The 57671-nt window shown below is 73.4% G+C and carries 37 protein-coding genes (1 of these 37 running past the window's edge); 20 read left to right on the forward strand and 17 right to left on the reverse strand.

Features of this window, described 5'->3' with window-relative positions; translation table 11 throughout:
• Positions 1-40: 40 nt before the first annotated feature.
• Positions 41-244, reverse strand: a complete 204-nt coding sequence (locus ACFVYS_RS10635) for an MbtH family protein (RefSeq protein WP_389500769.1) — start codon at positions 242-244, stop codon at positions 41-43.
• An 88-nt stretch (positions 245-332) separates the two neighbouring features.
• Positions 333-22379 (reverse strand): non-ribosomal peptide synthase/polyketide synthase, encoded by a 22047-nt coding sequence (locus ACFVYS_RS10640; protein ID WP_389500771.1) that lies wholly within the window; start codon positions 22377-22379, stop codon positions 333-335.
• 198 nt (positions 22380-22577) lie between these two features.
• On the opposite strand from ACFVYS_RS10640, the gene ACFVYS_RS10645 reads away from it, so the two are divergent.
• From ACFVYS_RS10645 to ACFVYS_RS10655, 3 genes are all read left to right on the forward strand, one after another.
• Positions 22578-23657 carry a FecCD family ABC transporter permease gene (locus tag ACFVYS_RS10645; protein ID WP_389500773.1) on the forward strand — a complete coding sequence of 360 codons (1080 nt, stop codon included), beginning with the start codon at positions 22578-22580 and terminating at the stop codon, positions 23655-23657.
• Between the two features lie 167 nt (positions 23658-23824).
• Complete coding sequence (locus ACFVYS_RS10650; protein WP_389501080.1) at positions 23825-24820, forward strand: FecCD family ABC transporter permease; 996 nt, start codon at positions 23825-23827, stop codon at positions 24818-24820.
• Between the two features lie 4 nt (positions 24821-24824).
• On the forward strand, positions 24825-25805 hold the full coding sequence (locus ACFVYS_RS10655; RefSeq protein ID WP_389500775.1) for an ABC transporter ATP-binding protein: 981 nt from the start codon (positions 24825-24827) through the stop codon (positions 25803-25805).
• Positions 25806-25877: 72 nt separating this feature from the next.
• On the opposite strand, the gene ACFVYS_RS10660 is transcribed toward ACFVYS_RS10655, so the two are convergent.
• Positions 25878-26831, reverse strand: coding sequence for a methionyl-tRNA formyltransferase (locus ACFVYS_RS10660; RefSeq protein WP_389500777.1), 954 nt, complete (start codon positions 26829-26831; stop codon positions 25878-25880).
• Positions 26832-26927: 96 nt separating this feature from the next.
• Here ACFVYS_RS10660 and ACFVYS_RS10665 point away from each other — a divergent pair, with 96 nt between their 5' ends.
• Complete coding sequence (locus ACFVYS_RS10665) at positions 26928-28235, forward strand: lysine N(6)-hydroxylase/L-ornithine N(5)-oxygenase family protein (RefSeq protein WP_389500779.1); 1308 nt, start codon at positions 26928-26930, stop codon at positions 28233-28235.
• 115 nt (positions 28236-28350) lie between these two features.
• A complete protein-coding gene (locus ACFVYS_RS10670) occupies positions 28351-29022 on the forward strand; it encodes a formylglycine-generating enzyme family protein (protein ID WP_389500781.1) in 672 nt (223 codons plus the stop codon).
• A gap of 276 nt (positions 29023-29298) precedes the next feature.
• On the opposite strand, the gene ACFVYS_RS10675 is transcribed toward ACFVYS_RS10670, so the two are convergent.
• The 3 genes from ACFVYS_RS10675 to ACFVYS_RS10685 form a co-directional block, all read right to left on the reverse strand.
• Entirely contained in the window at positions 29299-29487 is a 189-nt protein-coding gene (locus tag ACFVYS_RS10675) for a hypothetical protein (RefSeq protein WP_389500783.1), read from the reverse strand.
• A 178-nt stretch (positions 29488-29665) separates the two neighbouring features.
• Positions 29666-31168, reverse strand: coding sequence for an amidohydrolase (locus ACFVYS_RS10680; protein ID WP_389500785.1), 1503 nt, complete (start codon positions 31166-31168; stop codon positions 29666-29668).
• Positions 31169-31269: 101 nt separating this feature from the next.
• Positions 31270-32835, reverse strand: a complete 1566-nt coding sequence (locus tag ACFVYS_RS10685; protein WP_389500787.1) for an IucA/IucC family protein — start codon at positions 32833-32835, stop codon at positions 31270-31272.
• A 101-nt stretch (positions 32836-32936) separates the two neighbouring features.
• Here ACFVYS_RS10685 and ACFVYS_RS10690 point away from each other — a divergent pair, with 101 nt between their 5' ends.
• The 3 genes from ACFVYS_RS10690 (at position 32937) to ACFVYS_RS10700 (ending at position 36682) form a co-directional block, all read left to right on the forward strand.
• Complete coding sequence (locus tag ACFVYS_RS10690; protein ID WP_389500789.1) at positions 32937-34481, forward strand: IucA/IucC family protein; 1545 nt, start codon at positions 32937-32939, stop codon at positions 34479-34481.
• Between the two features lie 102 nt (positions 34482-34583).
• The gene (locus tag ACFVYS_RS10695) at positions 34584-35846 is read left to right on the forward strand and encodes a VWA domain-containing protein (protein ID WP_389500791.1); all 1263 of its coding nucleotides are present in this window, start codon (positions 34584-34586) and stop codon (positions 35844-35846) included.
• Entirely contained in the window at positions 35846-36682 is an 837-nt protein-coding gene (locus ACFVYS_RS10700) for a hypothetical protein (protein ID WP_389500792.1), read from the forward strand. The genes ACFVYS_RS10695 and ACFVYS_RS10700 overlap by 1 nt, the downstream gene beginning before the upstream one ends.
• A 103-nt stretch (positions 36683-36785) precedes the next feature.
• On the opposite strand, the gene ACFVYS_RS10705 is transcribed toward ACFVYS_RS10700, so the two are convergent.
• Entirely contained in the window at positions 36786-37427 is a 642-nt protein-coding gene (locus ACFVYS_RS10705) for a winged helix-turn-helix transcriptional regulator (RefSeq protein ID WP_389500794.1), read from the reverse strand.
• A gap of 85 nt (positions 37428-37512) precedes the next feature.
• On the opposite strand from ACFVYS_RS10705, the gene ACFVYS_RS10710 reads away from it, so the two are divergent.
• From ACFVYS_RS10710 to ACFVYS_RS10725, 4 genes are all read left to right on the forward strand, one after another.
• Positions 37513-38721: a pyridoxal phosphate-dependent aminotransferase gene (locus tag ACFVYS_RS10710; RefSeq protein WP_389500796.1), complete on the forward strand. Its 1209-nt coding sequence runs from the start codon at positions 37513-37515 to the stop codon at positions 38719-38721.
• A gap of 187 nt (positions 38722-38908) precedes the next feature.
• Positions 38909-39508, forward strand: a complete 600-nt coding sequence (locus tag ACFVYS_RS10715) for a histidine phosphatase family protein (protein WP_389500798.1) — start codon at positions 38909-38911, stop codon at positions 39506-39508.
• Between the two features lie 47 nt (positions 39509-39555).
• Positions 39556-40275, forward strand: coding sequence for a hypothetical protein (locus ACFVYS_RS10720; protein ID WP_389500800.1), 720 nt, complete (start codon positions 39556-39558; stop codon positions 40273-40275).
• A 56-nt stretch (positions 40276-40331) separates the two neighbouring features.
• Complete coding sequence (locus tag ACFVYS_RS10725; RefSeq protein WP_389500802.1) at positions 40332-40754, forward strand: acyl-CoA thioesterase; 423 nt, start codon at positions 40332-40334, stop codon at positions 40752-40754.
• A 1-nt stretch (position 40755) separates the two neighbouring features.
• On the opposite strand, the gene ACFVYS_RS10730 is transcribed toward ACFVYS_RS10725, so the two are convergent.
• The gene (locus tag ACFVYS_RS10730) at positions 40756-41151 is read right to left on the reverse strand and encodes a winged helix-turn-helix transcriptional regulator (protein ID WP_389500804.1); all 396 of its coding nucleotides are present in this window, start codon (positions 41149-41151) and stop codon (positions 40756-40758) included.
• Positions 41152-41360: 209 nt separating this feature from the next.
• Between ACFVYS_RS10730 and ACFVYS_RS10735 the strand changes: the two genes are divergently transcribed.
• Entirely contained in the window at positions 41361-42719 is a 1359-nt protein-coding gene (locus ACFVYS_RS10735) for an MFS transporter (protein ID WP_389500806.1), read from the forward strand.
• 330 nt (positions 42720-43049) lie between these two features.
• Here the strand turns inward: ACFVYS_RS10735 and ACFVYS_RS10740 are convergent, their stop codons facing one another.
• Positions 43050-43901 carry an NAD(P)H-binding protein gene (locus tag ACFVYS_RS10740; RefSeq protein WP_389500808.1) on the reverse strand — a complete coding sequence of 284 codons (852 nt, stop codon included), beginning with the start codon at positions 43899-43901 and terminating at the stop codon, positions 43050-43052.
• Between the two features lie 96 nt (positions 43902-43997).
• Here ACFVYS_RS10740 and ACFVYS_RS10745 point away from each other — a divergent pair, with 96 nt between their 5' ends.
• On the forward strand, positions 43998-44816 hold the full coding sequence (locus ACFVYS_RS10745) for a helix-turn-helix domain-containing protein (RefSeq protein ID WP_389500809.1): 819 nt from the start codon (positions 43998-44000) through the stop codon (positions 44814-44816).
• 44 nt (positions 44817-44860) lie between these two features.
• On the forward strand, positions 44861-45463 hold the full coding sequence (locus ACFVYS_RS10750) for a 3'-5' exoribonuclease domain-containing protein (RefSeq protein WP_389500811.1): 603 nt from the start codon (positions 44861-44863) through the stop codon (positions 45461-45463).
• On the opposite strand, the gene ACFVYS_RS10755 is transcribed toward ACFVYS_RS10750, so the two are convergent.
• The 7 genes from ACFVYS_RS10755 to ACFVYS_RS10785 form a co-directional block, all read right to left on the reverse strand.
• Positions 45429-46772, reverse strand: a complete 1344-nt coding sequence (locus tag ACFVYS_RS10755) for a nucleobase:cation symporter-2 family protein (protein ID WP_389501082.1) — start codon at positions 46770-46772, stop codon at positions 45429-45431. The two genes, ACFVYS_RS10750 and ACFVYS_RS10755, sit on opposite strands and share 35 nt — an antisense overlap.
• Before the next feature lie 292 nt (positions 46773-47064).
• Complete coding sequence (locus ACFVYS_RS10760; RefSeq protein ID WP_389500813.1) at positions 47065-48444, reverse strand: 8-oxoguanine deaminase; 1380 nt, start codon at positions 48442-48444, stop codon at positions 47065-47067.
• A 124-nt stretch (positions 48445-48568) separates the two neighbouring features.
• On the reverse strand, positions 48569-49474 hold the full coding sequence (gene pucL / locus ACFVYS_RS10765) for a factor-independent urate hydroxylase (RefSeq protein ID WP_389500815.1): 906 nt from the start codon (positions 49472-49474) through the stop codon (positions 48569-48571).
• 4 nt (positions 49475-49478) lie between these two features.
• Entirely contained in the window at positions 49479-49904 is a 426-nt protein-coding gene (gene uraH / locus ACFVYS_RS10770; protein WP_389500817.1) for a hydroxyisourate hydrolase, read from the reverse strand.
• An 8-nt stretch (positions 49905-49912) separates the two neighbouring features.
• Complete coding sequence (gene uraD, locus ACFVYS_RS10775) at positions 49913-50422, reverse strand: 2-oxo-4-hydroxy-4-carboxy-5-ureidoimidazoline decarboxylase (RefSeq protein WP_389500819.1); 510 nt, start codon at positions 50420-50422, stop codon at positions 49913-49915.
• Positions 50423-50596: 174 nt separating this feature from the next.
• Positions 50597-50965, reverse strand: coding sequence for a helix-turn-helix domain-containing protein (locus ACFVYS_RS10780; protein ID WP_020125443.1), 369 nt, complete (start codon positions 50963-50965; stop codon positions 50597-50599).
• A complete protein-coding gene (locus tag ACFVYS_RS10785; RefSeq protein WP_389500821.1) occupies positions 50962-51249 on the reverse strand; it encodes a hypothetical protein in 288 nt (95 codons plus the stop codon). Before ACFVYS_RS10785 ends, ACFVYS_RS10780 begins: the two co-directional genes overlap by 4 nt.
• Positions 51250-51473: 224 nt before the next feature.
• Here ACFVYS_RS10785 and ACFVYS_RS10790 point away from each other — a divergent pair, with 224 nt between their 5' ends.
• From ACFVYS_RS10790 to ACFVYS_RS10805, 4 genes are all read left to right on the forward strand, one after another.
• Complete coding sequence (locus tag ACFVYS_RS10790) at positions 51474-52295, forward strand: TIM barrel protein (protein ID WP_389500822.1); 822 nt, start codon at positions 51474-51476, stop codon at positions 52293-52295.
• Positions 52296-52320: 25 nt separating this feature from the next.
• The gene (locus ACFVYS_RS10795; protein ID WP_389500823.1) at positions 52321-53223 is read left to right on the forward strand and encodes a 2-hydroxy-3-oxopropionate reductase; all 903 of its coding nucleotides are present in this window, start codon (positions 52321-52323) and stop codon (positions 53221-53223) included.
• A gap of 540 nt (positions 53224-53763) precedes the next feature.
• Complete coding sequence (locus ACFVYS_RS10800; RefSeq protein ID WP_389500825.1) at positions 53764-54012, forward strand: hypothetical protein; 249 nt, start codon at positions 53764-53766, stop codon at positions 54010-54012.
• A gap of 517 nt (positions 54013-54529) precedes the next feature.
• Positions 54530-54832, forward strand: coding sequence for a hypothetical protein (locus ACFVYS_RS10805; protein ID WP_389500827.1), 303 nt, complete (start codon positions 54530-54532; stop codon positions 54830-54832).
• 244 nt (positions 54833-55076) lie between these two features.
• Here the strand turns inward: ACFVYS_RS10805 and gcl are convergent, their stop codons facing one another.
• Positions 55077-56861 carry a glyoxylate carboligase gene (gene gcl / locus ACFVYS_RS10810; RefSeq protein WP_389500829.1) on the reverse strand — a complete coding sequence of 595 codons (1785 nt, stop codon included), beginning with the start codon at positions 56859-56861 and terminating at the stop codon, positions 55077-55079.
• Between the two features lie 202 nt (positions 56862-57063).
• On the opposite strand from gcl, the gene ACFVYS_RS10815 reads away from it, so the two are divergent.
• Positions 57064-57671 carry the 5' portion of a hypothetical protein gene (locus tag ACFVYS_RS10815; RefSeq protein WP_389500830.1) on the forward strand. Its footprint extends 214 nt past the window's final position, so only the first 608 of its 822 coding nucleotides appear in the window; its start codon is at positions 57064-57066; the stop codon falls past the right edge of the window.

Genomic DNA, 57671 nt, shown 5'->3' on the forward strand with positions numbered 1-57671 from the left:
GGCCCGTGCGGGCCGCCCCCCTCGTCATGCGCCGCCGGACTCAGACGCCGTCGACGAGGCTCCTGGGCCGCAGGTCGGTCCAGTGGGTCTCGATGTGGTCCAGGCACTCCTGGCGGGCGGCCGGGCCGTGCGCCACGGTCCAGCCGGCCGGGACGTCCACGAAGTCCGGCCACAGGCTGTACTGGCCCTCGTCGTTGACGAGGACGGAGTAGACGCCGTCGGGGTTCTCGAACGGGTTGCTCATGTCGCGGTCCCTGTCTTTCTGGTCTGATCCGTTGCCGTCGTGGTCGTGGTTGTTGGGGTCATGGTCGTCGGGGTCGGGGTGGTCGTGGCTAGGGGCGGGACTCGGACGCCCGCCGTACCAGCGCCTCCAGTGCCCGGAACCAGGTCCGCGCCAGGTCCCGTACGGCGTCCTCGGTGAGGAGTTCGGCCGCGTACGCCCAGTGGGCGCTCAGTTCCGGCCCCTCGGGACGGTCCTCGGTGAGGGCGTTGAGGGTGAGGGCGTGGGACATCGGCATGCCGGGGTCCGCGTCGAGGTCGGCGGCGTCCTCCTCGGGGGCGTAGGACCAGTCGACGGCCTCCGGGTACCCGAAGCGGCCCATGTAGTTGAACTCGATCTGCGGCTCCCCGAGCCGGGCGAGCCCGGGGCCGGTCCTGGGGTTGAGCCGGCGCAGCAGGCCGTGTCCGATCCCGGAGGCGGGCAGCGCCGCGAGGTGGGCGCGGATCCGGGCCAGGGCCTCGTCCAGGGCGGGGCCGCCGGTGAAGGCATCCGCGAGGTCGGCCTCGCCCGGGTCCAGTCGTACGGGCACGACGCTGGTGAACCAGCCGACCGTGCGGGACAGGTCGGCGCCGCCCGCGAGTTCCTCCTCGCGGCCGTGGCCCTCCAGGTCGACCAGGACGGGTCCGCCCGGTCCCCGCGCGCCCGGGGTCCGGGCCCGCCAGTCGGCGACCGCGAGGGCGAACGCGGTGAGCAGGACGTCGTTGACGGTGGCGCCGAAGGCGGCCGGGACCCGGCTCAGCAGGGGCCCGGTCAGGTCGGCGGGCAGGGTCAGGGAGAGATGGCGGGTGGTGGCGACCGTGTCCCGGGCCGGGTCCAGCGGGCGGGCCAGCGGGAGGTCGGCGCCCTCGGCGAGGGCGGAGGTCCACCAGGGCAGCTCGTCCTCGGTCGCCGGATCGCCGGCCCGGGCCCCGAGCAGCCGTGACCAGCGGACGAACGACAGCTCCACGGGCGCCGGTTCGGCGGGGCGGCCGGCGCGGACGGCGGCCCAGGCGGTGGCGAGGTCGGGCAGCAGGACCCGCCAGGAGACGCCGTCGATCACCAGATGGTGGACGAGGATCAGCAGCCGGCCGGGGTGTCCCGGCCCGGCGTCGAACCAGACCGCCCGCACCATCGCCCCGCCCTCCGGGTCCAGCCCGGCCCGTGCCGTCCCGGCGTGCGCGGAGATGGCGGCGCGCAGTGCGGCCTCGTCCGCGCCACGCACGTCGGCCCGGGTGAGCCAGGTGCCGACGTCGGTCTCCCGCGCCGGCGGAACGCGCAGGGTCCACTCCGGGTCGCGGACGAGCCGGGCGCGGAGCATGTCGTGCCGGGCGGCGAGTGCCGTGAGCACGGTCAGCAGCCCGGGTGCGGTCAGGTCGGCCGGGGTGCGGACCAGGGCCGCCTGGTGGTAGGCGGCGATGGGGCCGCCGCGTTCGAGCAGGGCGCGCATGATCGGGGTGAGCGGGACGGTGCCGGTGCCGTCGTCGTGGGCGGCGTGCCGTTCGTCGGCGCCGAGCGGGACGGCCACGGCGGCGAGCGCGGCGACGGTGCGGTGCCGGAAGACCTGACGGGGGGTGACCCGCAGGCCGCCGGCCCGGGCCCGGGCGACGAGTCGCATGGCGACGATGCTGTCGCCGCCGAAGGCGAAGAAGTCGTCGTCCGTGCCGACCGCCTCGGCGGGCAGCCCGAGGGCCTCCGCGAACAGGTCGCGCAGGGTGCGCTCGGCGTCGCTCACGGGGGCCCGGCCGCCGCCCGCGGCGGTGAAGTCCGGGGCGGGCAGGGCGGCCCGGTCGAGCTTGCCGTTGGAGAGCAGCGGCAGCCCGTCCAGGACGACCACGGCGGCCGGGACCATGTAGTCGGGCAGCGCGGCGGCGGCGTGGGCGCGCAGGGCGGCCGGGTCCTCCGTACCGTCCGGGACGACGGCGTACGCGATGAGCTGCCGTACGCCCGGCCGGTGTTCGCGGGCCACGACGACAGTCTGCGCGACGGCCGGGTGGGCGTCCAACGCGGCCTCGATCTCGGCGAGTTCGACCCGGTAGCCGCGGATCTTGACCTGGTCGTCGGTGCGGCCGGCGAATTCCAGCAGGCCGCCCTCGGTCCAGCGGGCCAGGTCACCGGTGCGGTACATGCGCTCCCCGGGGGGACCGAACGGGTCGGCCACGAAGCGCTCGGCGGTCAGGTCCGGCCGGCCGAGGTAGCCGCGGGCCAGACCCGGTCCCGACAGGTACAGCTCGCCGGTGACGCCGGGCGGGACCGGGCGCAGCGCGGTGTCCAGCACATAGGCGCGGGAGTGGTGGACGGGGCGTCCGACGACCGGGCTCGCGCTGTCGCGGACCCGGCCGACGAGGGCGTCGACGGTGGCCTCGGTGGGGCCGTACAGGTTGACCGCCTCGGTGTCCGGCAGCGCGGCCAGCCGTGCCCACAGCGACGGGGGTACGGCCTCGCCGCCGAAGCCGACCACGGAGAGCGGGCAGTCGCCCTCGGGGGTGATCAGCCCGCTGTCGGCCATCTGGGCCAGCAGCGACGGGGTGACCTCGATGAAGTCGATGCCCCGGTCCCGGACGAAGGCGGTGAGCAGTTCGGGGTCACGGCGGGTCTCGTCGTCCGCGATGTGCAGGGCGTGTCCGTCCAGCAGCCACAGCTGCGGCTGCCAGGAGGCGTCGAAGGAGAAGGACCAGGCGTGCCCGACGCGCAGGTGCCGGCGTCCGGTGCGGCGCCGGGCGACTTCGTGCAGGTCGTGGCGGTGGCTGTGAAAGAGGTTGGCGATACCGCGCTGGGTGACGACGACACCCTTGGGGCGGCCCGTCGAGCCGGAGGTGTAGATGACGTAGGCGGGGTGGTCGGGAGCGGGAGGGGTGGGATCCGCCTGCGGCAGGCCGTCGGCCGGGCCGTCGAGGAGCAGCAGCGGGATCTCGGTGGCGGGCAGCGCGCGGGCGGTCTCCTCGGTGGCCAGGACCAGGACCGGGCGGGCGTCGTCGAGCATGCCGGCGAGCCGGGATCCGGGCAGGTCGGGGTCGAGGGGCAGATAGGCGGCGCCCGCCTTCATCACGGCGAGGATCGCGGCGATGTGGTCGGCGGTGCGGGGCAGGGCGAGGGCCACGATCCGCTCGGGGCCGGCGCCCTGTCCGGCGAGGGTTCGCGCCAACCGGTCGGTGCGGGCGTCGAGTTCGGCGAACGTCCAGGTCACCGAGGTGTCGGTGACGGCGACCTCGTCCGGTGCGGCGGCGGCCCGGGCGGCGAACAGCGCGGGCACGGTGCCCGGCCTCTCGTCCGCCGGTGCGGGCAGCGCGGTGTCGTTCCAGGTGCGCAGGACGGTGTGCCGGTCGGCGGGGTCCAGCAGGTCGAGCCGTCCGACCGGGCGATCGGGGTCGGCCGCCATGCCGGTCAGCAGGGCGGTCAGGGCGGAGGTGATCCGCCGTACGGTGGCCAGGGGGAACAGCTCGGGGCGGAACTCGGCGGTCAGCCGCAGCCGTTCGGCGGGCTCGACGGCCCACGCGAACGGATAGTGGGTGGAGTCCTCGTGGTCGCGGACCGTGACGCGCGGCCCGGCGCCTCCCCCGTCCGCCTCGGTCACCGGGTACGACTCGAACACCACCAGGGTGTCGAAGAGTTCGCCGAGTCCGGCGGCCCGCTGGATGTCGGCGAGGCCGAGGTGCTGATGGGCGATGAGCCGGGACTGCTCGTCCTGGAGCCGGGCCAGCAGCTCGGCCGTGCTCTCCCGCGGACGGACCCGCACCCGGACGGGGACGGTGTTGATGAACAGGCCGATCATCGACTCGGCCCCGGCCAGCTCGGGTGAGCGGCCTGCGACGGTCGCGCCGAACACCACGTCCTCCCGTCCGGTGAGCCGGCCGAGGAGGACACCCCAGGCGGCCTGGACGAGGGTGTTGAGGGTGACCCCCCGGCGCCGGGCGAACGCCTCCAGCTGCGCCGTGCGGACGGCGTCCAGTGCGACGGTGTGGGTGTGCGGCACGGCGGCGGCGCGGTCGGCGTCGACGGGCGCGAGCCGGGTGGGTTCGGCGAGACCGCCGAGGACCTCGGCCCACGCGGCGGCCGAGGCGGCCGGGTCCTGGGCGGCCAGCAGCCGCAGATACTCGCGGTACGGGGCCGGCGCGGCCGGGGTGCGGCCCTCGTAGCGCGCCCACAGTTCGGCGGTGAGCAGCGGCAGCGACCAGCCGTCCAGCAGGAGGTGCTGGTGCGAGAGCACGAGCCGGTGCCGGTCCGGGCCGAGCCGGGCCAGCAGCAGCCTGAGCAGCGGCGGGCGTTCGGGGTCGAAGCGGCGCCGCTCCTGACCGAGCAGCCGGGTCCACGCGTCCGGGTCATCGGTCCGGCCGGCGTCCGGGGCGGCGTCCGGGCCGGCGAGGTCGAGCTGCCGCCAGGGCAGTACGGCGGTGCGCGGTACGACGGCGACGGGCCGTCCGGAGGACAGGTGCCGGAAGCCGCTGCGCAGGTTCTCGTGCGCGTCGAGCACCGCCTGTCCGGCGGCCCGCAGCCGGTCGGGGTCCAGCGGTCCCTCCAGGTCGTAGGAGAGCTGGACGGTGTACACGTCGGGGCCCTCCTCGCCGGAGTCGAGGGCGGCGTGGAAGAGCAGGCCGGCCTGGAGCGGGGAGACGGGCAGGACCTCGGTTCCGGCGGGCAGGGCGGCGAGTTCGGCGCGCTCCTCGTCGGTGAGGTCGGGCAGGAGGGCGGTGTCGCCGAGGTCCCCGTCGACGGGTGCGGGTCCGGTGGTGGCGGCCACGCCGGCCAGTCCCGCGACGGACTTGTGCCGGAACACGTCACGGGGGCTGAACGCGAGCCCGGCGGCGCGGGCCCGGGCGACCAGCTGCATGGCGACGATGCTGTCGCCGCCGAGGGAGAAGAAGTCGTCCTCGACACCGACCCGTTCGAGGCCGAGGACGTCCGCGACGAGCGCGCCGAGGGTCTCCTCCAGCGGCGTGCGCGGCCGGGTGCCGGTCACCTCGGCGGCGAAGTCGGGGGCGGGCAGCGCCCTGCGGTCCAGCTTGCCGTTGGTGGTGAGCGGGAGGGCGTCGAGGGTGACGACGGCGGCCGGGACCATGGGGGCGGGCAGCGCGGTGGCGGCGTGGGCGCGCAGCGCCGTCGCGTCCACCGGCGTGCCGTCCCCGGCCGGGACGACGTACGCGACGAGGCGGGCGTCGCGCAGGACGACGGTGGCGTGGCCGACGGACGGGTGCGCCGCGAGGACGGTCTCGATCTCGCCGAGCTCGATCCGGAAGCCGCGCAGCTTGATCTGGTCGTCGGCGCGGCCGAGGTACTCCAGCGTGCCGTCCCGGGTCCAGCGGGCCAGGTCCCCGGTGCGGTACATACGGGCGCCGGGCCCGTCGGCGTGGGGGTCGGCGACGAACCGCTCGGCGGTCAGGCCGGGGCGGCCCAGGTAGCCGCGGGCCAACTGGACGCCCGCCAGGTACAGTTCGCCGGCCACGCCGGGCGGTACCGGGCGCAGTGCGGCGTCCAGGACGTAGGTGCGGGTGTTCCACACCGGGCGGCCGATCGGCACGGCGGCCGGGTCGGCGGGCACCTCGTGGGCGGTGACGTCGACGGACGCCTCCGTCGGGCCGTACAGGTTGTGCAGGCGGCTGCCCGGCAGGGTCCGGTGGAAGCGGGCGGCCAGCGGGGCGGGCAGTGCCTCGCCGCTGCACATCACCTGGCGCAGTGCGGTGCACCCGGCCGCGGTCGGTTCGTCGAGGAAGGCACGCAGCATCGACGGTACGAAGTGGGCGGTGGTGATGTGCTGCCGCTGGATCAGGCCGGCGAGGTAGGCCGGGTCCCGGTGGCCCTCCGGGCGGGCCACGACCAGGGTGGCGCCGGTGACGAGCGGCCAGAAGAACTCCCACACCGACACGTCGAACCCGGCCGGGGTCTTCTGCAGGACCCGGTCGCCGGAGCCGAGACGGTAGGTGTCCTGCATCCACAGGAGCCGGTTGGCGATGCCCTCGTGGGGCACCGTCACGCCCTTGGGGCGGCCGGTGGAGCCGGAGGTGTAGATGACGTAGGCGGGGTGGCGGGGGTCGTGGGCGGTGGGCAGGGGCGCGTGCGCCGGGCGGTCGGGTGCTCCGTCGGCATCCACCGTGAGGGTGGGCGCTTCGGTGTCCGGGAGATTGACCCCGTCGGCGGTGACCAGGCAGACCGGGCGGGCGTCGGTGAGCGTGTACGCGAGCCGCTCGGCCGGGTAGCCGGTGTCGAGGGGCAGGTAGGCGGCGCCCGCGCGGTGGACCGCGAGCAGCGCCACCACGAGGGCGAGGGAGCGCGGCAGGGCGACGGCCACGGTGGCCTCGGCGCGTGCCCCGTGCGCGGCGAGGCTGTGGGCGAGACGCTCCACCCGCAGGTCGAGTTCGGCATAGGTGAGGGCGGTGTCCTCGAAGACGACCGCGGTGGCCTCGGGGGTGCGGGCGGCCTGCGCGCGGAACAGCTCCGGCAGGGTGAGGGCGGGTACGGGCCGCGCGGTGTCGTTCCACTCGGTGAGGACGAGGGCGCGTTCGTCGTCGCGCAGCACGTCGAGGCTGCCGACGCGGCGGCCGGGGTCGGCGGCGACCTGCTCCAGCAGCGCGTCGAGCCGCGCGGCGAGGAGTTCGGCGGTCGGCTCGTCGAAGAGGTCGGCGCTGTACTCGATCCAGCACCTCAGCCCTTCCTCGCCCTGCTCGACGAAGTCGAAGCTGAGGTCGAACTTGGCGCCCTGCTGGCCGAGCGGTTCGCGGTGCGCGGTCAGACCGGGCAGGGCGGGGGTGGCGCCGGCGTTCTCGAGGTGCACGACCATCACCTGGAACAGCGGGTGCCGGGCCAGGGAGCGGGCCGGGTTGAGGGCCTCCACCAGGCGTTCGAAGGGCAGGTCCTGGTGCTCGTAGGCGGCGAGGTCGGTCTCCCGGACGCGGGCGAGCAACTCGGTGAAGGTGGGGTCACCGGACAGGTCGGTACGCAGGACCAGGGTGTTCACGAAGAAACCGACCAGGTCTTCGAGGCGTTCGTCGGAGCGTCCCGAGACCGGTGCGCCCAGCGGGATGTCCGCTCCGGCGCCGAGCCGGTGCAGCAGGGTGGCGACGGCCGCCTGGGCGACCATGAACATGCTGACGCCATGGCGGCGGGCCAGCGTGCGCAGGGCCCGGGTCCGTCCGGCGTCGACGGTCAGCCCGACGGCGCCACCGCGGTGGCTGCTCTCCCGCGGCCGGGGCCGGTCGGCGGGCAGCGCGAGTTCCTCCGGCAGGCCCGCGAGGGCGCCCTGCCAGTAGGCGAGCTGGCGGGACTGGCGGCTGTCCGGCGCGTCGGCGTCGCCGAGTGCCTCGCGGTGCCAGAGGGCGTAGTCGGCGTACTGCACCGGCAGGGGCGCCCACGCGGGCCGGTGTCCCGCCCGGCGGGCCTCGTAGGCGAGGGCCAGGTCACGCCACAGGGGGCCGTCGGACCACTGGTCGCCGGCGATGTGGTGCAACACCAGCAGCAGGACGTGTTCGTCCGGGTTCAGGTCGAACACGTGGGCGCGCAGCGGGAGTTCGCGGTCGAGCTCGAAGCCGCGCGCGGCGGCCTCGGCGAGCCGGCCGGGCAGTTCGCGCTCGGTGACCCGGCCGTGCCGGACGGGGACCGTGCCGCGGGACGGGTCGAGCACGACCTGGCGGGCCCGGCCGTCGTCCTCGGGGAAGACGGTGCGCAGGCTCTCGTGGCGTGCCGCGACGTCGTTCAGCGCGGCGGCCAGCGCGTCCGGGTCGAGGGCGCCGGTCAGCCGCCAGGCGGCCGGGATGTTGTACGTGGCGCCCGGCCCCTCGATGCGGTGCAGCAGCCAGAGCCGCTGCTGGGCGAAGGACAGCGGGAGTTCCCCGGGCCGGTCCGCGGGGACGAGGGCGGGCAGGCCGCCGGCCCGGTCGTCGAGCCGCGCGGCGAGCAGCGCGGGGGTGGGTGCCTCGAAGACGGTGCGCACGGTCAGGTCCGCTCCGAGGACCGTGCGGACGCGGCTGACCAGTCGCATGGCGAGCAGGGAGTGTCCGCCGAGGGTGAAGAAGTCGTCGTCGGCGCCGACCCGGTCGAGGCCGAGGACGTCGGCGAAGAGTCCGCCGAGGATCTCCTCGCGCGGGCCGCGCGGCGGGGCGCCCGCCGCACCCGCGGAGGTGAGGTCGGGTGCGGGCAGCGCCCGGCGGTCCAGCTTGCCGTTGGGGGTGAGGGGCAGCGCGGGGAGCGGGGCGAAGGCCGCGGGCACCATGTGCGCGGGCAGCGCGGCGGCCGTGTGGGCGCGCAACGCCGCCGCGTCCACCGGTCCGGCGTCCCGGTCCGGCACCACGTAGGCCACCAGCCGCTGGTCACGGACCACGACGACGGCGTGGGCGACGGCCGGGTGCCGGGTCAGGGCTCCCTCGATCTCGCCGGGTTCGACACGGAAGCCGCGCACCTTCACCTGGTCGTCGGTGCGGCCGAGGTACGCGACCGTCCCGTCGGCCGTCCACCGGGCCAGGTCGCCCGTGCGGTACATGCGGGTTCCCGGTGCCCCGTACGGGTCGGCGACGAACCGCTCGGCGGTGAGCGCGGCCCGGTCGAGGTAGCCGCGGGCGAGCTGGACGCCCGCGAGGTACAGCTCGCCGGGGACGCCGGGGGGCACCGGGCGCAGCCCGGCGTCGAGGACGTACACCCGGGTGTTCCACACCGGGCGGCCGATCGGCACGCTCTGCGCGTCCGGTCCGATCTCGACGGCCGTCACGTCGACCGACGCCTCGGTCGGCCCGTAGAGGTTGTGCAGTTCGGCGGTCAGGACCTCGTGGCAGCGGTGGGCCAGGCCGACGGGCAGGGCCTCGCCGCTGCACATCACCCGGCGCAGGCCGGTGCACCGCGCGGCGGTGGGCTCCTCCAGGAACAGCTGGAGCATGGAGGGCACGAAGTGGACGGTGGTGACATCCTGTTCGCGGATCAGCCGGGCCAGGTAGGCCGGGTCACGGTGTCCCTCGGGCCGGGCGAGCACCAGGGCGGCGCCGGTGATCAGGGGCCAGAAGAACTCCCACACCGACACGTCGAAGCTGGAGGGCGTCTTCTGCAGGACCCGGTCGGCGGCCGTCAGACCGTAGGTGTGCTGCATCCACAGCAGCCGGTTGACGATGCCCTCGTGCGGGACGACGACTCCCTTGGGGCGGCCGGTGGAGCCGGAGGTGTAGATCACGTAGGCGGGGTGCGCCGGATCGTGGGACGCGGGCAGGTCCTTCTCGGGCCCGGTCGGCAGGCCGTCGCGGATCACGCACACCGAACGGGCGTCCTCGACCATCAGCGCGAGGCGTTCCTCCGGGTAGTCCGGGTCGAGCGGGAGATAGGCGGCTCCGGCGCGGTGGACGGCGAGCAGGGCGACGACCAGTTCGGGCGAGCGCGGGAGCGCGACGGCCACGGTCCGCTCGGGGCCCGCGCCCAGCCCGGCCAGTACCCGTGCGGTCCGCTCCACCCGGGCGTCCAGCTCCGCGTACGTCAGCCGCTCGCCCTCGAAGACGAGTGCCGTGGCCTGCGGGGTGCGCGCCGCCTGGGCGGAGAAGAGGCCGGGCAGGGTGGCGGACGGGACGGGGTGCGCGGTGGCGTTCCACTCCTCCAGCACCAGCGCCCGTTCGGTGTCCGCCAGGAGCCGGAGGTCGCGCACCGGGCGGTCCGGTTCGGCCGCGGCGTGTTCCAGCAGCCGGGCCGTACGGCCGGCGAGCCGCTCGGCCGTCCCGTGGTCGAAGAGGTCGGCCGCGTACTCCAGGAACAGCACGACACGGTCGCGGCGGGTCTCGTCGACGAAGGTGAAGTGGAGGTCGAACTTGGCCATGCCGGTGTCCATGTCGAACCATTCGGTCCGCAGGCCCAGCACGTCCGGGTCGCCGTCGGGGCGGTGGTGGTAGCCCAGCATGACCTGGAAGAGGGGGTTGCGGCCCGCCACCCGGGGCGGGTTGAGGGCCTCAACGACCCGGTCGAAGGGCAGGTCCTGGTACTCGAAGGCCTTCAGGGACGACTCCCGCACCCGGGCCAGCAGCCGCCGGAACGTGAGGTCCTCGCCGGACAGGTCGGTGCGCAGGACCAGGGTGTTGACGAAGAAGCCGACCAGTTCGCCGAGCGCCTCGTCGGTGCGGCCCGCGATGGGCGCGCCGAGCGGGATGTCGTCCCCCGCGCCGAGCCGGTGCAGCAGCGCCGCGGTGGCGGCCTGGAACACCATGAACATGCTGGTCCCGGTGGCTCCGGAGAGCTCACGCAGGGCGTGGCCGGTGGCGGTGGGCAGCTCCAGGCGGACCTTGCCGCCGCGCCCGGTCGGCTCGGCCGGACGCGGCCGGTCCGCGGGCAGGGCGAGCTCGTCGGGCAGGCCGCGCAGGGCGTCCGCCCAGTGGGCGAGATGGCTCTCGCCGGTCCGGGCGAGCAGGTCGTCCTGCCAGAGGGTGTAGTCGGCGTACTGCACCGGCAGCGGCGCCCAGACGGGCGGCCGTCCCTCGCGGCGGGCCGCGTAGGCGGTGCCGAGGTCGGCGAGGAAGGGGCGGTCGGACCACTCGTCGGTGGCGATGTGGTGCAGGACGACGGCCACCACATGCTCGTCCGGGCCCAGCCGGAACACCTCGCAGCGCAGCGGGAGTTCGGTCGCAAGGTCGAAGGCGCGGCGTTGGGCCGCCTCGATCCTCGCGGGCAGCGCGTCCTCGGCGCAGTCGGTCACCGTACAGCCGGGGAACGCCTCGTCGGCGGGGACGATCCGCTGGTACGGCTCGCCCCCGTGCACGGGGAACACCGTCCGCAGCGCCTCGTGGCGGCCGGCGACGTCCCGCAGGGCGGCGGCCAGGGCCTCGGTGTCGAGCGCCCCGTGCAGCCGGAAGACCAGCGGGAAGTGGTAGGCGACGCCGCTTCCGGTGATCTGCTCGACCAGCAGCAGCCGGCGCTGGGCGGCCGACAGCGGAATGCGGGCGGGCCGGTCCGTGACAGGGGCGACGGCCGGCCGGGCCGGGCTCGCCCCGTCGGCGCGGCCCGCGAGCAGCGCCGGGGTGGGCGCCTCGAAGAGGTCACGGATGGCGAGTTCGGCGCCGAGTTCGGTGCGGGCGCGGCTGACCAGCCGGGTGGCGAGCAGCGAGTGTCCGCCCAGGTCGAAGAAGTTGTCCTCGGCGCCGACCTCGGGCAGCCCCAGCACCTCGGCGAACAGCCGGCACAGCACCTCCTCCCCCGGGGTGCGCGGGCCGCGTCCGCCACCGAGGGCGACGGCGGGCTCGGCGTCGGGCAGGGCGCGCACGTCGAGCTTGCCGTTGGCGTTCATGGGCAGGCCGTCGACGGTGACGAAGGCGGCCGGGACCATGTAGTCGGGCAGTTCGCGGCCCAGGTCCTCGCGCAGCCGGCGCACCAGGGCGCTCGCCTCGCGGGCGGCGGTGGGGTCGTTGGCGTGGGGGTGGGTGCCGCCTTCGGCGCGGAACAGGCCGCCGGTGAGGCGTGGTTCGGCGGTGGCGGTCGCCAGGAACACCGCGTCGAACGTTCCGGTCCGCTCCGACCAGGTGGTCAGCACCCGGTATCCGGCGGCCGCGCCGAGTTCGCACAGGTGCTCCGGGTCGACGCCCGCTTCGCGGGTGCGGCCGTCGGGCACGCCGGTCAGCCGCAGGCCCGCGGGCCGTTCGCCGCGCGGGTGCCGGCCGGTGCCCCCGGTCGCGGACCGGTTGCCGCCCAGCAGTGCGCCGATGCTCTCGGCCCCTGACCAGTCCCCGCGCACGAGTTCGCCGACGGTGTCGGCCGTGGCCCAGTCGACCACCGGCACACCGTCCAGCCGTACGTCCGGCTCGCCGGCGTACAGGACGACGTCGTAGCGGTGCCGGGTCAGCTCGTTGTGGTGGTGGCCGCGCTTGGTCCGCAGGTCGACCCCGTAGCCGAGGGTGGTGAAGAACCCCGGGTCGACGAGGAGTTCCTTCTCCAGCCGCAGGCCGCGCTCCACCGCCGCCTCCAGGTCGGCCTCGGCGGTGCCGCGGGCGCGCTGGATCTCGGTGTGGAAGGTGCGGGCCAGCCGCAGGTTGCGGACGTCTCCGACGAACAGGGCGCCGCCGGGCGCGAGCAGGTCCATGGCGCCGCGCAGTACGGCGGTGAGGTGGTCGATGCTCGGGAAGTACTGGATGACCGAGTTGATGACGACCGTGTCGAAGTAGCCGGTGGGCAGACCGCTCAGGTCCTCGGCCGGCCGGCAGCGCAGTTCGACCTTGGCGGCGAGGGCCGGGTCGCGCCGTACCTCCTCTCCGATCTTGCGGATGACGGGGGCGGCGAAGTCGGTCGCCCAGTAGGCCTCCACGTCCGGGGCGAGCCGGGACAGCAGCAGGCCCGAGCCCACGCCGATCTCCAGGACGCGGCGGGGCCGCAGCGCGCCGATGCGGGCGAGGGTGGCCTCGCGCCACTCGTGCATCTGCTCGAAGGGGATGGGCTGCCCGTCGTAGGAGCTGTCCCAGCCGTCGTACCGCTCGCTGAAGACGGCGGTGCCGATCTCCTCGTACTCGTCGGAGTAGATCTCCTGCCACTCCCCGACCTGCGCGGCCTCGGCCGCGGAGCGCTCCTCGGAGTCGGCGCCGGAGGGCACTACATAGCCGACGAGGCGTTCGTCGCGGACCACGACGGCGGCCTGGGCGACCAGCGGGTGACGGCTGAGGGCGGTCTCGATCTCGCCGGGTTCGATGCGGTAGCCGCGGATCTTGACCTGGTCGTCGGTGCGGCCGAGGAAGTCGAGGTTGCCGTCGGGGCCCCGGCGTACCAGGTCGCCGGTGCGGTACATGCGCTCGCCGGGCTCCCCGAACGGGTCGGCGACGAAACGTTCCGCGGTCAGCGCGGGCCGGCCGAGGTAGCCGCGGGCCAGGCCGATGCCGGCGATGTACAGCTCACCGGGCACGCCGTCGGGCACCGGGCGCAGCCAGGCGTCGAGGAGGTGGGCGCGGGTGCCCCGGATGGGGCGGCCCACGGTGGGCGTCTCGCTGTCGAGGGTGCCGCCGCCGAGGGTGTTGATGGTGTACTCGGTCGGCCCGTACAGGTTGTAGCCGTAGGTCCCCTCGGTGTCGCGCAGGGCCGTCCACACCGTCTCCGGGACGGCCTCGCCGCCCAGCAGCACCAGCGGCGGCACATGGCCCGTCAGCAGGCCCTGCTCGATCAGCAGCCGGGCGTAGGTCGGGGTGACGTTGACGACGTCGACGCGGTGCCGCTCGCAGTAGGCGACCAGCGCCTCGGCGTCACGGCGCAACTCCTCGTCGCACACGTGCACTTCGTGGCCCTCGACCAGCCAGAGCAGTTCCTCCCACGACATGTCGAAGGCGAAGGACACGGTGTGCGCGATGCGCAGCCGCCGCCCGCCGGCCGCGGCGATGGCCGGCTCGAAGATCTCCTTCTGGTGGTTGAGCTGCATGTTCGTCAGGCCCCGGTAGGGGGTGATGACGCCCTTGGGGCGGCCGGTGGAGCCGGAGGTGTAGATGACGTAGGCGGGGTGTTCGAGGCTGAAGCGGAGACGGACCGGGGTGTCGGACAGCCCGGCCAGCTCGTTCCCGGTGTCCGGGTCGTCGAGCAGGACTCGGGCCATGTCGCCGTCCAGCGTGGCGGAGACGGCCCGGGTGGTGAGCAGCAGCAGCGGGCGGGCGTCGGCCAGCATCAGGGACAGCCGGTCGGCCGGATGGTCCAGTTCCAGCGGCAGGTAGGCGGCGCCGGTGCGCAGGACCGCGAAGAGCGCGACCACCATGTCCAGGGAGCGCGGCAGGCCGAGGGCGACGACCCGCTCGGGGCCGGCGCCCCGGTCGATCAGCAGCCGGGCCATGCGGTTCACGGCCGCGTCGAGTTCGGCGTAGGTCAGGGTGCGCTCGCCGAAGACGAGGGCCCGCTCGTCCGGGGTGCGTCCGGCCTGCGCGGCCAGCAGGTCGGCGATGGTGTCCTCGGGATCGGGCACCCGGCTCGCCGCCGACTCCCGCCGCAGCGCCTCGTGTTCGGCGGGCAGCAGCGGGTCGAGGGAGCCGACGGGCGCGGTGAGGCCGGCGCTCAGGCGGTCGAGGAGCAGCGCGAACCGGTCGAGGAGGGTGCGCGCCCGGTCGGCCGGGACGAGGTCGGGGCGATGGGTGAGGGTGACGGCGATCTCGCGGCCCGGGGTCACGACGAGGTTGGCCGGGTAGTGGGTGGCGTCGACGTTGGCGACGGCCGTGGCGCCGTGCCGCGTGCGCAGGTCGGCCAGCCGTTCCTCGGTGTCGTTGTTGCGCAGCACGAACAGGGTGTCGAAGAGCTTGCGGTGTCCGGTCTCGGCCTGGAGCACGCCGAGGCCGAGGTGCTCGTACGGCATGAGGTCGAGGCGTTCGCCCTGGATGCGGCGGAGCAGTCCGAGGACCGGTTCGGCGGGGTCGAGGACGATCCGGGTGGGCACCGTGTTGAGGAAGAGCCCGATGATGTCGCCGACGTCCGGGACCTCGCTGGGCCGGCCTGCCACGGTGGTGCCGAACACCACGTCGGGGCGTCCGGTGGCGGAGGCGAGGGTGAGCCCCCAGGCCGCGTTGAGGAGCGTGTTCAGGGTCAGACCGTGGGCGCGGCCCGTCTCCCGCAGTCGGTCGCCGAGCTCGGCGGACAGGCGGATGTCGAGCTGGTCGGGGATGACCGGTTCGAGGCCGTCGGCCGCGGCCGGGGCCAGCAGGGTGGGCTCGTCGAGACCGGCCAGGGCGGCGCGCCAGGCGGCCGTGGCGACCGAGTCGTCCTGCTCCTCCAGCCAGGTCAGATAGTCCCGGTAACTGCCGGGCTCGGGAAGGGCGTTCGCGTCGCCGCCGGTCTCGTAGAGCGCGAACAGCTCGTCGAGGAACAGCCAGGCCGACCAGCCGTCCCAGAGGATCAGATGACGGCCGATGACGAGCCGGTCGCCGCGCTCCGCGCCGAGGCGCAGCAGGAGCAGCCGGAACAGCGGGGGCGCCGAGAGGTCGAACCGCCGGTCGCGCTCCGCGTCCGTCCACTCCCGCAGTTGTACGTCCTGTTCGGCGGCGGGGAGGTGGGAGAGGTCGACCTCTTCGAGCGGGACCTGCGGGTCCCGGACGATGAACTGCACCGGTTGGTCGAGGCCCTCGCTGGTGAAGCCGGCGCGCAGGCCCGGGTTGCGGGCGAGGAGGGTGCGGACGGCGGCGCGCAGCCGTCCGGTGTCGAGCCGGGTGGCGAAGTCGAACGTCTCGTGGACGGTGTAGACGTCCAGGGCGCCCTCGTCGTACGCCGAGTGGAAGAACAGACCCTCCTGGAGAGGGGCCAGCGGCCATATGTCGGCGACGGCGGCCGGGGCGGCCAGGGCACGGACACGGGCGTGTCCGGCGTCGGTGAGGTTGAAGGGGGCGGCGGGGGCCCGGCCGGCGCTCGGGGCCGCCGTCACCGCTCCGGCCGCCGCCGCCAGGGCCGCGGGGGTGCGGTGGGTGAACACGTCGCGGGGGCTCAGGTCGAGGCCTGCCGCCCGGGCCCGGCCGGCCACGCCGATGGAACTGATGCTGTCGCCGCCGAGCCGGAAGAAGTCGTCGTCGGGGCCGGCGTCCTCGATGCCGAGGACGGCCGCGAAGATCTCGGTGAGCCGCCGTTCCAGCGGTCCCGAGGGTTCCCGGCGGGCGGCGCGCTCGGCCTCGGGGGCGGGCAGCGCGGCCTGGTCGAGCTTGCCGCTGGGGGTGAGCGGGAGGTCGGCGAGGACGACGTAGGCCTCCGGGACCAGGGGCGCGGGCAGCGCGTCCGCGAGGGCGGCGCGCAGCTCGGCGGGGCCGACGGCGGCTCCGGCCACCGGGACCGCGTAGGCGACGAGACGCTGGTCGCGGACGACGACCGCGCCCCGGGCTACGGCCGGGTGACGGGTCAGCGCGGCCTCGATCTCGCCGAGTTCGACCCGGTTGCCGCGCAGTTTGACCTGGCGGTCGGTGCGGCCGAGGTAGTCGAGGATGCCGTCGGGCCGGCGGCGCACCAGGTCACCGGTGCGGTACATACGGGCGCCGGGCTCGTCGGCGTACGGGTCGGCGACGAACCGGTCGGCGGTGAGCGCGGGGCGCCGGTGATAGCCGCGGGCCAGCTGGACGCCGGTCAGGTACAGCTCGCCGGGCACCCCGTCGGGGACCGGGCGCAGGCAGGAGTCGAGGACGCGCAGGCCGGTGTTCCACACGGGCCGGCCGATCGGCACGGTGATGTCGGACGCGCCGTCGTAGGCGTGGTGCGTCACGTCGACGGCGGCCTCGGTGGGGCCGTACAGGTTGTGCAGCGGCACCCCGGTCAGGTCGTGCCAGCGGCGGGCCGCGGCTCCGGACAGGGCCTCGCCGCTGCTGAACACCCGGCGCAGACCGCCCGCCCACGTGGGGTCTGCGGTGACCTCGTCGGAGGCGAGGAACGCCTCCAGCATGGACGGCACGAAGTGCATCGTCGTCACGCCCTCGGCCCGGATCAGGCGGGCCAGATGGGCGGGGTCGCGGTGTCCGTCCGGCGCGGCGAGGACGACGGCGGCGCCCTCGCACAGCGCCCAGAAGAACTCCCAGACACTCACGTCGAAACCGGACGGCGTCTTCTGGAGCACCCGGTCGCCGGCGGTGAGGCCGTACTCGCCCTGCATCCAGGCGAGCCGGTTGACGATGGCGCGGTGGGTGACGACGACGCCCTTGGGGCGGCCGGTGGAGCCGGAGGTGTGGATGAGGTAGGCGGGGTCGTCGGGGCGGGCCGGGTCCACGGGGGCGGCGGGCGGGAGGTCGTCCGCCGCCGTGTCCGTGCCGGTCGTGGCGCTCACGTCGCCCGTGCCGCTCACGTCGATCACGTCGATCACGTCGAGGCCCTCGACCGACGGCAGCCGTCCCGCGTCCCGTGCCGTCGTGACGACCGTGGTCGCCCCCGAGTCGGTCAGCGTGTACGCGAGCCGCTCGGCCGGGTGGTCCAGGTCCAGGGGCAGATAGCCGGCTCCCGACTTCAGGACGGCGAGCAGGGCCACCATCAGTTCGGCCGAGCGGGGTACGGCGACCGCGACGAACCGCTCGCGGCCCGCGCCCCGGGCCCGCAGGCGCCCGGCCAACTGCTCCGCGCGCGCGTCCAGTTCGGCGTAGGTGAGGGGGGCCGCGCCGTCCGGGACGACGGCGGTGGCGTCCGGGGTGCGCGCGACCTGCGCGGCGAACGCGGCGGCCAGCGTGGTGGCCGGGACCGGCCGGGACTCCCCCACCGGGTGGGCGCCGGCCAGCTCGCGCGGGGTGAGCAGGTCGAGGTCGGCGACCCGGGCGGCGGGGTCGTCGGCCAGGGCGTGCAGGACGAGGGTGAGCCGGTCGGCGAGGGACTGCGCGGCGTCGGCGTCCAGGCGCCGCGCGTGGTGCTTCAGCCGCAGGTCGAGACGGCGGCCGGGCTTGACGATGAGGGCCAGGGGGTAGTGCACGGCGTCGTGGAAGGCGTGCCCGGCGACGGCGATGGTGCCGCTCGGGTCGGTGATGTCCGCGGCGCCGTCGCCGCCGGGGTAGTTCTCGAACACCACGAGTGTGTCGAAGAGTTCGCCGCCCCCGGTGTGCCCGGCGGCCCGCTGGATGTCCGCGAGGCCGAGGTGCTGGTGGTCGAGGAGCGCGCTCTGCTCCTCCTGGAGCCGCTCCAGCAGCCCGCCGAGGGTGTCGCCCGGGGTCCAGCGCAGCCGGGTGGGCAGCGTGTTGATGAACAGGCCGATCATCGACTCGATGCCGTCGACGGCGGCGTCACGGCCGGCCACGGTGGTACCGAACAGCACGTCCTGACGTCCCGTCATACGGCTGACGAGCAGCCCCCACGCGCCCTGCACGAGCGTGCCGAGGGTCACCCCGCGCTCCCGGGCGCGGGCGGCGAGCCGGGCGGTGACCCGCTCGGACAGCTCCACGCGGATCTGCGCGGGCTCGACGGGTCCGGCGGGCGCCGGGGTCTCGACCAGCCGGGTGGGCTCCTCGACACCGGCGAGGGCGGCGCGCCAGGCGGTTCGGGCGGCCTCGCGGTCGGCGCCGGCGATCCGGCGGAGGTAGCCGCGGTACGGGGCGACTTCGGGCAGGGGCGCCGGGGCGTCGCCGTACAGGGCGAGCAGTTCGCGGTGCAGGACGGGCAGCGACCAGCCGTCCGCGACGATGTGATGGAAGGTCAGGAAAAGTCGGCTGCGCTCGTCCCCGAAGCGGATCAGCGCGCAGCGGACCAGGGGCGGCCGGGCGAGGTCGAAGCGGTGGGCCCGTTCGTCGGCGGCGACCGCCTCGGCGAGGGCGCCCCGGGCCGCGAGGTCGTCCTGCGCGGCCAGGTCCACCTCGCGCCAGGGCAGTTCGAGACCGGTGGCGACGATCTGGACGGGTCGGCCGTCGGGCGTCTGCCGGAAGCAGGCGCGCAGCGGGGCGTGCCGGTCGAGGAGCCGCTGCGCCGCCCGGCGCAGCAGGGCGCCGTCGACCGGTCCGGACAGCTCGACGACCTGCTGGACCACATATGTGTCGTGTTCGGCGCCGTCCATCAGGGCGTGGAAGAAGAAGCCCTCCTGGAGCGGGCCGAGGGGCAGCGTCTCCTCGACGGTGACGGCGGACTCCCCCTGCAGGGAGGCGAGTTCGTCGTCGCTCAGCTGCCAGGAGGCGTCGTCCACGGGGGCGTCCTCGGCGGTGCGGGCGGCGCCGGCCAGCTCCGCGACCGTGCGGTGGCGGAAGACGTCGCGCGGGGTCAGCTCCAGACCGGCCCGGCGGGCCAGGACGAGCAGCTGGACGGCGACGATGCTGTCGCCGCCGAGCGCGAAGAAGTCGTCGTCGACGCCCACCGACGGCACCTTCAGCGCCCGTGCGTACAGCTCGCACAGCAGCCGTTCGCGGTCCGTGCCGGGGGCCCGTCCGGCGCCGGTCCGGGTGAGGTCCGGCACGGGCAGGGCGGCGGCGTCGAGCTTGCCGCTGGGGGTGACGGGCAGCCGGTCCAGCGGGACGAAGGCGGCCGGGACCATGTAGTCGGGGAGGTACGCGGCGGCGTGCCGGCGCAGGGCCGTCATCAGCGCGGTGACGTTGCGGAAGGGCGCCGGACGGTTGGTGAGCGGGTGGCCGCCGCCGGGGCGGTACGGAGCCGCGAGGTCGTCCCCGGCGGGCGCGAACACGGCGTCCAGGCTGCCGTCCTCGGCGTCCCCGTTCCAGGTGAGCGTCGCCGCGTAGCCGTGCCGGGCGGCGTTCTCGTGGAGGGACTCGGGGTCCACTCCGTGCGTCGCGCCGGCCGGTCTGCTGCTGTCCCGCAGGGCGTCGAGAGCGGCCAGGTCGTCGGCGAGCCGGGCGTTGGGGATGCCGGTGACCCGCAGCCGGCCCGGGTGCCCGGCGAGCAGGGTGTCGAGGGCGTGCACCGAACCGAGCGCGGGCCAGGGCGACTCGGGCAGCGCCGCGCCCCCGTCGGCCCGCGGCCGCAGGACCACGTCGTAGCGGTACCGGGTGAGTTCGTTGTGGTGCGTGCCGCGCTTGATCCGGATGTCGGCGGTCAGGCCGTCGAGGGTGGTGAAGTAGTCGGGGTCGACGAGGAGTTCGCCCTCCCAGGCGAGCGCCCGGTCCACGGCGGCGCGCAGGGCCTCCTTGTCCTCGTCTCGCTCGGCCCCCTCGTCCCGGACCCGCCCGCTCTCGACGGCCGCGCTCAGGGTGCGCAGCAGCCGCAGGTTGCGTACGTCGCCGACGAAGAGGGCGCCGCCGGGCGCGAGCAGCGCGGCGGCGGCGCGCAGCACGCCGGTGAGGTAGTCGCCGCCGGGGAAGTACTGGACGACGGAGTTGACGACGATCGTGTCGAAGTGGCCCTCGGGCAGTCCGGTGAGATCGTGCGCGGGCCGGGCCAGCAGGGTGACCCGGTCGGCGAGGCCGGGGACGGCGGACACCTGGGCGTCCAGGGCCCGTACGGCTTCCTCGGACAGGTCGGTGCCCCAGTACGCCTCGCAGTCCGGGGCGAGCCGGGACAGCAGCAGGCCGGAGCCGACGCCGATCTCCAGGACGCGCCGGGGCCGCAGGGCGCGGATCCTCGCGAGGGTCGCCTCCCGCCACTCGCGCAGGTCCGCGAGGGGGATGGGCAGCCCGTCGTACATGCTGTTCCAGCCGGCGAAGTTCTCCTCGAAGGCCTCCGAACCCGCAGCCGAGTACAGCAGTTCGTGCAGGTCCTTCCAGTCGGCGACACCGGCCTCGGCGTCCGCGTCCGGGCCGGCGTCCAGCGAGGGCACGACGTAGGCGGCGAGGCGCCGTTCGCCGGGGCGGTCCTCGCGGACGACGACCGCGGCCTGGTCGACGGCCGGGTGGGAGCGCAGGACGGACTCGATCTCGCCGGGCTCGATGCGGAAGCCGCGGATCTTGACCTGGCTGTCCACGCGGCCGTGGAACTCCAGTCGTCCGTCCGCCTTCCAGCGCACCAGGTCGCCGGTGCGGTAGAGCCGGTCGCCGGGGGCGGCGGCGAGGGCGTCGGGGGCGGCGACGAAGCGTTCGGCGGTCAGGCCGGGGCGGCCCAGGTAGCCGCGGGCGAGGCCGGCGCCGCCGAGATAGAGCTCTCCCGTGACACCGGCGGGGACCGGCCGCAGCCGGTCGTCGAGGACATAGGCGCGGGTGCCGGGGTCGGGCACGCCGATCGGCACGATGGTGCCGGGCGGGGTGTCCGGATCGCACAGGCCCAGCGTGGAGTTGGTGGTGGCCTCGGTCGGGCCGTAGGCGTTGAACATCATCCGGCCGCGCGCGTACCGGCCGACCAGCTCGGGGGACACCCGTTCCGTTCCGGCCAGCAGCGTTGCCCGCGGCGGGAGTCGTACGTCGTCCGGCATGGCGGCGAGCAGGGCGGGCGGCAGGATCATGAAGGTGATGCCGTGCTCGTCCGCGTAGTCGGCGAGCGGCGCGCCGGGAACCCGGCGGTCCGCGGGCACGACGACCAGCCGGCCGCCGGACAGCAGTCCGAGGCACAGGTCCCAGAACGCCACGTCGAAGCTGGGCGAGGCGAACTGGAGGACCCGGCTGTGCGGGCCGATCCCGAAGCGCTCCCGCTGCGTGGCGACCAGCCCCGCCACGCCGGCGTGCGAGAGCACCGTGCCCTTGGGACGGCCGGTGGAGCCGGAGGTGTAGATCACGTAGGCCGCGTGCGCGGCCGTCAACCCGTCGACGGCCGGCGGACCTTGCGCGGGACGGCCGGCCAGCTCGGCGATCGTGTCCGGGGCGTCGAGAACCAGCGTTTCGATGTCCGGGGGGAGGTCGGGCACGATCTCGGCGGTGGTGACGAGGCAGACCGGCCGGGCGTCGGCGAGCATGTAGGCGATGCGGTCGGCCGGGTAGTCGGTGTCGACGGGCAGATAGGCCGCGCCCGCCTTCAGGACGGCGACCTCCGCGACGATCATGTCGGCCGAGCGCGGTACGGCGAGGGCGACCACGGTCTCCGGACCGGCGCCCCGGGCCACCAGGGCGTGCGCCAGCCGGGCCGCGCGCGCGTCGAGTTCGGCGTAGGTGAGGCGGACGTCCTCGTGGACGAGGGCCACCTCGTCGGGGCGGGCGGCGACCTGGTCGGCGAACATCCGCGGCCAGGTGAGCGCGGGTACGTCGTGCGCGGTGTCGTTCCAGTCGTGCAGGATCCGGTGCCGTTCCCCGTCGTCGAGGAGTTCCAGGTCGGCGACCGGGGTGGCCGGGCGGGCGAGGGCGTCGGCGAGGAGGGTGCGGTAGTGGCCGAGGATCCGGTCGACGGTGGCGGGTTCGAAGAGGTCCGTCCGGTAGTCCGCCGACACCTCCCCGTCGGCCACGGTCAGGGCCAGGTCCAGCGGGCCGCCCTCGTCCCAGGGCGCGTCGCCGAAGCCCGTGGCGCACAACAGGCCGCCACCGCGAAAGGGTTCGGGGGCGAGGAGGGCCAGCAGGTCGGCGGTCGGCAGGCGGTGGGCCGCGGCCTCGGTGAGCGCCGCCCCGACCCGTGCGCGCAGTTCGGCGAACGGGGTGTCGCCGTCGGCCGCCACGCGCAGCGGCAGCCCTTCGTGCGCCACCGCCGTCCCGGTCGCGGCACCGCCGTAGCGGTGCAGCAGGGCCACGAGGGCGGCGAGTCCGGTCGCCCGGTCGGCGGCCGGCGCCGGCGCGGCGGCGCGCCGGGCGCGCGGTGCCGTCCCCTCCTGGCGGGGCGGGTGCGGAAAGTCCAGCGGCAGTGCGGGCTGCGGTACGGGGGCGGCGAACCGCAGCCGCCAGTAGTCCGTCGCCGTCGCCTGTGCAGAAGAACGCGTGTTGCCCGACACAGCTGCCCGTGCCTCCCAGGTGCGGTGTGGAACGGCTCAGCGGAGCCGCGACCGCTCGAATAGTAAGGTAAGCATTGCCTTACTTGATAGACCCCTTCTGGAACCACGGGCCTACGTCACCGTGGCTGAGGTTATGCTCACCTAACCTGCTGACAGGATTGTCCGGTGGTCCGCCAACAGGGGTCCGCGCGAGGGGCGATGACCCGACGGCACCCCGGCGAGACCCCCGGACCGCGACATGGAGACCGGCAAGTGGCTTCAGGCAGAAGGCTTCGCACCGCGGTGCTGGTGACATGCGTCGTCGCCCTCCTCATCGTCCTGTCCCTGCTGTCCGTGGCACTGGGCGCGCTGAACGTCCCGCTCGACCAGGTGGTCCGCGCTGTCCTGGGCCGTCCGCCCAGCCGCCTCGTCGACAACGTCGTCTGGTCGGTGCGGGTCCCCCGCACCCTGCTGGGCCTGACGACCGGCGCCGCGCTCGGCCTGTCCGGCGCGCTGATGCAGGCCCTCACCCGCAACCCGCTCGCGGACCCGGGCATCCTCGGCGTCAGCGCCGGGGCGTCCTTCGCGATCGTGCTGGCGGTCGCGGTGTTCGGGGTCGGATCGCTCTACGGCCATGTGTGGTTCGCGTTCGGCGGAGCGCTCGCCGCGAGCGTCCTGGTCTTCGCCCTGGGGCGGCTCGGGCGTTCCGGTGCCACGCCCGTGAAGCTGGCGCTCGCCGGGGTCGCCGTCACCTCGCTGCTGTCGTCGCTCACCAGTGCCGTGGTGCTGACCGACCAGGACGCCCTGGACCGCTACCGCTTCTGGTCGGCCGGCTCGCTGGCCGACCAGGACTCCGGTGAACTGCTGCGCATCCTGCCCTTCCTCGCCGTCGGCGCCGTCCTCGCCCTGTCCTGCGCGCCCGCCCTCAACAGCATGGCCCTCGGCGACGACGTGGCCGCCTCGCTGGGCCGGCGGCTCGGCCTGGTCCGCCTCCAGGGGGTCACCGCGGTGATGCTGCTGACCGGCGCGTCGGTCGCCGTCATCGGCCCCGTGGTCTTCCTCGGCCTGGTCGTGCCGCACATCGCGCGGGTCCTCGCCCAGCATGCCGGGATCGGCCCCGACCAGCGCTGGCTGCTGCCGCTGTCCGCCGCCCTCGCGCCCGTACTGCTGCTGTCCGCCGACATCCTCGGCCGGACGCTGGCCCGGCCCACCGAGATCCAGGCCGGCGTCCTCGTCGCCTTCCTCGGCGGCCCGTTCTTCATCGCCCTGGTCCGCCGCCGTAAGCTCGCGGAGGTGTGAGCGTGCCCGCACAGTCCCCGGACACAGCGCAGTCCCCGACCACCACACGTTCACCCACCACGGCGCACTCCCCGGCCGCACCGGCCGTCGAGGGCTCCCCCGCCGTCCCCGCGCACCCCGCGCTGCACGGCCGGCCGTTCCGGCTGGCCTTTCCCCCGGTCTCCGGCATGCTGCGCCCGCGTCTGGCGCTGACCGGGGTGCTCGTCGCCGCGGGCGCGTTCCTGCTGTTCTGCTGGGGCCTCACCCTGGGCGACTACCCCGTGCCCTTCACCGACGTCGTCAGGGCGCTCGGCGGCGCGGGCGACCCCGGCACGGTCGTCGTCGTACAGGATCTGCGGCTGCCGCGCGCGCTGACCGGGCTGCTGGTCGGCATCGCGTTCGGCGTCTCCGGGGCCGTGTTCCAGACGATGACCCGCAACCCGCTGGCCAGCCCCGACATGATCGGGCTGACCGAGGGCGCCGGAACGGCCGTCGTGGCGGCCGTGGTTCTCGGCTGGACGGGCGGCCTCGGACTGTCGACGCTCGGACTGCTGGGCGCCCTGACGACCGCGCTCCTCGTGTACGCGCTGGCGTGGAAGGGCGGGACCACCGGGTACCGCATCATCCTCGTCGGCATCGGCGTGTCCTGGATCTGCACCAGCGCCACCGACTTCCTCGTGGCGCGTGGCAGCCGGTTCCAGGCGCAGGAGGCCATCGGCTGGCTGGTCGGCAACCTCAACGGCCGGACCTGGGACCAAGTGGACTCCCTGGCCCTCGCCATGGCCGTGCTGCTGCCGGTCACCCTGGCCATGGGCCGCTGGATGCGTACCCTCCAGCTCGGCGACGACGTGGCCGCGGGGCTCGGCACACCGGTCCAGCCGGTCCGGCTGGCCCTGCTGCTGGCCGGCGTGGGGCTGGTCGCCTTCGGCACGGCGGCGGCCGGCCCGGTGGCCTTCGTGGCCCTGGCCTGTCCGCAGATCGCCCAGCGGCTGGCGGGCACCGCGTCGCCGCCCCCGGTCGTCTCCGGTCTCACCGGCGCGTTGGTCGTCCTCGGTTCGGATCTCCTCGCCCGCGAGGCGATCCCCGGGACGGAACTGCCGGTCGGGATCGTCACCGGCGCCCTGGGCGCGCCGGTCCTGCTGTGGCTGCTCATCCGCGCCAACCGCGCGGGCTCTGGAGGCTGATCCCATGTCGACCACCGACCCGCGCACCCCGCGCACCGCTCGGCCGACCGGGCCGAAGACCGGCGCCGGCGTCCCGCGTCCGTCCGGCGCCGGCGCGCACGCCACGGGCCCGGGAACAGCCCCTGGCGCATCCCATGCGCCGCCCCCCGGGCCGGAGTTGCGGGCCATGAACCTGCATCTCGCCTACGACGGACGGTCGGTGGTGAAGGATCTGGACCTCAGCGTGCCGACCGGCCGGATCACCGCCATCGTCGGGGCCAACGCCTGCGGCAAGTCGACCCTGTTGCGCGCGCTGGCCCGGCTGCTGACACCACGTCAGGGCGTCGTGGAACTGGACGGTGTCGCCCTGCGGTCCGTGCCGACCCGCGAACTCGCGCGCACCCTGGGCATCCTGCCGCAGACGCCGGTGGCGCCGGAGGGGCTGACCGTCTTCGACCTGGTGGGCAGGGGCCGTTCACCGCACCAGACCTGGTGGCGGCAGTGGTCCCAGGCGGACGAGGAGGCCGTGCACGGGGCGCTGGCGGCGACCGGTCTGACCGGCCTCGCCGACCGTCCGGTCGACGAGCTCTCCGGCGGCCAGCGGCAGCGCGCGTGGATCGCGATGGCGGTCGCCCAGGGCACCCCCGTCCTGCTCCTGGACGAGCCGACGACCTATCTCGACCTCGCCCACCAGATCGACGTGCTGGACCTGATCACGGACCTCAACCGGCGTGAGGGACGCACGGTGGTGATGGTGCTGCACGACCTCAACCAGGCGTGCCGGTACGCCGATCACGTCATCGCCATGAAGGCGGGCCGGATCGTCGCCGAGGGACCGCCCGCCGAGGTGGTCACCGAGGCCACCGTCGAGGACGTCTTCGACCTGCGCTGCCGGATCACCCCCGACCCGGTCAGCGGGACTCCGCTGGTCATCCCGCTGGGCCGGCACCACCACGACGGCGAGGTCCCGGCCGAGGACGCGAGGCCTGCGGCGATCGTCGACTGACGCGGCGACGGTCCCCGCGCCGCCCGGTCGGGGACCCGTCCGGTTCAGCCGTTCCCGTATCGGTCCAGGCCCTCAGGGCCGGGACGTCAGATACCCGCCCATGGTGCGGAACCAGTCGGTGGCCGCGTACTCGGTGCCGTCGTCGGTGCGCACCCGCCGCACCAGGAGACCCCGGCAGCGGCCCGACCAGGACTCGGCGCCCGCCACCACGACGACGCCGTCCCCCTCCCTGATGAAGATCCGGCCCGGCGTGCCGCCGTAGCACCCCTGCGACACGGCCGCCGAGACGATCCTCAGCCGCTGACCCCGGTGGAAGGCGTACGCGTTCGGGTACGGGTCCGACTGGGCCCGCACGAGCCGTTCCAGCCGCTCCGCGGGCCAGCTCCAGTCGATCCGGCTGTCCTCCGCCGACCGCTTGTGGAAGAAGCTGGCCCGGACACGGTCCTGCGGCACCCACTGGCCGGCGTCCCGGCCGGAGGCGATCAGGTCGAGCGACTCCCGCACGATGGGCGCGATGAGGTCGACGGTCCGGTGGAACAGGTCGGTCGCCGTGTCGGTGGGCCCCACCGGCACCGAACGCTGCAGCAGGACGTCCCCGGCGTCGAGTTCGGTGTTCATCCGGTGCGCGGTCACGCCGACGCGCGCCTCGCCGTTGAGCAGCGCCCAGATGATGGGCGAGAAACCCGCGTACGACGGCAGCAGCGAGTCGTGGATGTTGAGGGTGCCGTGCGGCGGCAGGTCGAACAGCTCGGGGGGCAGCCAGGTCCGCCAGTTGTTGGCGACGATGATGTCCGGCCGGGCCTCCGCCACCGCGGCCAGGAGTTCGGCGTCGTCGGGACGGTCGCGCAGCAGCACGGGGACGTCGCTCTTCTCCGCGAGTTCGGCGACGTTGTCGTCCCATATCTTCTCGTAGGCGTGCTCGCTCTTCGGATGGGTGACGACGAGGACGACCTCGTGGTCGGAGTCAAGCAGCGCCTGAAGCGTGCGGTGACCCCAGGTCTGGTAGCCGAGCATGACGACCCGCATGACGTTCTCCCCTTCAACGACTCATTGCAAGGTAAGCCTTACCTTATCTAGCATGGGCCTGCCTGAGGAGGCGATGCCAAGGTGAAGTCACCGCTCATGGGTACCGACGTCCTTCACGACGTCATCGGAATCGGATTCGGTCCATCAAATCTCGCTCTGTCCATAGCGGTCGAGGAGCACAACACAGGCCTTCCGGCAGACCGCCGCCTCAACGCCCTTTTCCTGGAGCGCCAGCCGCGCTTCGGCTGGCACCGCGGCATGCTCATCGACGACGCCACCATGCAGGTGTCCTTTCTCAAGGACCTTGTCACCCTGCGCAATCCGACCAGCGACTACAGCTTCCTCTGCTTCCTGCGCGAGCGGGGCAGACTGATCGACTTCCTCAACCAGAAAACCCTCTTCCCGCTGCGGATGGAGTTCCACGAGTACTTCGAGTGGGCCGCCGCCCGGGTCTCCCACCTGGTCTCGTACGGCAGCGAGGTGGTCTCCGTCGACCCGGTGCGCGACGAGGACGGCGAGGTGGCCTTCTTCGACGTCACCTTCCGCGACCTCGCGGGTTCCGGCGAGACCGTGACCCGAAGGACCCGCAACGTCAGCGTGGCCATGGGGCTGGAGCCGCATGTGCCGCCGGGTCTGGAACTCACCGAACTCGTCTGGCACAACAGCGAGTTGATCCCGCGCGCCACGCGACTGGGCGAGGCGGGTGAGCCGGTACGGCGGGCCGTCGTGCTCGGCGCCGGCCAGAGCGCCGCCGAGGCGGTGGACTACCTGCACCGCACCTTCCCCGAGGCCGAGGTGTGCTCGGTCTTCGCCAAGTACGGCTACACCCCGGCCGACGACAGCCCGTTCGCGAACCGCATCTTCGACCCGGAGGCGGTCGACGTCTACTTCTCGGCGCCCTCCGAGGTCAAGCAGTCGCTGATCGACTACCACCGCTCCACCAACTACTCGGTGGTCGACATGGAGTTGATCGAGGCCCTGTACGCCACCTCGTACCGGGAGAAGGTGGCGGGCCGGGAGCGGCTGCGCTTCCTCAACGTCTCGCGGGTCCGCGCCGTCGACCCCGGCGCGGACGGCGGTCTCGAGGTCGCCGTGGAGTTCCTGCCCACCGGCGAACGGCAGGTGCTCGCCGCCGACGTGCTGGTGCTCGCCACCGGTTACCGGCCGCGCGATCTGGCGTCGCTGCTCGGCGAGGCGGCCAAGCTCTGCCTGCGGGACGACGGGGACGCGGTCCGCGTGGGCCGGGACCACCGGGTGGAGACCGTGCCGGAGGTGACGGCCGGTCTCTACCTCCAGGGCGGGACCGAACACACCCACGGGCTGACCAGCACCCTGCTGTCGACCGTCGCCGTCCGGGCGGAGGAGATCCACCGCTCCGTACTGGCCGGAAGGCCGACGGCCTGACCCACCCCGACTCCCCGGGCCCGGAGGGTACGGCCCCTTCCGGGCCCGGGGTCCCCCTACGACGGCAGCGCCCGAGGCCGTTTCGCCCCGCCGGTCTCGTTAGGATCTCCTGATCATGGACGTGATGACGGGGAACGAGATGATCGCCATCCCGCCGGGGCAGGTGACGCTGTCGGACCGGCGGACGCAGCGCAGTTGGTCGGTGGAGCTGGCGCCCTACGAGCTCGCGGCCGGCCCGGTCACCCAGGCGCTGTACGCACAGGTCACCGGCCGGCGGCCGAGCACCGCCCACGGGGACCGGCTGCCCGTCGAGTGCGTCTCCTGGTGGGATGCGGCGAGGTTCTGCAACGCCCTGTCCGGGCGCGACGGGTTCACGCCCGCGTACCACTTCCGCGCCGACGACGAAGGGGTCGAGTGGGACGCGTCCGCCGACGGGTACCGGCTGCCGACCGAAGCCGAATGGGAGCACGCCTGCCGTGCCGGTACGACCGGACCGCGCTACGGGGAGCTCGACGAGATCGCCTGGTACCGCGGCAACTCGGACGAGCGCATCCACGCCGTGGGCGGCAAACACCCCAACCCCTGGGGTCTACACGACATGCTCGGCAACGTCTGGGACTGGTGCTGGGACGTCTACGACGCCGAGGTCTACGGCAGCTACCGGGTGCTGCGCGGCGGTGGCTGGTTCGATGAGCACTGGAGTTGCCGGGCCTCCGCGCGGCGCCGCAGCCACCCGGCCTTCCAGGTCGACGACGTGGGTTTCCGCCTCGCGCGTTCCCTCGGGTGACGACCGGTTCCCCTTTTGCCTTCACCCGGCGGGCCCGCGCGTCACCGGGTCGCGCTGCGCGGGCGCCTCGCCGCGCTTGGCTCGCATCGGACCCGTCTCATCGTCAGCCGGGCGGCCGGCCCTCCGTATCGGCGGCGGGAGCCTGGGCGGCCCGGACGGAAGACAGGGTGATCCGACGGTGCGCGGGATCGACGTCGATGATCTTCACCGTGAGGGCGTCACCGACCTCGATGACGCCCTCGGGCGAGGCGTCCAGCCGGCTGGTGTGCCAGCAGGTCAGCGCCCGCCGGAGGTCGAAGGCACGGGTGCGTCCCGGTGACGTTCGAGGGCGCGGCAGACGGTGGCACGGCCGGCGGAGAGGAACTCGGCGAAGGTGGCCGCGATGTCGAAGAACATCCTGCCACCGCGGGCGGCGAGGTCCCGCTGGTCCGGACTGCATCTCGCGTGGCCGACCCGTTCGCTCACGCCCGGAGCGTACGGTAACTCCCCGCTCGGCGTACAGATCACCGGACGTCCTCGACGAGACGCCGTCAGCGCCGGGAGATCCCCCGGGACTGTCGAGATCACGAGGCGCGGCGGCCTTTCACCGTCGTCCGGCCACCTCGGGCACGTGCGGCGCGGGGCCGCGCCGCCGCTCGCCGGCTCAGTACGGTCCGTGGGTCCAGCGGCCGTCCGTCATCGTGGCGTGCACGGGCATCGCGCGCAGGGCGTCCGGGCCGGCCCCCGACGGGTCCACGTCGACGACCACCAGGTCGGCCGGGTCGCCGACCCGGATGAGCCGGCGTCCGCGGGCCGCCGCGACCAGCGCGTCCTGGACGGACAGGCGCTGCTCCGGGTGCCAGGCGGGGCGTTCGTCGTCGGTCCGGCCGACGGCCGACGCGATGGCGAGCCACGGGTCGAGAGCCGAGACGGGGGCGTCGGAACCGAACTCCAGCCGGGCCCCGGCGGCGAGCAGATCGGCGTAGGCGAAGGCGCGTCCGGTGCGTCCGGCCCAGTGCCGGTCCGCCACGTCACGGTCGTCCGTCGCGTGCCGGGGCTGCACACCCGCCGTGACGCCCAGGCCGGCGAACCTCGGGAGGTCCTCGGGGCTCAGCAGTTGGGCGTGTTCGATCCGGCCCCGGCAGCGCACCGCCTCGAAGGCGTCCAGGGCCAGCGTGTTGGCGTGGTCGCCGATGGCGTGCACCGCGGGTTCGACACCGTGCGCGGCGGCCCGCCGCATGAGCCGCACCAGCTCGTGCGGTGACGTCTCCTCGATCCCGTGGGAACCGTCCGTGCCCTCCAGCCCCGGATAGGGGTCACGGCACAGCGCGGTCCGGGTGTTGAGCGAGCCGTCGGTGAAGAGCTTCAGCGGGCCCACCCGTATCAGGCTGCCGGGCCCGCCGAGCTCGTCGCCCGTGCGCAGTCCACGCTCCACGGCCGCGTCCAGGCGGCTCGGGTAGATCGCGGCCGACACCCGCACGGCCGGCCGGCCCGCGGCCGCGCGCCGCTCCCAGTCCGCGACCATGTCGCCGAACTGGAAGTCGATGACACCGGTGACCCCGCGTGCGGCGGCGGCCTCGCAGGCGTCCGCGATCCAGCCGTCGACCACCGCGGCCGGCGGCTTGGGGAGCGCGGACAGCACCTCGTGGCACTCGGTCTCCCTGACCAGGCCGGTGGGGTGGTCGCCCCGGCCGACGAGGGCGAGACAGGCCGAGTTCAGCCACGCGGCGTGCAGATCGGCGCTGACCAGGGCGACCGGCCGGTCGGGCAGGACCGCGTCGAGGAGCCGCTTGTGCGGCGCGTCGGGCCACAGCCCGTCCCGGAACCCGTATCCGAAGAGCACCGTGCCGTCGGGCGCCGCGCCGCCGCGTTCCCGGACCAGGTCGGCCACCGCTCGCGCGCAGGCGGTTCCGGCCAGGTCCAGACGGTGCCGGGCGCTGGCCCACTCCGCCATGTGGACGTGGGCGTCCCACAGTCCCGGCAGCAGCACCCGTCCGTCCAGGTCGATGACCCGCCCGCCGTCGGCCTCCCCCGCCCGTCCTTCGGCCTCGGCCTCCGCGACGACATGGGTGACCCTGCCGTCCGCGATCCGAAGCCGGGTGAGCGGCCCGCCGGCGCCGAGCCGCACCCGGTCGAGCGTCAGCGCGGCGCTTGCCTGGTCCGCCATGGGAGCCTCCCTCTGCGACGGCCGTCCCGACACACCGGAACCCGCCAAGTAAAGTGAGGCTTACCTTATCTAACGATCACGCTTCCGTCCCCCGTTCGGCCTCACCGAAGGAGAGGGTTGGGCAGCGGCAGATAGCGGGCGTCTGCGCCGTCCGCCCCCGTCCAGCGCAGCAGCAGGTTCGTCTTGCCGGGCACGGTGGGCGCGGTCAGCAGGGCGGCGGCCTCGGGAAGGTCGTGCCGGCCCAGTTCACGCCGCACGGCGGGCCAGGGGTCGAAGCCGGGGTGCCGCTCGGCGAGCGCCGCCGCGACCTCCCACAGATGGTTCACCACCAGGCAGTACACCAGCCGCTCCCAGCCGGCCGCCCGCCCCACGTCCGGCAGCAGTTTCACGCCCTCGGCGTCCCGGAACAGGGCCCGCACGGGGGTGCCCTCGGCGTCCACGGCGATGAGCGTGTTCTGAAGGTGCGCCTCGAGGACGACACCGTGGTCGGCGAGGGCCGTCAGCGCCGGGGGCACGACGACGGCCAGGTAGGCCTCCCACCAGGCCGCCGGGTCCGGCGCGGCGGCCAACGGGCTGCCGTCGAAGCCCTCCACGAGTCCCGCGGCGAGCAGCGCGGTCGCGCCGGGCGGCAGAGCGTCCGCCAGCCCGTCGCGGACCAGGACCGCGAGCTCCTCGAAGGCGAAGCCGGCGGTGCGGTAGCCGCGGTCGCTCAGCCAGACCGCCGGGGCCGGGCGGCGCGCCGCGGGGCCGCCGTCCGCCGCGAAGGCCCGGACCACCGCCTCGTCGGTCCGGCGCAGTTCCAGCAGGTCGTGCCGCCACAGCCGGCGGATGTCGTTGGTGATGCGGACGTCGAGGCTGAACTTCAGACAGAGGTCCCGCTCGGGTGCGTAGACCGTCCGCACGGCGGCCGTCGGCCACGCCTCGAAGCCGGTCGCGCCGAGCCGGACCAGGCGGCCGTCGGCGAAGGCCGGTGCGAGCTCCCGGCCGGCCAGCTCGAGCTGCCAGGGGTGGGCGGGCAGCAGCCGGTAGCCGGGCGGGGCCGTGCCGAGGGTGTCCAGCGCGGAGGTGTCGCCCTCCTCGACGACCGCGTCCTCGCGCAGCCCCAGCAGGACCAGCGGAAAGCGGGCGTGGGCCTCAGGGGCGTACGGCAGCCAGCCGGCCGGCGGGCCGCCGCCGCGCGCCTTGGGGGCGGGATGGTGGGGGTGGCCGGTGAGAAGCGACTGCTCGGAGCGCAGATAGGGGCCGGGCGGCGGGGTGGCCCGCGCGCGTGCGGTGAGCATCGCGGCCACCACGTCCCTGCTGTCGGTCATCTCGGCGGGCAGTTCGCGGTTGGCCAGCCCGGTCTGCCCGCGCAGCACCTCGGCGACCAGCCCGACGAGCGCGGCATGACCGAGGCGGTGCCAGGCGCCCGCCGTGTACACCTCGGGCTCGGCGGGCCGCCGGGTGCCGCGCACGCGCAGCAGCCGGGCGCCGCCGGACGACCCGTCGCCGGGCAGCCGGTACACGAACCGGCCGTCGCCGCCCGGCGGGCCGGGCAGCGGTTCGGCGACCTCCCGCAGCAGACAGTTGAGCAGCGGCGCCGCTGCGTAGGCGTCGGCGCGCTCGGCGACGCCGTCGGCGGACGCCGCGGCCTCGGCGGGCGGGGGGATGAGGTCCACGCGATCCACTGGTTCCCTGGTTCCCTACGGTTCTTCCGGGCGGAGACGATCATTATCGCGTCGTCACAACCCCTCCGTGACGTCGTACCCGCACCCTCAGGAGCCCACCCGTGCACCGTCCCCCCACCGCCGAGGCCGAGCTGGCCACGGAACTGGCCGCCGTACGCCCCTCCCTCGGCGCGCGGTACACGGCCGCACTGCCCGGGGCGAGGGCGGCCGTGCTGACCCGGCTGTGGCGGGCGCTCGTGCACGAGCCCCTGCCGTGGATCGCGCACCGCGGGGGGTCCGGCGGGGAGAGCGTGCTGCGGCTGCGCGACGGCCGCCGTCTGCACGGCCCGCGCGCGGACCCGTACGCGACCGCCGCCTATGTGACGGACGTACGGCTGGACGGTGTGGCGCACGACGATCCCGCGCGGCTGATGACGGAGCTCGCCGTGCCGCACGGCGCGGGCTTCGCCGCCGAACTCGGCCACAGCGTCGCGTCGTTGGCGCTCTCGCGGGCAGGGCAGGAGCCCGGCCCCGCCTCCTTGCCCGGCCTCGCCTCCCTGAAGGATCCGGGCACATGGCCGGTGCACGACTGGGAGTGGGAGCAGCGGGTGGTCGACGGGCATCCTTACCATCCCAACTGCCGTTCGCGGCCCGGCTTCTCGGCGGCCGAGCAGCTGGCGTACGGACCCGAGCACCGGCCCTCGGTGCGGCTGGGACTGCTGCCGGTGCCGGCCGACGAGTGCCTGGTGTCGGGCGCGTGGCCACGGGAGCTGCGCGACGGGACGCGGCTGGTGATCCCGGTGCATCCGTGGCAGGCGGCGCACGTGCTCAAGCGGTCCTGTGAACAGGAGACCACCGCGCATCCGCTGATGTCGTTGCGCACCCTCGCCCTCGACGACGGCCCGCACGTCAAGACCGCGCTGAGCACCCGCCTGACCTCCTCCGTACGGGACATCTCCGTCGGCTCCATCACGGCCTCCGCGGCCCTCTCGGCGTTCGCGGAGAGCCTGACCCCGCACACGGACGGCTTGCTGCACATGACCCGCACCCTCGGCGCGGCCACCGCGAACTCCCCCGATCTGGCTGCCGTGTTCCGGGAGTCGCCGCGCGTGTTCGGGGCGCCCGGCGAACACGTCGTCCCGGTCGCCGCCCTGGCCGGTACCGAACTGCCCTCCTCCCCGGTCTGGTCGGCGGAGTTCGCCCGTCTCGCGCTCACCGTCGGGCTGCGGCTGCTGGAGCTGGGCGTGGCGTTGGAGGCGCACGGCCAGAACCTGCTCGTCGTGCTGTCGGCGTCGGGCGCCCCGCTGCGGCTGGTCTACCGCGACCTGGCCGACATCCGGGTCAGTCCGGCCCGACTGGCCCGGCACGGCATCCCGCTGCCGGACGAACTGCCCGAGCGGATCCGCACGGACGACGTGAGGGCGCTGCGGCGCAAACTGTTCGGCTCCCTGGTCGCGGGCGCGCTGGCCGGGACGGCGGGCAGCCGCCCGACCCTGCGGGCCGCCCTGGAGGCGGCCGTTGGGGATCTCCCGCGTTCGCCGGACCTCGTGGCGTTGTGCGAGGAACCGCTTCCGGCGAAGGCGCTGACGCTGATGCGGTTGTCGGCGGGGGCGCCCGGGGACCGGTGGGCCCTGTTGCCCAACCCGCTGGCCGAGGACGCGCGTTGACCGGGTGACGAGCCCCGGCCGGGGACGAAGTCCGGTCCGGATGTCGAAACCGGTTCCCCCGCCGTTTTGTGGCCGGACGCCTCCGATCAATAGGATCCGCCGATGATCAGAACACAACGGCTGGCGGCGGGCGTCTGCGCCCTGCTCGCCGCGCTCACGGCAGGGATCGCGTTCCCGGCCGGGGCGGTCGCCGACGAGACCACCGCCACCGCGCCCAAGGTCGACCTGGTCCTCGACGTCAGCGGTTCGATGCGGACGAAGGACATGGACGGCGGGACGCGGATGGCCGCGGCCAAGCAGGCGTTCAACGAGGTGCTGGACGCGACCCCGGAGAACGTTCTCCTGGGCATCCGCACCCTGGGCGCCAACTACCCGGGCGACGACCAGAAGACGGGCTGCAAGGACACCGCGCAGCTCTACCCGGTCGGCCCGCTGGACCGGACCGAGGCCAAGACCGCGGTGGCGACCCTGTCGCCGACCGGCTGGACGCCGATCGGCCCGGCCCTGCTGAAGGCCGCCGACGACCTCGACGGCGGCACCGGCTCCAAGCGCATCGTGCTGATCAGTGACGGCGAGGACACCTGCGCTCCGCTCGACCCGTGCGAGGTGGCCCGTGAGATCGCGGCGAAGGGCATCGGCCTGACGATCGACACGCTCGGCCTGGTGCCCAACGTCAAGATGCGTCAGCAGCTCAGCTGTATCGCCGAGGCGACCGGCGGCACCTACACCTCGGTGGAGCACACCGATGAACTCACCGACCGGGTCAACCAGTTGGTCGACCGGGCCGCCGACCCCGTGGTGACGCCGGTCGCCACCGAGGGCGCGGCCTCCTGCTCCGCGGCCCCGGCCCTGAAGTCCGGGCTGTACACCGACCGCGAGGAGTTCGGCCAGGAGCGCTGGTACAAGGTCGACGTCGAGCCGGGCCAGGAGCTGCGCGCCTCGGTGAGCGTGTCGGCGGACCGGACCATGAACCCCGACTACGGGGTGCTGCTGCGGGCGGTCACGGTGCACGGCCGGGAGATCGTGCGCGGCGAGGCGGCCGGCAACGGCCGTACCGACGTGATCTCGACCGGTCTGCGCTACCCGAAGGCGGAGAGCGACGAGGACGAGGCGCCCGCCGAGACGGTGTGCGTGCAGGTCACCAACTCCTATTCGGCGGCCGCGGGGGTGAAGACCACGCCGGGCATGCCGCTGGAGCTGACCGTGGACGTGGTCGACGGCCCGTCGCCGGCGAGCGACGTGGCCTCCTTCGGCCTCGGGCGCGGCTGGTGGCTGCTGGGTGTCCTGGTGCTGTTCGGCTTCCTCGCGGGTGTGCTGTGGGGCTGGGTGTCCCGCTGGCGGGTCGCGGTCTGGAGGACCAACTGATGCGTATCACACGAGTGTTGAGCGGCACCCTGCTGGCGCTGGGGCCGGTGCTCGGGCTGGCGCTCGGACCGGCGGCCGTACCGGCCGCGGCCGACTCCACCCCGTCGGCGAGCCCGTCCGACGACAGCTCCGCGCCGACCGAGGCGGGCACGTCGTTCCGTACGGCGACGGAGATCGACCAGGGGCAGACGGCGACGGCGAGCGGGTCGGCGGGCGACTACCTCTACTGGTCGTTCCCGGCGGACTCAGGGCAACGCCCCACCGTCAAGGCGACGGTGAAGCTGCCGGAGACCCACACCACGCAGACCTGGCAGGTCGACGTGTACGACGGTCTGCGGCGTCGTCAGGCCTGCCAGTACGGCGCTCAGACGCGCACCGCCGGCCAGGGCACGGCCTCGGTGGAGCTGGCCTGTGTGCTGCGCACGGTCCGCGCCTGGTCGGAGCCGTGGGCCGACGACCCGCTGCCGGGCACGTACTACGTCCGGCTGACGGCCCTCGACCTCAAGGCGGCCGACCTGGGTCTGCCGGTCAGCACGGAACTGCGGGTGGACTCCAAGGACATCGGGGGCGCCGCGGCCGTCGACGGCTCGCTGGCGAAGCCGCTGGTTCCGGGCATCGCCGTCACGTCCGGGGCGGAGGAGGACGATGCCGACGACTCATCGGCCACGGCCGTGCTGTCGAGCATCGAGCCGGACGACGGCTGGGCGTCCGGCTGGTGGTCCGACCGCTGGGTGTGGACCGCGATCGGCGCGGTGCTGGCCGCCCTCGCCGGGATCGGCGGATACACGCTGACCCGGGGGTCGGGACGTCCGCGGCAGGTACCACCGGGCGCCTGACGCTCGGTTGACGCCCGATCAGAAGGCCTGCCGCGGCACAGTGGCGGGCCTTCTGTCATGCCCGGCGCCCCGCCGCTCGTGACGCCTTCCCCCGCACCCGCCCTCAGGTCTCCCGCAGCGCCTTGGCCAGGGTGCCGTCGCCCTCGACCTCGATCCGCCCGGCCCGTACGGCGTCGAGCACACCCAACTCGCCCTGGGCGACGGCCGTGCAGGTGTCCGTGTCGAGGACGAGTCGCGCGTCGGGCTCCCCGGGCGCGGGCCCGTCGCCGTACACCGGCCCGTCCTCCGCGCCGACGTCCAGATGGAAGACCCCTTCGTCGAGCCGGACTTCGACGAGGCCCGCGCTCCCGGACACCTCGCCGTCGAGCCTGCGCAGCAGCGGCAGCGCGAACCAGTGCGCGCGGAGGGCGTCGGTGGGCCGCCGCTCGCCGAGTTCGCCTTCACCCCACTCGCCCAGGGCCTGCAGGACGGGCAGCAACCCCCGTCCGCGCCCGGTGAGTTCGTACACGTAGGCCGCGCCCGGCGGGGGCAGCCGGCGCCGGGTGGACAGCCCGTCCCGCTCCATGTCCTTCAGCCGGGAGGCGAGCACGTCCGTGCTCACCCCGGGCAGATCGGCGTGCAGGTCCGTGTAACGGCGCGGGCCGGCGAGCAGCTCCCGGACGATCAGCAAGGTCCAGCGGTCGCCGACGGTGTCGAGCGCACGGGCGGCGGAACAGTACTGGTCGTAGCTTCGGCGAGGTGACATGGAGCGCAGTCTAGACATGTCGTTGGACTTTCCAAGCTGGAACTTGGTAAAACCAAGCAACACACAACCGGAGGGGCGAGCGCGCATGGAGTTCCGGCAGTCGAACAAGCTGAGCGAGGTCTGTTACGAGATCCGCGGCCCGGTGATCGAGCAGGCCGACGCGCTGGAGGCGGCGGGCCACAGCGTGCTGCGTCTGAACACCGGCAACCCCGCGGCCTTCGGCTTCGAGGCGCCGGAGGAGATCCTCCAGGACATGATCCGGATGCTCCCCCGGGCGCACGGCTACACGGACTCGCGGGGCGTCCTGTCCGCCCGCCGCGCCGTGGCCCAGCGCTACCAGGAGCGGGGCCTGGAGGTCGGCGTCGACGACGTCTTCCTCGGCAACGGTGTGTCGGAGCTGGTCTCGATGGCCGTACAGGCCCTGGTCGAGGACGGCGACGAGGTCCTGATCCCGGCCCCGGACTTCCCCCTCTGGACGGCGGTCACCACCCTCGCCGGCGGCAAGGCGGTCCACTACCTCTGCGACGAACAGGCCGAGTGGTACCCGGACCTGGACGACCTGGCGTCCAAGATCACCGACCGCACCAAGGCCGTCGTCATCATCAATCCCAACAACCCCACCGGCGCGGTCTACCCGAAGGAGATCATCGAGGGCATCCTCGACCTCGCCCGCCGGCACGGCCTGATGGTCTTCGCCGACGAGATCTACGACCAGATCCTCTACGACGACGCCGTCCACCACTCGGCCGCCGCGCTCGCGCCCGACCTGGTGGTCCTGACCTTCTGCGGCCTGTCCAAGACGTACCGGGTGGCGGGTTTCCGCTCGGGCTGGCTCGTGGTGACCGGCCCCAAGCAGCACGCCAAGAACTACCTGGAGGGGCTCACCATGCTGGCCTCCATGCGCCTGTGCGCCAACGCGCCCGCCCAGTACGCCATCCAGGCGGCGCTCGGCGGCCGCCAGTCCATCCACGAGCTGACGGTGCCGGGCGGCAGGCTCTACGACCAGCGCGTGACGGCCTGGGAGAAGCTCAACGAGATCCCGGGCGTGTCGTGCGTGAAGCCCAAGGGCGCGCTGTACGCGTTCCCGCGCATCGACCCCAAGGTGCACCCGATCCACGACGACGAGAAGTTCGTCCTGGACCTCCTCCTGAGGGAGAAGATCCAGGTCGTCCAGGGCACCGGCTTCAACTGGCCGACCCCCGACCACTTCCGCATCCTGACGCTGCCGCACGCGGACGACCTGGAGGCGGCGATCGGCCGGATCGGGCGGTTCCTGAGCGGCTACCGCCAGTAGGGGGGCGGAGCGCCGGGGCCGTCGGAGCACGCCAGGCCGAGCACGCGGCCGAGAGGCTCGGCGGGACCCTGCCCGACGGGGTTCCCCGGGCTGACGCCTCCTCCCGCACGCCGCCGATCGCCGGCGTGCGCACGCCCAGGTCCTGTGTCACGGTGCTGGGAGGCACGGCAGGAAGGGGCACGCGCGCGTGGGCGACCTGTTTCTCGTGCGGCACGGGGAGACCGAATGGTCACGCTCGGGCCGGCACACCGGATCGACGGACGTCCCGCTCACCGAGCACGGCCGGGACGAGGCACGACGGCTGGTGCCGCTGATCCGTGCGCAGCGGATCGGGGCCGTGTTCGTGAGCCCGGCGCAGCGCGCGCGGGAGACGGCGGAGCTGATCGGACTGCACGAGGCCCGGGTCGACGCCGACCTGCGGGAGTGGGACTACGGCAGCTACGAGGGCATCACGACGGCCGAGATCCAGCGGACGCGACCGGGCTGGTTCCTGTTCGCCGACGGGGTCCCGCCAGGCCCGCCCGACCGTCCCGGGGAGACGCCCGAGCAGGTCGGCGAGCGGGCCGACCGGGTGCTGGACCGGGTCGACGCTGCACACGCCGACGCCGGGCAAGGCGTGGTGCTGGTGGCACACGGGCACTTCCTGCGGGTGCTGACCGCCCGCCGACTCGGACTGCCGGCCTCGGCCGGATCCCTGTTCCAGCTGGCGACGGGGACGCTGTGCCGGCTGGGCACGGAGCACGGGCGGCCGGTGATCGCCGCCTGGAATGTCAGACCCGGGCCGTAGCCTTCGACGTGGCCCCCGCCGGGGGCGGCACGTGAGGGGAGCCCGCCGTGACACGACCGCCGACCGCCGCCCAGCGGCGGGTGATCGACGCCGCCGACCCGGTCACCGGGCGGCTGCGGGGCACGCCGACACAGCTGGCGGCGCTGGTACGGCACGGGCTCGCCTTCCGGCACCCGCGCCCGCCGCACGACCACTTCCTGACACCGGCGGGGCACCGGACACGCGAGGCGGCCCCGGCGCCCGGGACCACACCCGGGACCCCATCCGAGGCCGCACCCGAAGCCGCTCCGGCAGGCGCTGGAGCGGGCGCCGCGGCAGGCGCTCCGCAGGCTGCTGCCGAGCCGCCGACGGCGGACACGGGCGTGTTCGCCGCACGCGTCGGCGGCGAGCAGGACATCGGGCCGACCGCCGCTCCCTCCCGGGCCCGCGAGGTGCACAGCGCCTGGCAGGGCCTGCTCGAGCTGCGCCGGATGACCAACCCGGACGGAGGCACGGACCGGCCGTGCGGCTGGGAGCGCGCCCACCTCGTACGGGCCGCCGCGCTGGCCCTGGAGGCGGCCGGCCACCGCCCCGCCGGGCCGCGGGGCACCGACGGCTACCGGGTGCGGGCGACCCCGCAGCCGGAGGCGGTCGCCGTGCACGGACCGGACGACACGACACTGCGGGCCTGCGCGGCCACCCTGGAGGAGACGGGCTGGCAGGCCGGCGAGCACACCGATCCCCGCACCCGAACACGCTATCTGCTGGCCTCCCCACGCCGGGTGTGAGGGACATGCCAAGATCGGGCAGGGCACCGACATCGAGAAAGCGAGAAGGGGACACCGTGAGCGAGCCGTTCTCCGTCCGGATCACCGTACGCGGATACGAGACCGACGTGCAGGGGCACCTCAACCAGAGCGTGTACATCAACTACGCGGAGCACGCCCGCTGGTCACTGCTCCGGGCCGCGGGCATCACCCAGGCCGGCCTGCTCGCCAAGGGAGTGGGCCCGGTCGCCCTGGAGACGACCATCCGCTACCAGCGCGAACTGCTGGCGGGCGACGAGGTCGACGTGACCTGCGTCTTCGAGTGGGGCGGCGGCAAGACGTTCCGGATCCGGCAGACCATCAGCAAGGCGGACGGCACGGTGTCCGCCCAACTCTCCTCGGTCGGCGGCCTGCTGGACCTCAAGGAACGCCGGATGGTGGCCGACCCGACGGCCTACTTCAAGGAACTGGCCGCAGATCCGGGCCTGTTCGGGCTGTAGCTCACACCGTCTCCGTTTCCCGCTCGGTGTCGTAGGCCGCCCGCGCCTCGGCGATATAGACCCTGTTGCGCTCGGCCCAGTTCGTCAGGCGCTGCAAGGTCTCGTGCAACTCCATTGCCACCGGGGTCAGTTCGTACTCGACCTTGGGCGGCACCGTCGGGTGCACCGTGCGGGTGACGAGCCCGTCGCGCTCCAGGTTGCGCAGGGTGAGCGTCAGCATGCGGCGGCTGATGCCCTCGATGCTGCGCTCCAGCTCCGTGAAACGGATGGGGCCGTGCGTCGCCGCGACGAGGATCTGCACGCTCCACTTCCCCGAGACCCTGTCAAGAACCTCTCGCACCGGGCAGGCGTGCGCGTTCACGACCTGCGAGGTAACACCGGTGTTCCCCTGGGACATCGAAGTGCCTCCTTATGCCGTTCTCCATGGTTATCCACGATGGTCCCCGTTACAAGTCGTGCACCAAGGGTTCCCCAGGAGAATGTGGAGGCCACGCCGCCATGACGGCCATCGCCGAGTCCCCGAGACCGACACCGACACACACATCGGCATCAAAACGAACGTACTCCCGCTGGGCGTCCCTCGTCGTCCTGTGCGCGGGAACCCTGATGACCATCCTGGACGGCAACATCGTCACCGTGGCGATGCCCGCCATCCAGAGCGACCTCGGGTTCAGCGCCCCGGGGCTGGCCTGGGTCGTCAACGCGTATCTCATCCCCTTCGGCGGCCTGCTCCTGCTGGTCGGCCGGCTCGGCGACCTGGTGGGACGCAAGCGGATGTTCGCGGCGGGCCTCGCGGTGTTCACCGCGGCGTCCGTGCTGTGCGGGGTCGCCGGCAGCCAGGGGGTGCTCATCGCGGCACGTGCCCTGCAGGGTGTCGGCGGGGCGATGACCTCGGCGGTGGTCCTGGGCATGCTCGTGACCCTCTTCCCCGAGCCGCGTGAACAGGCCCGCGCCATCGCGGTGTTCAGCGCGGTCGGCGCGGCGGGCGGTGCGCTGGGCACGTTCCTGGGCGGGGCGCTCACCCAACTCGTCAACTGGCACTGGATCTTCCTCATCAACCTGCCGATCGGCATCGTGGCCTGGCTCGCGGCCGTCCGCGTCCTCGCGCCGGAGAACGGCGTCGGGCTCGGCAGGGGCGCCGACTACCCGGGCGCGGCCCTGGTCACGAGCGCGCTCATGCTGACCGTGTACGTCATCGTCGGCGCCGGCGGCCGCGACGGCACCGCGACCGCGCTGCTTGCCCTGCTCGCCGCGGCCCTGTTCACGGGGTTCGTCCTGCGCCAGGCCAGGGCCGCGCGACCGCTGCTGCGCCTGCGGCTGTTCGGCTCCCGGCTGCTCAGCGGGGCGAACGCCGTCCAGGTGCTGATGATCGCGACGATGTTCGGCTTCCAGTTCATCGGCGCGCTGTACGTGCAACGCGTCCTCGGGTACAGCGAGTTGGCGACCGGCACGGCGTTCCTGCCCGCGCCGGTCGCGATCGGCCTGCTGATGCTGTTCCTGTCCGCGCGGACCCTCGGCCGCTTCGGCCCGTACCGCGTCCTGCTGGGCGGTCTGGTGCTGATCACCGCCGGAATGGCGCTGCTGAGCCGCGCCCCGGCCGACGGTTCCTACGCCGCCGACTTCCTCCCGCCCATGCTGCTGATGGCCGCCGGTTTCGCCGCCGCGATGCCCGCACTGACCGGACTGGCCATGTCGGGAGCCCGGGAGGAGGACGGCGGCCTGGCCTCCGGACTCTTCAACACCACGCAGGTGGTGGGTGGTTCGCTCGGCCTCGCGGTGCTGTCCACCCTGGCCGCCGGCCGCACGGACGACCTGCTCGACGGGGGCACACCACTCCTGCCGGCCACGGCGGAGGGCTACCAGCTGGCATTCCGGGTCGCTTCGCTGATCGCGGCAACGGCACTGGCACTCGCAGCAGCGACCCTCCGGACGAGGCGCCCGGAGGGAGACAGCGACAGTGGCTGAGGGTGCCGGGGGGCCGGGGGCCGGGGGACCGGGGCTGAGAACGGGCGAGTGCCGAGGCGGAGGCCCGGCGGGGCTCAAGCCCATCGGGGGCGGAGACCCAGCGCGGGCAGAGACCCAGCGCCAGCAGAGACCCAGCGGGGCCGAGACCCAGCGGAGGGGACCCGGCAAGGGGGCGGGCCTCGGGCGGAAGCCCGGCGGAGCGAAGGCCGACCGGAGCGAAAGCCCGGCAGGGCGGACGGCAGGCCGAAAGCCCGGCAGCGTGTGCGGCGGGGCGAAGGCCCGGTGGGGGCGGGTGAGCGAGGGGCCCGGTCGCTCGGCCGCCCCCGTGGCTCATGCGGTGCCGAAGGCCTCCCGGTGGTCCCGTGCCCACGCGCGGTACGTCCGGGCCGGACGTACCAGCAGTTCCCGCACGTCCTCGGTGACGACGGCGTTCCCGCCTCGGCGGACGTACGCGGAGCCCGTCGCGATCCCGTCCGCCACGGCCTCGTCCTGCCCCCAGCCGAGGAGGTGCTCGCGCACCTCGTCCTGGGCGAGGTCGTGTGTCGTCACCGGCCGGCCGAGAACATCCGTGAGGACGGCGGCCTGGCCGGGCACGCTGATGGTCTCGGGGCCGGTCAGCGTGTACGTCCGGCCCGTCCGGCGCTCGTCGAGGAGGACCACCGCCGCCGCCTCCGACACGTCCCGCGGGTCGACGATGCCCTGGAGGCCGTCGCCGCTCAGGTTCGGTACCGGCTCGCCGGCGCCGATCGCCTGCGCCCAAGCGAGTGTGTTCGAGGCGAAGGACGAGGGCCGGAGCACCGCCCACTGGGCCCCGCTCTCCCGGACGGCCCGCTCGCCGGCGACATGCCACTCCCCTCCCGGGCCCACCTCGGGATTACCGGTGGCGATCGCGGACAGCTTGACCAGCCTCCCCACGCCCGCGGCCCGCGCCGCCGCCACCAGGGCGCCGTCGTGCTGCACGGACGGTCCCGGCAGACCCACCAGGAAGGCCGCCGTCACTCCGGACATCGCCGCCTCCAGGGAGGACCGGTCGAGGTAGTCCCCACGTGCCACCTCGACCTCCGCAGGCAGGTGCGACCTCGCGGGATCGCGGGTCAGGGCACGCACCTTCTCGCCGCGCGCGGCCAGGTGTCGTACGAGTTCGCTGCCGATGGTGCCCGTGGCACCGGTCACGAGAATCATGTCGACCACGCTGACGTCCGCCCCCGCCGCGTCTCTAGGAAATTCCGGCACGCTTCGGCCGCCCCGGGGGACCAGGGACGCGCCTACCGTGGAGGCGTGACGAACCGCCCCGTGCTTCCGGCAGATCCGTCGTCCCCGTCCGGGCGGGCCCTGCCCGTCCCCTCCGCGCTGCGCCCGTGGTTCACCGGCATCGGGGCGGTCACGGTCGACGGCCCCTTCGACGACGCCTTCGCGCACGTGCCGGACACGGACACGAAGGTGGTCGTCCGCGAGGAGGGGAACGGCCGCCGCGACACCCTGGTGGTGGGCCCGCGCACCCGCGCCTCGTACCACACCGACCTGCACAAGCGGTCGGTGTCGTGTGTCCAACTGCGCCTGGAACCAGGGAGGGTGGGGCCACTGTTCGGGGTGGCGGCGGTGGACCTCGTCGGCCGGGTCGTCCCGCTCGGCGACCTGCCGACCGGGACGGCTCGACGCCTCGCCCGCGAACTGAGCGAGGGCGAGCGGGACGGGATCACGGCACGTCTGGCAGATCTGCTCCCGCCTGCCGCGGACGGCTCGCGCGAACGACTGCTGCGGGCCGCCGTCGACGCCCTGTCGACCCGCCCGTACCGCACCCCCGCCCCCGTACGGGAGGTGGCCCGCGAACTCGCGGTGAGCGAACGCCAGTTGCGCAACCTGTTCGCCGACGGCGTGGGCGTCTCCCCCAAGCACTACGCCCGCATCGACCGGCTGCGCCATGTCCTCACCCACGCGGCCTCCGCCCCGTGGGCCGAACTCGCCGCCGCCACCGGCTACTACGACCAGTCGCACATGACGGCCGACTTCCGCACCCTGATGGGTGTTCCGCCGGGGGCTTTCTTCACCGGACGGCTGCCCCGGGCCACCCCCTGCCAGCCGCTCCGGCAGCGGTGAATTCGGATGCGGAGAGCCGCGTGGACCTGCGATGCTCCGGTCCCATGGCCGTACGACGCGTGAAACCCAGCCTCTATCTCTCGGTCGACGTCGAGGCGGACGGTCCGATCCCGGGGCCGTACTCGTTGCTGAGCCTGGGCGCGGCGGTCGCCGGGCGGCAGGACGCCGACGGGTTCACCGCGGCCGACCCCACCCGGCAGACCTTCTACCGTGAACTGCGCCCGATCAGCGACGAGTTCGTCCCCGAGGCCCTGGCCGTGAGCGGGCTCGACCGGGACCGCCTGGTCGAGGAGGGGCTCGAACCCGCCCTGGCACTGGCCCAGTTCACCCGCTGGGTGCGCGAGGTGACCGGCGACGCCCAGCCGGTGATGTGCGGCTACCCGGCGTCGTACGACTGGACGTTCCTGTACTGGTACCTGATCCGCTTCACCGGGGAGAGCCCCTTCGGGCACTCCGGCTGCCTCGACATGAAGACGCTGTACGCCACCAAGGCGGGGCTGCCGCTGCGGGCGGTGGCGAAGCGGACGATGCCGGCCCACCTGCTGCCGAGGCGTCCTCACACGCACCACGCGCTGGACGACGCCGTCGAACAGGCCGAGTTGCTCGCGAACCTCATGGCGTGGCCGGGGCCCGGGACGCCCCGGTGATCTCCTCCCCCGCCTCCATCGGGTGGGTCACGTCCGCCGCGTTCCGCCCCTGGCCGGTGTGGTTGAAGACCAGGTTGAGCAGAACGGCGGCCAGGCAGCCCGTGGAGATGCCCGAGTCCAGGACGATCTTCGCCGTCTCCGGGAAGGCGTGGTAGAAGTCCGGCGCGGTGATCGGGATGATGCCGACGGCCAGGGAGACGGCGACGATCAGGACGTTGTTGTCCTTCTCCAGGCCTGCCCTCACCAGGGTCTGGATGCCGCTGGCGGCGACCGACCCGAACAGGACGACGCCGGCGCCGCCGAGGACCGGACGGGGTACGACGGCGATCAGTGAGGCGGCCATCGGGCACAGGCCCATCAGGACGAGGAAACCGCCACCGGTGGCGACGACATAGCGGCTGCGGATTTTTGTCATCGCGACCAACCCGATGTTCTGGGCGAAGGCGCTGCACATGAAGCCGTTGAAGACGGGGCTGAGTGCCGAGCCCAGGGTGTCGGCGCGCAGGCCGGCCGCGATGGTCCGCTCGTCCGCAGGGCGTTCGACGATCTCACCCAACGCCAGCATGTCCGCGGTGGATTCGGTCATCGAGACCACCATCACCACGCACATCGACAGGATCGCCGCGAGCTGGAACTGCGGGGCGCCGAAGTGGAAGGGGGTGGGGAACCCGATGACGTCCGCGTCGGCCACCGGGCCGAAGTCCGTGACGCCGAAGGGGATCGCGACGAGCGTGCCGGCGAGCAGCCCGAGCAGTACGGCGATCTGTTTGACGAAGCCGCGCGTGAAGCGGCGCAGGAGCAGCACGAGCAGGAGGGTCGCCGCCGCCAGGCCCAGGTTCGTCGTCGAACCGTAGTCCGGGGCCGCGGGGTCGGGACCCTGCGCCCAGCCGAAAGCGACGGGCAGCAGGGAGACGCCGATCAGGGTGATCACCGTCCCGGTGACGACCGGCGGGAAGAAGCGGACCGCCTTGCAGAAGACGGGCGCGGCCAGAAAGCCCAGCAGACCGGCGACGATCACCGCGCCGAAGATGACGGGCAGGGCGTCCCGCTTGTCGTCCGTGGAGGCCACGATCGCCGTCATGGGCGCGACCCCGGCGAAGGTGACGCCGTTCACGAAGGGAAGGCGGGCGCCGATCTTCCAGACGCCCAGCGTCTGGAGGAAGGTGGCGAGACCTGCCGTGAAGAGGCAGGCGCCGGTGAGGAAGGTGAGTTCGGTGCCGGTGAGGCCTACGGCCGCGCCGACGATCAGGGGCGGGGCGACGACTCCCGCGTACATGGCGGCCACGTGCTGGAGGCCGCTCGTCGCCATTCTCGGTGCGGGGAGTTTCTCGTCGACGGGGTGGTCGACTGCATGCGGGGACACGGCGGCTCTCCTCCGGTCGGGTACACGTCGGCTCTGACGCGGGTGTCAGGGAGGTGGTGCGGCGGTGCGGAAGTACCTGGAAGCCGGAGGTACTCGGAAACGAACGGGGACGGTGGGGAACCGTTCCGGGGCACGCGCGTTCCACGCGCGCCCCGGCCACGGCTACCGGTCGAGGGCCGTCCCCCTCGACCGGAGTTCAGAGCCCGCAGGGACCGAGTCCCTTACGGAGCAGGCGGGTTCAGCCCTGTGCGGCGATGCGCGCCAGCCGCTGCGCCTCTTCGCGCGTCGAGCGGGCGATCGCGTCCTCGTCGGCGTGCAACAGACGTCCGTGCTCGACGATCTGACGGCCGTTCACGAAGGAGGCGGTGACGGGGGCGGCCGCGCCGAAGACCAGGGCGGTCACCGGGTCGGCGATGGAGGCGTGGGCGAGGGTGTCCAGCTTCCACAGCACCAGGTCGGCCAGCTTGCCCGGCTCCAGCGAGCCGATCTGCGAGGCGCGGCCCAGGACCCGGGCACCGCCGTGGGTGCCGAGGCGCAGTGCCTGACGGGCGTTCAGGGCGGCCTCGCGGTGGGCGCCCAGGCGGTTGATGAGCAGGGCGTTGCGCAGCTCGGTGTGGAGTTCGCCGGACTCGTTGGAGGCCGTGCCGTCGACGCCGAGGCCGACCGGGACGCCCGCCTTGAGCATGTCGGGGACCCGGGCGATGCCGGCCGCCAGCCGGGCGTTGGACGACGGACAGTGGGCGACGCCCGTCCCCGTCCGGGCGAAGGCGTCGATGTCGGAGTCGTTCATGTGGACGCAGTGGGCCATCCACACGTCCTCGCCGAGCCAGCCGGTGGACTCGAAGTAGTCGGTCGGGCCCATGCCGAACAGCTCGTGGCAGAACTTCTCCTCCTCGACCGTCTCCGAGCCGTGGGTGTGCAGACGCACACCGACTCGGCGGGCCAACTCGGCTCCCTGCCGCATCAGTTCGGTGGAGACGGAGAAGGGCGAGCAGGGAGCGACGGCGACCTGGGTCATCGCGTCGAAGGAGGCGTCATGGTGCTGCCTGACGGTCTCCTCGGTGGCGGCGAGCGCGCCCTCCAGGGTCTCGACGGCGAAGTCCGGGGGCAGTCCGCCGTCCTTCTCGCTGCGGTCCATGGAACCGCGGGCGAGGGTGAAGCGGACGCCCATGTCGCGGGCGGCGCCGATGATCGCGCCGGACAGGTCGCCGGAGCCCTTCGGGAAGACGTAGTGGTGGTCCATGGCGGTGGTGACGCCGCCGCGGGCCATCATCGCCAGGGAGCCCTGGGCGGCCGCGCGGACCATCTGTTCGTCGATACGCGCCCAGGTGGGGTAGAGGGCGACGAGCCAGTCGAAGAGGTTGTGGTCGGTGGCCAGGCCCCGGGTGATCCACTGGTAGAAGTGGTGGTGGGTGTTGACCAGGCCCGGGGTGACCAGGTGCCCGGTGGCGTCGATGCGGCGTTCGACGTTCTCCAGGCCGTCCGGGGCCCGGCCCGCGCCGAGCGACTCGATCCGGTTGCCGACGAGGACGACGTAACCGTTTGCGTACTCGGTGTCCTGGGCGTCGACGGTCGCGATCGAACAGTTCTCGATGACGGTGCGCCGGTCTGCTGCCATGGTGGCGTCCTTTTCACTCAGTGGACTCTGGTGGAGAGGGCACGGCAGGACCCTGGGAGTTTGAGTGCCGTGGCCGGTGAGGCGCGGGCTCGCCGGCCACGGGTGCCGAAAAAAGGGGGGCGGTTCAGAGGTTGGTGAGGTCCACCGGGATCTTCGCCTCGCAGCCGTCCCGCAGAACGGTGGCCTCGATCAGACCGTAGGGACGGTCGGCGGCGTAGTAGACGGCTCCGTCGGCGGTGTCGTTCTTCAGCCCGAACGGCTTCAGGTCCACCAGGAAGTGGTGCTTGTTGGGGAGCGAGAAGCGGACCTCGTCGATCTCGCCGCGGTGGTCGATGATCCGCGCGCCCATGGCGTACAGGGTCTGCTGCAGGGAGAGGGAGTACGTCTGCGCGAAGGCCAGCAGCATGTGCTTCTTGACCTGGGCGTACGACTCCTCCCAGTCCGGCGCCTGCTGGGCGTCGTCGGACCAGTTGAAGCGCCAGCGGCTGGACACCTCGGTCGCCAGGATGCGGTCGTACGCCTCGGGCAGCGTCGTGTACTCGTCCTTGACGTAGCCCCAGAACTCGGAGTTCGTCGAGTTCATGACGGTCAGGTCCTTGAGCCCGGAGACGACCTCCCAGGCGGAGCCGTCGTAGGTGATCTGGGCGAGGCGGGTCTCCTGGCCCTGGCGGACGAAGGAGTGTTCGTCCTCGCCGGGCGTCACGATCCGCTCCCAGCTGTACTCCTCGATGCGGATCCGCGCGGTCCTGATCGGTTCCTGCGAGGTCACGAAGTGGCGGGCGAGGTGGATGCCGAACTGCTCGGCGGACTCGACGCCGTGCTCCTTGGCGAACGCGTACACCGTGTTCTTGGTGGTGTCGGTCGGCAGCACGTTGGCGTTCGAGCCGGAGTAGTGGACCTCGTCCATGTCGCCGCTGAGCGACACGGAGACGTTGAGGTCCTTGATGTGGTGGGTGGTGCCGTCCCGCGTGATCTTGACGACTCGGTTCTCGGCCTTGCCGTACTGGTTCTGTCCCAGGTAGGTGGGCATCTAGCTAGCTCCCTCGGTAAACGGAGTAGCCGAACGGGTTGAGCAGCAGCGGTACGTGGTAGTGCTCGCCGGGCACGACGGCGAAGGTGATCGCCACCTCGGGGAAGAACACTGCTGTGGGACCGCTGTCCCGATTCGCGGGGGCGTCCTGCTGCGCATCGGCTTGCTTCTTCTCGGATCGCTCGAAATACGCCTCCACGGCGAAGTCGAGCCGTACATGGGTGGTCCCCTCCGGCAGTGCCGGCAGGTCCTTGCAGCGGCCGTCCGCGTCGGTGGCGGAACCGCCGAGCGCCCGCCAGTCCCCCTCCTGCCCGTGCCGGGCACCCCGGCCCGAGCGGGCGGAGAGGTGGACGGCGACTCCCGCGGCGGGTCGGCCGACGGAGGTGTCCAGGATGTGGGTGGACACCGATGCGGTGCTGCTGGTGCTCATGGGGTGTGTCAGTCCTCTTCGACGAGTCGGGCGAGGCGGATACGGTTGATCTTGCCCAGTTCGACGCGGACGATCTCCCGTTCCTGCTCCGGCGCGTTGCCGATCCGTTCCTTGACCGCGTCGCGCATCTGCTCGCCCGTGCGACCGGTGGCGCAGATCAGGAAGACGTGGCCGAACCTCTCCTGGTAGGCCAGGTTCAGTTCGAGCATCTCGGCCTTGAGGTCCTCGGAGGCGCCGGCCATGCCGCGCTGTTCACGGGCCGAGGTCGGATCGCCGGGCTTCGGACGGCCGATCGGCGGGTGCCCGGCCATCGCCTCCGCCAGGTCCGTGGCGGTCAGGCCGGCCATCGCGGCGTCGCTGACGGTGTACAGGTCGGCGACGGTGGCGTAGGGGCGGGCCGCGAGCAGTCGGGTGGCCCACGCCGTGGAGGCGCACGCCTCGTGGAGCGCGGCGCGGGCCACGGACTCCTCGAGGTCGTTGAACCGGGCCAGGCCCGGGGGTGGGGAAGTCGAAGTCACGGGAGCCTCCGTGGCCGCGAGACGGCCTTCGTGCTTGAGCGGGCTGCGGCCAGCTAACGCCTGTCCGCGACACCACGTCAACACTTTGTTGAAAATTCGGGTAACGAAACCCGGCCGTCCCCCAGCGACCCACCATCGCCCCTGATCGACCTCGCAGGCTCCCCGGGAGACCGCTCAGGCCTCTTTCTCCCGGTTGAGGTAGTTGTAGACCGTGAAGCGGCTCACCCCGAGCGCGCTCGCCACGGTCTCCACCCCGTGCCGTACGGAGAAGGCGCCGCGCGCCTCGAGTATCCGTACGACCTCCTGCTTGGCCTTGCGGTCCAGGTCGGCCAGCGGCCTGCCCTTCCTGCGCTCCATGGCGGCGAGGATGTGATCGAGGGAGTCGGCGAGCTGGGGCAGGCGTACGGCGACGGCGTCGGCGCCCTCCCAGGCCAGGACGACGTCGTCGGCGCCGGCCTCGTCCGGCGGGATCATCTCCCCGCCCATCGCGTCGATCAGCGGCTTCACGGCCGCGATGAAGGCCTCGTCACCGGAGGTGCTCACACGCCCTCCCCGACGACATCGCCGCCCGCGTCCCGGTCCGCGTCGTCCCCGATGACGTTGACCTGGAGCGAGATGCGGGTGGCACCCGCGCCGAGGGACTTGCGCAGCAGCGCGTCCACGGCGGCGAGCACGGCGTCGGAGGCCCCCACCGCGGTGTTGCCGAACGGCCCGACGTCCACCGCGTCCAGGTCGGCCGCCTCGATCACCTCACGGGCGACCAGCGCGTGCGCGGGCGCCTCGTCGAGGTCGAAGGGCTCGGTGGTGAACTCCACTTTCAGTCGCATCGCGCCCCACACCTCTCTGAACGGGACCGGACCTTCGGCGCCCGGACCCCGACCTTAACGGACCGGACGGACGATCACCCCGGACTCGGGATTCCACCTCGACCGGGCTCCGGCGCCCCCCCCATCCCCTTGACAAGCCGCCCGACCGACCGGCAATCTTCCAATAAGCAGAAAACAACTTCCGCAATACGGAAACACTCGACACGGAAGGAGCGCGGAACCCTATGGGCTTCGACGACCAGCGCTTCAACGTCAACCTGTCGATCCTCTTCACGGAACTCCCGCTCCTGGAGCGCCCCGCGGCCGCCGCCGCGGCCGGCTTCACCGCGGTCGAGCTGTGGTGGCCCTGGATCGACTCCCCCACCCCCGAGCCGTCCGAGCTCGACGCCCTGCGGAAGGCGATCGAGGACGCGGGCGTACAGCTCACCGGCCTCAACTTCTACGCCGGACAGCTCCCGGGCCCCGACCGCGGCGCCCTGTCGCTGCCCGGCGAGGAGTCGGAGCGGTTCCGCGCCAACATCGACGTGGCCGCCGGCTTCGCGCGGTCCCTGGGCTGCCGCGCGCTCAACGCGCTGTACGGCAACCGCCTCGACGGAGTGGACCCGGCCGAGCAGGACGCGCTGGCGCTGGAGAACCTGGTCCTCGCGGCCCGGGCCGCGCACCGGATCGGCGCGATCCTGCTCGTCGAGGCGCTGAACCGGCCCGAGTCGCCCCGTTACCCGCTGGTCAGCGCACCGGCCGCGATCGGGATCGTCGACAAGGTCAACGACGCGACGGGGCTCGGCAATGCGAAGTTCCTGATGGACCTGTACCACCTGTCGATGAACGGCGAGGACCTGCCGGCGGTGATCGAGCGCTACGCGTCACGGACCGGCCATGTGCAGATCGCCGACAACCCGGGCCGTGGCGCGCCGGGCACCGGCTCACTCCCCCTCGAGGATCTCCTCGACCGGCTGCGCAAGGCCGGCTACGACGGCTGGGTCGGCCTCGAGTACAAGCCGGGCGACCGTCCGAGCGCCGAGGCCTTCGACTGGCTGCCCCGCTGATCCCCCGTACCGAGAGGCACCCCCGATGAGCAACGCACTTCCCGCACTTCCCAAGATCGCCTGGATAGGCCTCGGCATCATGGGCTCGCCCATGTCCGAGAACCTGCTCAAGGCGGGTTACGACGTCACCGGCTTCACCCTGGAACAGGACAAGCTGGACCGGCTGGCCGCCGCCGGCGGCAGCGCCGCGGGGTCCATCGCCGAGGCGGTGCGCGACGCCGACGTCGTGATCACCATGGTGCCCGCCTCACCGCAGGTCGAGGCCATCGCCTACGGCCCCGAAGGCATCCTGGAGAACGCGCGGCCCGGGGCGCTTCTGATCGACATGTCCTCGATCACCCCGCAGACCTCGATCGACCTGGCCCGGGCGGCGAAGGACAAGGGCGTCCGGGTGCTCGACGCCCCCGTGTCCGGGGGTGAGGCCGGTGCCGTGGAGGCCGTGCTGTCCATCATGGTGGGCGGCGAGCAGGCCGACTTCGACGAGGCGGAGCCCCTCTTCGAGGCGCTCGGCAGGACCATCGTGCTGTGCGGTCCGCACGGCTCGGGCCAGACCGTGAAGGCCGCCAACCAGCTGATCGTCGCCGTGAACATCCAGGCGTGCGCCGAGGCCGTGGTCTTCCTGGAGAAGTCGGGCGTGGACCTGAAGGCTGCGCTGGACGTGCTGGGCGGCGGGCTCGCCGGCTCGACCGTGCTGGCCCGGAAGAAGGACAACTTCCTCACCCGTGACTTCAAGCCGGGCTTCCGGATCGACCTGCACCACAAGGACATGGGCATCGTCACGGACGCCGCCCGCAACGTCGGCGCGGCCCTGCCCGTCGGCGCGGTGGTCGCCCAGCTGGTCGCGAGCCTGCGCGCGCAGGGCGACGGCGGACTGGACCACTCGGCCCTGCTGCGGGCCGTCGAGCGTCTCTCGGGCGCGCGACTCTGAGACTTCCGGGCGGCGCCGTCGCTGACATCTGTCCTGTCGCGCCCAAGCGGCGACGCCGCCCGGAAACCCATACTGCAACCGGTTGCCGACCGGCTCGCCCGGCACCGACGGCCGGCAACCGAACAACCGGCTCGCGTACGGGTCCTGACGGTACGTCACGACCTCGTACGCGCGGCCCGCGACCGTACCGTGCGACCCGGATGAGGGGTGGTCGCCGGACACGGGCGCGGGCAGGGCGAGGACCGCGGCGGCGTGCGAGCCAGTGCGGTGGTGAAGGAACGGGGCCCGCTTCTCGACCTGAGGGAAGCCCACTCCCGGCTCCGTCGCAACCCGCCGCGGTCCCTGCCCCCACCTCCCCACGCCGCACCCCACACCTCACTCCCGAAAGCTCCGTCCGGCGGCGCGAACGTCCTGTCGCGCCCGGCCTCGCGCCGTCGGACGGCCATCCACGCCCCGGCACTCCCCCGTCAGCAGGACCGACGAGGGAGCGCCGCGCGTTGCCCTGTGAACAAGGGTGCCGGTCTGGATAGGAATACGCATATGAACAATGCGCCGCATTATCCCCACATCGTGGTCCACCCTCCGGCCCTGGACGGGTCCCGGCGGGTCACCTCGGGTGACGCTGTTCTCGGGGTCGCCTCCCACCTCGACGACGTCATCGAGATCCTCCGCCTGGCCGACCTGGACCGGATCGAGGTGGAGGAGAGCGACCTCATCGAGTGGCAGGGCGGCGGCCCCGACGACTGGCCGGGACTGTCGGAGGAGCACGGGCACCGGCCCGAGGAGTAGGCCGGGCACGCCAACCTCAAATCAACCTCTGAACTCTGTTCAAGAGGCTTCAACCACCCCCGGGCGAGGGCACATTGTGGTCACGCGGGGCCCGCCGACACGGGGGCGGCGGGCCTCGTTCCGGGGGTGGGGACATGAGCGGTGGTACGTCGGTCCGACTGGAGCCGTTCGAGGTCGCGCTGCTGCGGGGCGGTCCGCGGGCGGCGGTCACGGTGGCCGCGCTCGCCCTTCAGCTGAGGGGGCTGGTCGACGCGGGCCGGCCGGGCCGGATCCGGGCGACGGTGACAAGGGCGCCGGGGGTGACAAGGGCGCCGGGGGTGACAGGAGAGCCGTCGGCCGGGGACGCGGGAGGCGGTCGGCCCGCCCAGGACGCCCTGGACGCCCTGCCTGCGCTGGGCGCCCTGCCCGAGGCGGTCTACGCGTCGCTGCAACGGCCTGCGAGTGTCGCGGAGTTGGAGTCCCGGCCGAATGTGCGGGAGGCCTGTCCGGGCTGCGGGCCGGGCTGGTGGCGGCCGGGATGCTGCGCTCCCTGCCGCCGCGGCGCACCCGCGCCGCTCGACGCGCTCTGCGCGCCCTGCGGGACGCGCATCCCCTGCCGGCCGGCAGGAAAGGACTGTCGACGGACGACGTCCTGATGGCGGTGGCCCTGCACGGCGAGCCCGCCCTGAGTGTCCTGGCGGCGCGCTTCGCCCTGCGGGCGGGTCTGATCGCCCGGGCCGAGGTGGCGGACCAGGGGTTCCACCGACGCTCACCGCGGGGCGGTGGCACGGGCGGGACGATGTACAGCTGCGGGGGTGGGGGCGGCGGCGGCTCCGACTGAGCCCCCGGAAACGGGTTCAGGAAACGCGTTCAGGAAACGGGCTCAGGAAACGCCTACCGGAATTGCGCACGGCAACGGTCTCGGAAAACGCATACAGAGAAAGCGGAAAGGGGCGGCCCGTCCCACGGGACGGGCCGCCCCTTCGCGACGACGGGCTTCGGCCTCAGACTCTCGGCCTCACTCTCGGCCTCAGACTCTCGGCCTCAGCCGTTCAGCCTCGGCCCTTCGGCCTCAGGCCACCACCTCAGACCTTCAGCGTCCTGATCGATGTCGGCGCATGCCCGGGCTCGGTCGCGAGTTCCTCGAACTCCACCACGTTGCCGATGTCGTTGGTGCCGCTCATCGAGATGTTGGTGACGCGCTCCAGGATCGCCTCCACGACGACCGGCACCTGGAACTCGGCGGCCAGCTTCTTGGCCTGCTCGAAGGCGGCCCCCAACTCGGCGGGGTCCGTCACCCGGATCGCCTTGCAGCCGAGGCCCTCGACGACCTTGACGTGGTCGACGCCGTAGACGCCCAGCTCGGGCGAGTTGATGTTCTCGAACTCCAGATTGACCTGGAAGTCGATGTCGAACGCCCGCTGCGCCTGTCGGATCAGTCCCAGGTAGGAGTTGTTGACGAGGACATGGACGTAAGGGATCTTGTGCTGCGCGCCGACCGCCAGCTCCTCGATCATGAACTGGAAGTCGTAGTCCCCGGAGAGGGCCACGACCTGCGCCTCCGGGTCGGCCTTCGCCACGCCCAGAGCCGCCGGGATCGTCCAGCCGAGGGGCCCCGCCTGGCCGCAGTTGATCCAGTGGCGCGGCCGGTAGACGTGCAGCATCTGGGCGCCGGCGATCTGCGAGAGCCCGATGGTGGTGACGTACCGGGTCTCCGGACCGAATGCCTTGTTCATCTCCTCGTAGACGCGCTGCGGCTTGATCGGGATGTCGTCGAAGTGCGTACGACGCTGGAGGGTCGCCTTCTTCTCCTGCGCGGCGGCCGCCCACGCGGAACGGTCGGGAAGCGTGCCCGCCGCCCTGGACTCCCTCGCCGCCTCGACGAAGAGCTCCAGAGCCGCCTTCGCGTCCGAGGCGATCCCGTAGTCCGGGGCGAAGATCTTGCCGATCTGGGTGGGCTCCACGTCGACGTGGACGAAGGTGCGGCCGGCCGTGTAGACGTCGATACGGCCGGTGTGACGGTTGGCCCAGCGGTTGCCGATACCGAGGACGAAGTCGGACTCCAGGAACGTCGCGTTGCCGTAGCGGTGCGAGGTCTGGAGGCCGACCATGCCGGCGTTCAGCTCGTGGTCGTCGGGGACCGCACCCCAGCCCATCAGGGTCGGAATGACCGGAGTGCCGGTCAACTCGGCGAATTCCAGAAGGAGTTCGGCGGCGTCGGCGGTGATGACACCGCCGCCCGCGACGATCAGCGGACGCTCGGACGCGTTCAGCATCGCCAGCGCCTTCGCGATCTGCGCACGGGTCGCGGCCGGCTTGTAGACGGGCAGCGGCTCGTACGTGTCCACGTCGAACTCGATCTCCGTCTGCTGGACGTCGACCGGCAGGTCGATCAGGACCGGACCCGGCCTGCCGGAGCGCATGAGATGGAAGGCCTGCTGGAAGACTCCGGGCACCTGGGCCGCCTCCAGGACAGTGACCGCCATCTTGGTCACCGGCTTGGCGATGGAGGCGATGTCGACGGCCTGGAAGTCCTCCTTGTGGATCACGGCGGTCGGCGCCTGGCCCGTGATGCACAGGATCGGGACGGAGTCGCCGAGGGCGGAGTACAGCCCGGTGATCATGTCGGTGCCTGCCGGGCCGGAGGTGCCGACACAGACCCCGATGTTGCCCGGGTGGGTACGGGTGTAGCCCTCGGCCATGTGCGAGGCGCCCTCCACATGACGGGCGAGGGTGTGGTCGATCCCGCCGGAAGCCCCGAGCGCCGCGTAGAAGGGATTGATCGCCGCGCCGGGGACACCGAACGCGCTGGTGACGCCCTCGCGCTTGAGGATCTCGACTGCCGCGCGGGCAGCGGTCATACGAGCCATGGGCTACTCCTGCTTCGACTGCTTCAGCTGCTCTAGCTGTCGGATTCGCTCTCCCGTCGCGCCCCGCGGTGAGCCCTTCCATCGGTGTTCAGCACTCCGCTCACTTCCGTGATGCGGAAAATACTTTCTACTATCTGGAAGCAATGTAAGTCGGGACGCGAAGGTCGTCAAGAGACGGACAAGCGGGGGCCGGAGGAGGACGATGGGGGCCATGCCCGAGAGCGTGCCGGTGTGCTGCCCGGCCTGTCGGCGCGAGCGCCTCTACACCGCGCCCTGTTATCCGTGCGCGTGCGGTGCCCCCGTCACGCCCGTGCTCGACCGGCGGACGGCGCCGACGACCGTCGCGCACCGGGCGTGGGACGACGAGTGGGTCGCCCTGCGCTGCCCCGCCTGCCACCGGCGGCACCAGTGGCCGCACCCTGAACTGGGCTGCGCCTGCGGAGCGGTGATACGGATCCCGGTGACCGACCACCCTGCCCCCGAGCCGGGGGCAGGGCCCGAGCCGGAGTCGGGGCGTGGGCCGGAGCCAGGGCCTGGGCCCGATCCAGGGCCCGTGACAAGCGCGTCGACATCGCCGCCGCCGTCCCCACCGGCATCCACACCCACACCGGCACCAGGGCCGAAACCGGCACCGGCCGCACAGCGGCGTGCCTTTCGGCCCGTCGCCATCCGTACCGCCCGCGACGCGGTCACCGCGGCCGCGCTCTATCTGAACTGGCTCGGGCACGGGGACATCCGGCGGGCCGATCAGCGGCCCACCTCCGGCATCGGCCTCGCCGCCCGCGGGCTCGTGGCCCAGGTGGACCCCAG

Source organism: Streptomyces sp. NPDC058295, assembly GCF_042880655.1.
Taxonomy (GTDB): domain Bacteria; phylum Actinomycetota; class Actinomycetes; order Streptomycetales; family Streptomycetaceae; genus Streptomyces; species Streptomyces coriariae.

Bases quoted from the DNA above. Each gene is read 5' to 3' on its own strand.
- ACFVYS_RS10805 (WP_389500827.1), top strand. From the start codon at position 54,530: ATGCTGCGCTCCCTGCCGCCGCGGCGCACCCGCGCCGCTCGACGCGCT.
- ACFVYS_RS10710 (WP_389500796.1), top strand. From the start codon at position 37,513: ATGGAGTTCCGGCAGTCGAACAAGCTGAGCGAGGTCTGTTACGAGATC.
- ACFVYS_RS10695 (WP_389500791.1), top strand. From the start codon at position 34,584: ATGATCAGAACACAACGGCTGGCGGCGGGCGTCTGCGCCCTGCTCGCC.
- ACFVYS_RS10750 (WP_389500811.1), top strand. From the start codon at position 44,861: ATGGCCGTACGACGCGTGAAACCCAGCCTCTATCTCTCGGTCGACGTC.
- ACFVYS_RS10670 (WP_389500781.1), top strand. From the start codon at position 28,351: ATGGACGTGATGACGGGGAACGAGATGATCGCCATCCCGCCGGGGCAG.
- ACFVYS_RS10785 (WP_389500821.1), bottom strand. From the start codon at position 51,249: ATGCGACTGAAAGTGGAGTTCACCACCGAGCCCTTCGACCTCGACGAG.
- ACFVYS_RS10680 (WP_389500785.1), bottom strand. From the start codon at position 31,168: ATGGCGGACCAGGCAAGCGCCGCGCTGACGCTCGACCGGGTGCGGCTC.
- ACFVYS_RS10755 (WP_389501082.1), bottom strand. From the start codon at position 46,772: ATGGCGACGAGCGGCCTCCAGCACGTGGCCGCCATGTACGCGGGAGTC.
- ACFVYS_RS10660 (WP_389500777.1), bottom strand. From the start codon at position 26,831: ATGCGGGTCGTCATGCTCGGCTACCAGACCTGGGGTCACCGCACGCTT.
- gcl (WP_389500829.1), bottom strand. From the start codon at position 56,861: ATGGCTCGTATGACCGCTGCCCGCGCGGCAGTCGAGATCCTCAAGCGC.
- ACFVYS_RS10740 (WP_389500808.1), bottom strand. From the start codon at position 43,901: ATGATTCTCGTGACCGGTGCCACGGGCACCATCGGCAGCGAACTCGTA.
- ACFVYS_RS10735 (WP_389500806.1), top strand. From the start codon at position 41,361: ATGACCATCCTGGACGGCAACATCGTCACCGTGGCGATGCCCGCCATC.
- ACFVYS_RS10655 (WP_389500775.1), top strand. From the start codon at position 24,825: ATGTCGACCACCGACCCGCGCACCCCGCGCACCGCTCGGCCGACCGGG.
- ACFVYS_RS10650 (WP_389501080.1), top strand. From the start codon at position 23,825: ATGCTGCGCCCGCGTCTGGCGCTGACCGGGGTGCTCGTCGCCGCGGGC.
- ACFVYS_RS10800 (WP_389500825.1), top strand. From the start codon at position 53,764: ATGAACAATGCGCCGCATTATCCCCACATCGTGGTCCACCCTCCGGCC.
- ACFVYS_RS10795 (WP_389500823.1), top strand. From the start codon at position 52,321: ATGAGCAACGCACTTCCCGCACTTCCCAAGATCGCCTGGATAGGCCTC.
- ACFVYS_RS10790 (WP_389500822.1), top strand. From the start codon at position 51,474: ATGGGCTTCGACGACCAGCGCTTCAACGTCAACCTGTCGATCCTCTTC.
- pucL (WP_389500815.1), bottom strand. From the start codon at position 49,474: ATGCCCACCTACCTGGGACAGAACCAGTACGGCAAGGCCGAGAACCGA.
- uraH (WP_389500817.1), bottom strand. From the start codon at position 49,904: ATGAGCACCAGCAGCACCGCATCGGTGTCCACCCACATCCTGGACACC.
- ACFVYS_RS10700 (WP_389500792.1), top strand. From the start codon at position 35,846: ATGCGTATCACACGAGTGTTGAGCGGCACCCTGCTGGCGCTGGGGCCG.
- ACFVYS_RS10665 (WP_389500779.1), top strand. From the start codon at position 26,928: ATGGGTACCGACGTCCTTCACGACGTCATCGGAATCGGATTCGGTCCA.
- ACFVYS_RS10760 (WP_389500813.1), bottom strand. From the start codon at position 48,444: ATGGCAGCAGACCGGCGCACCGTCATCGAGAACTGTTCGATCGCGACC.
- ACFVYS_RS10730 (WP_389500804.1), bottom strand. From the start codon at position 41,151: ATGTCCCAGGGGAACACCGGTGTTACCTCGCAGGTCGTGAACGCGCAC.
- ACFVYS_RS10645 (WP_389500773.1), top strand. From the start codon at position 22,578: ATGACCCGACGGCACCCCGGCGAGACCCCCGGACCGCGACATGGAGAC.
- ACFVYS_RS10635 (WP_389500769.1), bottom strand. From the start codon at position 244: ATGAGCAACCCGTTCGAGAACCCCGACGGCGTCTACTCCGTCCTCGTC.
- ACFVYS_RS10705 (WP_389500794.1), bottom strand. From the start codon at position 37,427: ATGTCACCTCGCCGAAGCTACGACCAGTACTGTTCCGCCGCCCGTGCG.